The sequence below is a fragment of the Agromyces sp. NPDC058484 genome, from assembly GCF_042720415.1.
In the GTDB taxonomy this organism is placed as follows: Bacteria; Actinomycetota; Actinomycetes; order Actinomycetales; family Microbacteriaceae; genus Agromyces.
Map to the genome: position 1 here is coordinate 1 of NZ_JBHXMP010000002.1, position 57,671 is coordinate 57,671.

Annotated in this window: 51 protein-coding genes (1 of these 51 running past the window's edge); 39 read left to right on the forward strand and 12 right to left on the reverse strand. The window is 70.6% G+C overall.

The genetic code is table 11. The annotated features are described in order from the left end of the window. From rho to ACFWN7_RS02500, 3 genes are all read left to right on the forward strand, one after another. Positions 1-1,515 (forward strand): transcription termination factor Rho (gene rho / locus ACFWN7_RS02490; RefSeq protein ID WP_376937104.1); only part of this gene is annotated, 1,515 nt, incomplete at its 5' end. 7 nt (positions 1,516-1,522) lie between these two features. After that, positions 1,523-2,599, forward strand: a complete 1,077-nt coding sequence (gene prfA / locus ACFWN7_RS02495; RefSeq protein ID WP_376937105.1) for a peptide chain release factor 1 — start codon at positions 1,523-1,525, stop codon at positions 2,597-2,599. Further along, the gene (locus ACFWN7_RS02500; protein ID WP_376937106.1) at positions 2,596-3,093 is read left to right on the forward strand and encodes a GNAT family N-acetyltransferase; all 498 of its coding nucleotides are present in this window, start codon (positions 2,596-2,598) and stop codon (positions 3,091-3,093) included. The genes prfA and ACFWN7_RS02500 overlap by 4 nt, the downstream gene beginning before the upstream one ends. A 30-nt stretch (positions 3,094-3,123) precedes the next feature. Here the strand turns inward: ACFWN7_RS02500 and epsC are convergent, their stop codons facing one another. Next, positions 3,124-3,723 (reverse strand): serine O-acetyltransferase EpsC, encoded by a 600-nt coding sequence (epsC, locus tag ACFWN7_RS02505; RefSeq protein ID WP_376937107.1) that lies wholly within the window; start codon positions 3,721-3,723, stop codon positions 3,124-3,126. Then, complete coding sequence (gene cysK / locus ACFWN7_RS02510) at positions 3,716-4,651, reverse strand: cysteine synthase A (RefSeq protein WP_376937108.1); 936 nt, start codon at positions 4,649-4,651, stop codon at positions 3,716-3,718. The genes epsC and cysK overlap by 8 nt, the downstream gene beginning before the upstream one ends. A gap of 116 nt (positions 4,652-4,767) precedes the next feature. Between cysK and prmC the strand changes: the two genes are divergently transcribed. After that, positions 4,768-5,640, forward strand: a complete 873-nt coding sequence (gene prmC, locus ACFWN7_RS02515) for a peptide chain release factor N(5)-glutamine methyltransferase (RefSeq protein ID WP_376937329.1) — start codon at positions 4,768-4,770, stop codon at positions 5,638-5,640. A 6-nt stretch (positions 5,641-5,646) separates the two neighbouring features. Here prmC and ACFWN7_RS02520 read toward each other — a convergent pair whose 3' ends face one another. After that, on the reverse strand, positions 5,647-6,627 hold the full coding sequence (locus ACFWN7_RS02520; RefSeq protein ID WP_376937109.1) for a TetR/AcrR family transcriptional regulator C-terminal domain-containing protein: 981 nt from the start codon (positions 6,625-6,627) through the stop codon (positions 5,647-5,649). Between the two features lie 117 nt (positions 6,628-6,744). Between ACFWN7_RS02520 and ACFWN7_RS02525 the strand changes: the two genes are divergently transcribed. The 15 genes from ACFWN7_RS02525 (at position 6,745) to ACFWN7_RS02595 (ending at position 19,473) form a co-directional block, all read left to right on the forward strand. Then, the gene (locus tag ACFWN7_RS02525) at positions 6,745-7,653 is read left to right on the forward strand and encodes an ATP-binding cassette domain-containing protein (protein WP_376937110.1); all 909 of its coding nucleotides are present in this window, start codon (positions 6,745-6,747) and stop codon (positions 7,651-7,653) included. Positions 7,654-7,657: 4 nt separating this feature from the next. After that, positions 7,658-8,446 carry an ABC transporter permease gene (locus ACFWN7_RS02530; protein WP_376937111.1) on the forward strand — a complete coding sequence of 263 codons (789 nt, stop codon included), beginning with the start codon at positions 7,658-7,660 and terminating at the stop codon, positions 8,444-8,446. A 121-nt stretch (positions 8,447-8,567) separates the two neighbouring features. Further along, positions 8,568-9,329: an L-threonylcarbamoyladenylate synthase gene (locus ACFWN7_RS02535; protein ID WP_376937112.1), complete on the forward strand. Its 762-nt coding sequence runs from the start codon at positions 8,568-8,570 to the stop codon at positions 9,327-9,329. Beyond that, positions 9,326-10,618: an MraY family glycosyltransferase gene (locus ACFWN7_RS02540; RefSeq protein ID WP_376937113.1), complete on the forward strand. Its 1,293-nt coding sequence runs from the start codon at positions 9,326-9,328 to the stop codon at positions 10,616-10,618. Before ACFWN7_RS02535 ends, ACFWN7_RS02540 begins: the two co-directional genes overlap by 4 nt. Continuing rightward, on the forward strand, positions 10,599-11,078 hold the full coding sequence (locus ACFWN7_RS02545; RefSeq protein ID WP_376937115.1) for a hypothetical protein: 480 nt from the start codon (positions 10,599-10,601) through the stop codon (positions 11,076-11,078). The genes ACFWN7_RS02540 and ACFWN7_RS02545 overlap by 20 nt, the downstream gene beginning before the upstream one ends. 163 nt (positions 11,079-11,241) lie before the next feature. Further along, positions 11,242-12,039 (forward strand): F0F1 ATP synthase subunit A, encoded by a 798-nt coding sequence (gene atpB, locus ACFWN7_RS02550; protein WP_376937116.1) that lies wholly within the window; start codon positions 11,242-11,244, stop codon positions 12,037-12,039. Positions 12,040-12,086: 47 nt separating this feature from the next. After that, entirely contained in the window at positions 12,087-12,320 is a 234-nt protein-coding gene (gene atpE, locus ACFWN7_RS02555) for an ATP synthase F0 subunit C (protein ID WP_022888426.1), read from the forward strand. 31 nt (positions 12,321-12,351) lie between these two features. Further along, entirely contained in the window at positions 12,352-12,915 is a 564-nt protein-coding gene (locus ACFWN7_RS02560) for a F0F1 ATP synthase subunit B (protein ID WP_376937330.1), read from the forward strand. Positions 12,916-12,918: 3 nt separating this feature from the next. Then, positions 12,919-13,713 (forward strand): F0F1 ATP synthase subunit delta, encoded by a 795-nt coding sequence (locus tag ACFWN7_RS02565; RefSeq protein WP_376937117.1) that lies wholly within the window; start codon positions 12,919-12,921, stop codon positions 13,711-13,713. 96 nt (positions 13,714-13,809) lie between these two features. Next, positions 13,810-15,450 (forward strand): F0F1 ATP synthase subunit alpha, encoded by a 1,641-nt coding sequence (gene atpA, locus ACFWN7_RS02570; RefSeq protein ID WP_376937118.1) that lies wholly within the window; start codon positions 13,810-13,812, stop codon positions 15,448-15,450. A gap of 39 nt (positions 15,451-15,489) precedes the next feature. Next, complete coding sequence (locus ACFWN7_RS02575; RefSeq protein WP_376937119.1) at positions 15,490-16,386, forward strand: F0F1 ATP synthase subunit gamma; 897 nt, start codon at positions 15,490-15,492, stop codon at positions 16,384-16,386. Between the two features lie 21 nt (positions 16,387-16,407). Continuing rightward, positions 16,408-17,868: a F0F1 ATP synthase subunit beta gene (atpD, locus tag ACFWN7_RS02580; protein ID WP_376937120.1), complete on the forward strand. Its 1,461-nt coding sequence runs from the start codon at positions 16,408-16,410 to the stop codon at positions 17,866-17,868. Positions 17,869-17,870: 2 nt separating this feature from the next. Next, a complete protein-coding gene (locus ACFWN7_RS02585) occupies positions 17,871-18,131 on the forward strand; it encodes a F0F1 ATP synthase subunit epsilon (protein ID WP_376937121.1) in 261 nt (86 codons plus the stop codon). A 10-nt stretch (positions 18,132-18,141) separates the two neighbouring features. Then, positions 18,142-18,714 carry an AAA family ATPase gene (locus tag ACFWN7_RS02590; RefSeq protein ID WP_376937122.1) on the forward strand — a complete coding sequence of 191 codons (573 nt, stop codon included), beginning with the start codon at positions 18,142-18,144 and terminating at the stop codon, positions 18,712-18,714. Next, positions 18,715-19,473, forward strand: a complete 759-nt coding sequence (locus ACFWN7_RS02595; protein ID WP_376937123.1) for a YaaA family protein — start codon at positions 18,715-18,717, stop codon at positions 19,471-19,473. Between the two features lie 23 nt (positions 19,474-19,496). Here ACFWN7_RS02595 and ACFWN7_RS02600 read toward each other — a convergent pair whose 3' ends face one another. Next, entirely contained in the window at positions 19,497-20,123 is a 627-nt protein-coding gene (locus ACFWN7_RS02600) for a DNA-3-methyladenine glycosylase I (protein ID WP_376937331.1), read from the reverse strand. Positions 20,124-20,128: 5 nt separating this feature from the next. Next, positions 20,129-20,620: a methylated-DNA--[protein]-cysteine S-methyltransferase gene (locus ACFWN7_RS02605; RefSeq protein WP_376937124.1), complete on the reverse strand. Its 492-nt coding sequence runs from the start codon at positions 20,618-20,620 to the stop codon at positions 20,129-20,131. A 228-nt stretch (positions 20,621-20,848) separates the two neighbouring features. Between ACFWN7_RS02605 and ACFWN7_RS02610 the strand changes: the two genes are divergently transcribed. Then, complete coding sequence (locus ACFWN7_RS02610) at positions 20,849-22,015, forward strand: DUF4192 family protein (RefSeq protein ID WP_376937125.1); 1,167 nt, start codon at positions 20,849-20,851, stop codon at positions 22,013-22,015. Here the strand turns inward: ACFWN7_RS02610 and ACFWN7_RS02615 are convergent. From ACFWN7_RS02615 to ACFWN7_RS02625, 3 genes are read right to left on the reverse strand one after another with little or no spacing between them, the layout of a single operon-like run. Beyond that, on the reverse strand, positions 22,009-23,457 hold the full coding sequence (locus ACFWN7_RS02615) for an NAD(P)/FAD-dependent oxidoreductase (protein ID WP_376937126.1): 1,449 nt from the start codon (positions 23,455-23,457) through the stop codon (positions 22,009-22,011). The two genes, ACFWN7_RS02610 and ACFWN7_RS02615, sit on opposite strands and share 7 nt — an antisense overlap. Beyond that, entirely contained in the window at positions 23,457-24,869 is a 1,413-nt protein-coding gene (locus ACFWN7_RS02620; protein WP_376937127.1) for an aspartate aminotransferase family protein, read from the reverse strand. The genes ACFWN7_RS02615 and ACFWN7_RS02620 overlap by 1 nt, the downstream gene beginning before the upstream one ends. Positions 24,870-24,896: 27 nt before the next feature. Next, entirely contained in the window at positions 24,897-25,379 is a 483-nt protein-coding gene (locus ACFWN7_RS02625) for an Lrp/AsnC family transcriptional regulator (RefSeq protein ID WP_376937128.1), read from the reverse strand. A gap of 226 nt (positions 25,380-25,605) precedes the next feature. Between ACFWN7_RS02625 and ACFWN7_RS02630 the strand changes: the two genes are divergently transcribed. The 13 genes from ACFWN7_RS02630 to ACFWN7_RS02690 all read left to right on the forward strand — a co-directional run bounded on the left by ACFWN7_RS02630 (position 25,606) and on the right by ACFWN7_RS02690 (position 47,619). After that, on the forward strand, positions 25,606-26,655 hold the full coding sequence (locus tag ACFWN7_RS02630) for an FHA domain-containing protein (RefSeq protein ID WP_376937129.1): 1,050 nt from the start codon (positions 25,606-25,608) through the stop codon (positions 26,653-26,655). After that, positions 26,652-27,479 carry a PP2C family protein-serine/threonine phosphatase gene (locus tag ACFWN7_RS02635; protein ID WP_376937130.1) on the forward strand — a complete coding sequence of 276 codons (828 nt, stop codon included), beginning with the start codon at positions 26,652-26,654 and terminating at the stop codon, positions 27,477-27,479. The genes ACFWN7_RS02630 and ACFWN7_RS02635 overlap by 4 nt, the downstream gene beginning before the upstream one ends. A 130-nt stretch (positions 27,480-27,609) precedes the next feature. Continuing rightward, positions 27,610-29,040 carry a serine/threonine-protein kinase gene (locus ACFWN7_RS02640; RefSeq protein WP_376937131.1) on the forward strand — a complete coding sequence of 477 codons (1,431 nt, stop codon included), beginning with the start codon at positions 27,610-27,612 and terminating at the stop codon, positions 29,038-29,040. Further along, complete coding sequence (locus ACFWN7_RS02645; RefSeq protein ID WP_376937132.1) at positions 29,040-34,916, forward strand: Ig-like domain-containing protein; 5,877 nt, start codon at positions 29,040-29,042, stop codon at positions 34,914-34,916. Before ACFWN7_RS02640 ends, ACFWN7_RS02645 begins: the two co-directional genes overlap by 1 nt. 31 nt (positions 34,917-34,947) lie before the next feature. Next, entirely contained in the window at positions 34,948-35,919 is a 972-nt protein-coding gene (locus ACFWN7_RS02650; protein WP_376937133.1) for an AAA family ATPase, read from the forward strand. Next, entirely contained in the window at positions 35,916-37,238 is a 1,323-nt protein-coding gene (locus ACFWN7_RS02655; protein ID WP_376937134.1) for a DUF58 domain-containing protein, read from the forward strand. Before ACFWN7_RS02650 ends, ACFWN7_RS02655 begins: the two co-directional genes overlap by 4 nt. Before the next feature lie 5 nt (positions 37,239-37,243). Beyond that, positions 37,244-39,553, forward strand: coding sequence for a transglutaminase domain-containing protein (locus tag ACFWN7_RS02660; RefSeq protein ID WP_376937135.1), 2,310 nt, complete (start codon positions 37,244-37,246; stop codon positions 39,551-39,553). Next, positions 39,550-40,158 (forward strand): hypothetical protein, encoded by a 609-nt coding sequence (locus ACFWN7_RS02665; RefSeq protein ID WP_376937136.1) that lies wholly within the window; start codon positions 39,550-39,552, stop codon positions 40,156-40,158. Before ACFWN7_RS02660 ends, ACFWN7_RS02665 begins: the two co-directional genes overlap by 4 nt. 125 nt (positions 40,159-40,283) lie before the next feature. Then, entirely contained in the window at positions 40,284-43,313 is a 3,030-nt protein-coding gene (locus ACFWN7_RS02670) for an FtsK/SpoIIIE domain-containing protein (protein ID WP_376937137.1), read from the forward strand. A 68-nt stretch (positions 43,314-43,381) separates the two neighbouring features. Continuing rightward, positions 43,382-44,593 carry a PotD/PotF family extracellular solute-binding protein gene (locus ACFWN7_RS02675; protein ID WP_376937138.1) on the forward strand — a complete coding sequence of 404 codons (1,212 nt, stop codon included), beginning with the start codon at positions 43,382-43,384 and terminating at the stop codon, positions 44,591-44,593. Positions 44,594-44,609: 16 nt separating this feature from the next. Continuing rightward, positions 44,610-45,809, forward strand: a complete 1,200-nt coding sequence (locus ACFWN7_RS02680) for an ABC transporter ATP-binding protein (RefSeq protein WP_376937332.1) — start codon at positions 44,610-44,612, stop codon at positions 45,807-45,809. 2 nt (positions 45,810-45,811) lie between these two features. Further along, on the forward strand, positions 45,812-46,723 hold the full coding sequence (locus ACFWN7_RS02685) for an ABC transporter permease (protein WP_376937140.1): 912 nt from the start codon (positions 45,812-45,814) through the stop codon (positions 46,721-46,723). A gap of 71 nt (positions 46,724-46,794) precedes the next feature. Continuing rightward, on the forward strand, positions 46,795-47,619 hold the full coding sequence (locus tag ACFWN7_RS02690; RefSeq protein ID WP_376937333.1) for an ABC transporter permease: 825 nt from the start codon (positions 46,795-46,797) through the stop codon (positions 47,617-47,619). Positions 47,620-47,701: 82 nt separating this feature from the next. Here ACFWN7_RS02690 and ACFWN7_RS02695 read toward each other — a convergent pair whose 3' ends face one another. Both ACFWN7_RS02695 and gabT read right to left on the reverse strand, forming a co-directional pair. Beyond that, positions 47,702-48,691: an asparaginase gene (locus ACFWN7_RS02695; protein ID WP_376937141.1), complete on the reverse strand. Its 990-nt coding sequence runs from the start codon at positions 48,689-48,691 to the stop codon at positions 47,702-47,704. 4 nt (positions 48,692-48,695) lie between these two features. Further along, positions 48,696-50,072 carry a 4-aminobutyrate--2-oxoglutarate transaminase gene (gene gabT, locus ACFWN7_RS02700; protein ID WP_376937142.1) on the reverse strand — a complete coding sequence of 459 codons (1,377 nt, stop codon included), beginning with the start codon at positions 50,070-50,072 and terminating at the stop codon, positions 48,696-48,698. A gap of 90 nt (positions 50,073-50,162) precedes the next feature. On the opposite strand from gabT, the gene ACFWN7_RS02705 reads away from it, so the two are divergent. Then, the gene (locus ACFWN7_RS02705; protein ID WP_376937143.1) at positions 50,163-50,651 is read left to right on the forward strand and encodes an OsmC family protein; all 489 of its coding nucleotides are present in this window, start codon (positions 50,163-50,165) and stop codon (positions 50,649-50,651) included. A gap of 71 nt (positions 50,652-50,722) precedes the next feature. Here the strand turns inward: ACFWN7_RS02705 and ACFWN7_RS02710 are convergent, their stop codons facing one another. Beyond that, positions 50,723-51,640, reverse strand: coding sequence for a hypothetical protein (locus ACFWN7_RS02710; protein ID WP_376937144.1), 918 nt, complete (start codon positions 51,638-51,640; stop codon positions 50,723-50,725). A gap of 46 nt (positions 51,641-51,686) precedes the next feature. Continuing rightward, on the reverse strand, positions 51,687-52,448 hold the full coding sequence (locus ACFWN7_RS02715; protein WP_376937145.1) for a lysophospholipid acyltransferase family protein: 762 nt from the start codon (positions 52,446-52,448) through the stop codon (positions 51,687-51,689). 90 nt (positions 52,449-52,538) lie between these two features. On the opposite strand from ACFWN7_RS02715, the gene ACFWN7_RS02720 reads away from it, so the two are divergent. The 5 genes from ACFWN7_RS02720 to ACFWN7_RS02740 form a co-directional block, all read left to right on the forward strand. Further along, positions 52,539-53,180, forward strand: coding sequence for a hypothetical protein (locus ACFWN7_RS02720; protein ID WP_376937146.1), 642 nt, complete (start codon positions 52,539-52,541; stop codon positions 53,178-53,180). A 30-nt stretch (positions 53,181-53,210) separates the two neighbouring features. Beyond that, positions 53,211-54,299: a 1-deoxy-D-xylulose-5-phosphate reductoisomerase gene (dxr, locus tag ACFWN7_RS02725; RefSeq protein ID WP_376937147.1), complete on the forward strand. Its 1,089-nt coding sequence runs from the start codon at positions 53,211-53,213 to the stop codon at positions 54,297-54,299. 50 nt (positions 54,300-54,349) lie between these two features. Beyond that, positions 54,350-55,675, forward strand: coding sequence for a M50 family metallopeptidase (locus ACFWN7_RS02730; protein ID WP_376937148.1), 1,326 nt, complete (start codon positions 54,350-54,352; stop codon positions 55,673-55,675). A gap of 118 nt (positions 55,676-55,793) precedes the next feature. After that, the gene (locus ACFWN7_RS02735; protein ID WP_376937149.1) at positions 55,794-57,035 is read left to right on the forward strand and encodes a sensor histidine kinase; all 1,242 of its coding nucleotides are present in this window, start codon (positions 55,794-55,796) and stop codon (positions 57,033-57,035) included. Continuing rightward, positions 57,032-57,671, forward strand: partial view of a response regulator gene (locus ACFWN7_RS02740; RefSeq protein WP_376937150.1) — the 5' portion only. It continues 23 nt past the right edge of the window; 640 of the gene's 663 nt are visible here — the first part of the coding sequence; the start codon lies at positions 57,032-57,034; the stop codon falls past the right edge of the window. The genes ACFWN7_RS02735 and ACFWN7_RS02740 overlap by 4 nt, the downstream gene beginning before the upstream one ends.

Consider the following 57,671-nt stretch of genomic DNA (forward strand, 5'->3'; position numbering starts at 1 on the left):
CGCGGCCCGGCCCGCGGCCGCCGGGGCGTCGAACGCGAGCTCTCGGGCGACGACGCCCAGATGTCCGGCGATGAGAACCAGGGTCGCCAGAAGGGCCAGGGCGGCGATCGCCAGAACGGCGGCGACACGCAGCGCAAGGCCGCCGAGCAGGGCGGCAAGCCCGCTCGCGAACGCCAGGGTGAGAGCGACGGCAAGCAGGAGGAGGGCGGCCGCGGCCAGCAGGCCCGCGACGCGCAGCCGCAGCCCGAGGGCGAGGGCGGGCGACGCAACCGGTATCGCGACCGCAAGCGCCGCGGCCAGGGCGCCGGCGACGAGCTCGAGCCCGAGATCCTCGACGACGACGTGCTCATCCCCATCGCCGGCATCCTCGACGTGCTCGACAACTACGCGTTCGTGCGCACGACCGGCTACCTGCCCGGGCCGAGCGACGTCTACGTCTCGCTCGGCCAGGTGAAGAAGTACAACCTGCGCAAGGGCGACGCGGTCGTCGGCTCGATCAAGCAGCCGCGCGAGGGCGAGTCGAACAGCCGCCAGAAGTACAACGCCCTCGTCAAGGTCGACTCGGTGAACGGCCAGACGCCCGAGGAGTCCGCGGCCCGTGTCGACTTCCAGAAGCTCACGCCGCTCTACCCGCAGGAGCGCCTGCGTCTCGAGACCGAGCACACCAAGCTCACCCAGCGCATCATCGATCTCGTCGCCCCGATCGGCAAGGGCCAGCGCGGCCTCATCGTCGCCCCGCCGAAGGCGGGCAAGACGATCGTGCTGCAGCAGATCGCGAACGCCATCTCGATCAACAACCCCGAGGTGCACCTCATGGTCGTGCTCGTCGACGAGCGCCCCGAAGAGGTCACCGACATGCAGCGCACGGTGAAGGGCGAGGTCATCGCCTCGACCTTCGACCGTCCGGCCGAAGACCACACGACCGTCGCGGAGCTCGCCATCGAGCGTGCGAAGCGTCTCGTCGAGCTCGGCCACGACGTCGTCGTGCTGCTCGATTCGATCACCCGGCTCGGTCGTGCCTACAACCTCGCGGCACCGGCATCCGGTCGCATCCTCTCCGGCGGCGTCGACGCCTCGGCGCTGTACCCGCCGAAGCGTTTCTTCGGTGCCGCGCGCAACATCGAGAACGGTGGCTCGCTCACGATCCTCGCCACCGCGCTGGTCGAGACCGGCTCGAAGATGGACGAGGTCATCTTCGAGGAGTTCAAGGGCACCGGCAACTCCGAGCTGCGCCTCTCGCGCCAGCTCGCCGACAAGCGCATCTTCCCGGCGGTCGACGTGAACGCGTCCTCCACTCGCCGTGAGGAGATGCTGCTCTCGCCCGACGAGGTGAAGATCACGTGGAAGCTGCGCCGCGCCCTCGCAGGCCTCGAGCAGCAGCAGGCCCTCGAGGCGGTGCTCGGGCGCCTGAAGGAGACGCAGTCCAACGTCGAGTTCCTCATGCTCATGCAGAAGTCGATGCCGGTCGCCAACGGCCACGGCAACTCGCACGGGCACGAGACCGATCACCGCTGAGGCATCCGTGTTCGAATCGGTCCAGGCCCTGCTCGCCGAGCACGGCGAGCTCCAGGAGGAGCTCGCCGACCCGGCGCTGCACGCCGACGCCGCGCGCGCGAAGAAGGTGAACCGGCGCTACGCCGAGCTCAGCCGCATCGTGCACGCCCATGAGGTGTGGCAGCAGGCGGGTGACGACCTCGAGGCGGCACGCGAGCTGGCCAAGGAGGACGACGCGTTCGCCGAAGAGGTGCCGAGCCTCGAGGAGGGCCTCGCGAGCGCGCAGGAGCGGCTGCGCCGCCTGCTCATCCCGCGTGACCCCGACGACGGCCGCGACGTGATCATGGAGATCAAGGGCGGCGAGGGCGGCGCGGAGAGCGCCCTCTTCGCCGGTGACCTGCTTCGCATGTACATGCAGTTCTCGCAGTCGAAGGGGTGGAAGGTCGAGCTCCTCGACCAGAACGAGTCCGACCTCGGCGGCTACAAGGACGTGCAGGTCGCGATCAAGTCGAACGCGACCGATTCCTCGCAGGGCGTCTGGGCGCACCTGAAGTACGAGGGCGGCGTGCACCGCGTGCAGCGCGTGCCGGTCACCGAGACGCAGGGCCGCATCCACACGTCGACCACGGGCGTGCTCGTGTTCCCCGAGGTCGACGAGCCCGAAGAGGTCGACATCAACCAGAACGACCTGAAGATCGACGTGTACCGCTCATCGGGGCCCGGGGGCCAGTCGGTGAACACCACCGACTCCGCGGTACGCATCACGCACCTGCCCACGGGCATCGTCGTGTCCATGCAGAACGAGAAGTCGCAGCTGCAGAACCGCGAGGCGGCGATGCGCGTGCTGCGCGCCCGGCTCCTCGCGCGCCAGCAGGAGGAGCAGGCGGCCGCGGCATCCGACGCCCGCAAGTCGCAGATCCGCTCCATGGACCGTTCCGAGCGCATCCGCACGTACAACTTCCCCGAGAACCGCATCGCCGACCACCGCACCGGCTACAAGGCGTACAACCTCGACCAGGTCATGAACGGAGCGCTCGACCCGATCATCGAATCCGCCGTCCAGGCCGACGAAGAGGCGCGGCTCGCCGCCATCGGCGACGAATGACCGCCGACCTCGTGATCCGGCCCGCCGCGGCATCCGACTGGGCGGCCATTCTTCCGATCTTCCAGCACGTGGTGAGCGAGGGCGAGACCTACGCCTACCCGGCATCGCTGTCGTCAGCCGACGCTCGCGCACTCTGGATGGAGCAGCCCCCTGGGCTCACCGTGGTCGCCGAGATCGACGGCGTCGTCGTCGGCACGGCGAAGATGGGGCCGAATCGACCGGGTCATGGCGATCACATCGGCACTGCGTCCTTCATGATCGACCCCGCGGCACGCGGCGCGGGCGTCGGCCGGGCGCTCGGCGAGTACGTCATCGACTGGCATCGGCGCCGTGGCTTCGAAGGCATCCAATTCAACGCGGTCGTCGCGTCGAACGAGGCGGCAGTCCACCTCTGGACGTCGCTGGGCTTCGAGGTCGTCGGCACCGTGCCGAACGCCTTCCGTTCGCCACGCCACGGCCGCGTGGGCCTGCACGTCATGTTCCTCCCGCTCTGACAGATGAGTGGAGGCATCCGACCGGTGCGCTCAGATGTGCCAGTCGTGCCAGTCGTGCACGCCGCGCGCGGCGTCGGCGGTCTCATGCGAGAGCGGCTTGAAGGTGGCGGGGATCCCGACGATGAGCGAGTGCGCCGGGGCGTCCTTCGTCACGACCGCGTTGGCGCCGATCGCGCTCCAGGCGCCGATCGTCACGTCGCCGAGCACCTTCGCGCCGGCGCCGACGGTCACGCCGTCCTGGAGGGTCGGATGCCGCTTCGCGCCGCGGGGTGCGCCGCGGGGCGCCTTCCCGCCGAGCGTGACCCCGTGGTAGAGCATCACGTCGTCGCCGACGACGGCCGTCTCGCCGATCACGATGCCCATGCCGTGGTCGATGAAGAACCGCCGGCCGATGCGGGCGCCGGGATGGATCTCGACGCCAGTGAGGAAGCGCACGAGCTGCGAGCCGAGCCGTGCAGGCAGCCGGAACCCGGCGACCCAGAGCCCGTGCATGACGCGGTAGCCCCAGATGGCGTGCAGCCCCGAATATGCGAGCACCACCTCGATCGCGCTCCGCGATGCCGGGTCGTGTGCACGTGCGGTCGCGATGTCTTCCCTGAGCCGGGCGAGGATTCCCACCCGATCAGTCAAGCAGACCTTCGTAGAGCACCGACGACAGGTAGCGCTCGCCGAAGCTCGCGAGCACCACGACGATCGTCTTGCCGGCATTCTCGGGGCGCTTCGCGAGCTCGACGGCCGCGTACACGGTGGCGCCCGACGAGATGCCGCCGAGGATGCCCTCCTCGACGCCGAGCCGTCGTGCCGTGGCGACCGACTGGTCGATGTTCACGTCGATGATCTCGTCGTAGACGTCGCGGTCGAGGATCGCCGGTACGAAGTTCGCCCCGAGTCCCTGGATCTTGTGCGGGCCGGGCTGGCCGCCGTTGAGGATCGGCGACTCGGCGGGCTCCACGCCGACGACCCTCACGTCGGGCTTGCGCTCCTTCAGCACCTGGCCGACACCCGAGATCGTGCCGCCCGTGCCGATCCCGGAGACGAAGATGTCGACGCCGCCGTCGGTGTCGTTCCAGACCTCCTCGGCCGTGGTGCGTCGGTGGATCTCGACATTGGCCTGGTTCTCGAACTGCTTGGCGAGCACCGCGCCGGGCGTCTCGGCGACGATCTGCTCGGCGCGCGCGACGGCGCCCTTCATGCCCTCGCCGCCCGGCGTGAGCACGAGCTCGGCCCCGTAGGCGCGCAGCAGGCCGCGGCGCTCCCGGCTCATCGTCTCGGGCATCGCGATGATCACCCGATAGCCGCGCGCGGCGCCGACCATGGCGAGCGCGATGCCGGTGTTGCCGCTGGTGGCCTCGACGATCGTGCCGCCGGGCTCGAGCTCGCCCGACGCCTCGGCCGCGTCGACGATCGCGATGCCGAGGCGGTCCTTCACGCTGGCGGACGGGTTGTAGAACTCGAGCTTCGCGAGCACCGTGGCATCCGCGCCGTCGGTGACGCGGTTCAGGCGCACGAGGGGCGTGCGGCCGAAGACCTCGGTGATGTTGTCGTAGACCTGGGCCATGGTGCTTCCTCTCGGGTGCGCTGCGCCGGCTGACGCCGCGCTCAGCCTACGGCGGCGCTCTCTCACGGTCACGTGCGTTACATTCCGTTTCATGGATGGACGTCATGGATGAGCGGATGCCGCCGCACGGCGCCCGCGAGCTGCGCGCCGTGCGCGACGAGACGGTGGCGCGGCTCGCGGCTGCGGGGGTGCCCGATCCCGAGGTCGACGCCGAGCTCCTGATCGGCCACGTGCTCGGCCTCTCGCGGGGCGGCGTGCAGGCGCAGCTCGTGATGGGGGCGGAGCTCGGAGAGGCGGATGCCGCGGCGCTCGAGCCGCTGGTCGCGCGCCGTGCCGCGCGCGAACCGCTGCAGCACCTCACGGGGCGCGCGGCGTTCCGCTCCCTCGAGCTCGCGGTCGGGCCCGGTGTCTTCGTGCCGCGCCCCGAGACCGAGCAGGTCGTGCAGCTCGCGATCGATGCGCTCCGCGCGACGGCGGAGCCCGAGCCGATCGCGGTCGACCTCGGCAGCGGCAGCGGGGCGATCGCCCTCGCGATGGCAACGGAGGTTCCGCACGCGCGGGTGTGGGCGGTCGAGAACTCGCCCGAGGCGTTCCCGTGGACGCGCCGCAACGTCGAGGAGGTCGACGCACCCAACCTCGAGCTCGTGTTCGACGACCTCGCGAACGCGCTGCCCGCGCTCGACGGACGGGCGGCCGTGGTGATCTCCAATCCGCCGTACGTGCCGGCGGGCGAGGTTCCGGCGGACCCGGAGGTGCATCTCCACGATCCCGAGGCGGCGCTCTACGGCGGCGTCGACGGCCTCGACGTGATCCGGGTGATCTCGCACCGGGCCGCCGGGCTGCTGCATCCCGGCGGCATGCTCGTGCTCGAGCACGCCGAGACGCAGTCGGCACCGATCGCCGCGCTCCTCGCGGCCGACGGGTGGCGGGCGATCGCACATCACCGTGACTTCACCATGCGCGACCGGGCGACGACCGCCGTGCGCTGAACGCGATCAGGTGCCGCGGGCCGCCTTCTCCCGTGCGTGCTTCTCGCGCTCGAGCGCGTGCTTGATCGCCTCGCGCTCGCGTTTCTGAGCTTCGCGCAGCGCCTTCTCGGCCTCCCGGCGCGCCTTGGCTGCCTCGCGCACCTTCGCATCGCGGGGCAGGTCGAGCTGCGGGGGGAGCGGCGTGGCCGAGACCACGGGCACGCCGGACTCCACGCGCCCGATGTGGTGCTCGATGCCGTCGAGGATGCGCTGGAGGCCGAACTCGAAGTCGTCATCGGTGTCGATCGAGCCGGTTCCCGGTTCGGAGACGTACCCGCCCGCGGCGAGCAGCGGGCTGAGGTACGGGAATCGTTCGGGGGTGACGAGCTCGGTGAGCACCTCGAAGAAGTTCTCGCCAGAGACATCCGCCGGGTCGGATGCCTCGGCCGCGGCACCGAGGTCGCGTTCCTGTGCGCTCGTGGCTCGCACGTAGCTGGTGCACAGCAACAGGGCCGACATCTTCTCGCCGTCGGTCAAGGGGAGTGAGCGGACCTCGCGGAGGAACCAGTCGACGATCGTGAGGCTGTTCGGCGTGATCGGCGCGCCCGAGATCGGGACGTCGACGAGCCACGGGTGCTCACGGTATGCGGTGCGCAACGCGGACACCCAGGCCGTGATCCCGTCGCGCCAGATGCGCTCGACGGTTTCGTCGGGCACCGCGATGAGGGTCGCGTCCTCCGCCATGAGCAGGATCAGGTCGTCCTTGCTCGTCACGTATCGGTAGAGCGACATGGTCGTGAATCCGAGCGAAGCGGCGACCCGGCTCATCGACACCGCGCCGAGCCCTTCGGCGTCGGCGATCTCGATCGCGGCCTCGACGATGCGCTCGATGGAGAGTTCGCGTTTCGGCCCGCGTTGCGGGTTCGCGGCGATGCCCCATGCGAGCGCGACGCCCCGGGGCAGCTCGGGGTCGGGTCGACCGGTCTCGTGCGGCGTGGACTTCGACATCTGCTCCCGTTCCGACTGCTGTTGACGATCAGTCTAGAACTGTGTATTACTTAAACGACAGTGCAGTGCATAAACAGTTTGCCACCTACGCAGACGACGACCATGGAAGGATTTCCGATGACTCTCGCCATCGACGCTCGCGGGCTCCGCAAGCGCTTCGGTCGCACCGAAGTGCTCTCGGGGCTCGACCTCGCGGTGCCCGCCGGAACCGTACTCGCCCTGCTCGGGCCCAACGGCGCGGGCAAGACCACGACCATCAACGTGCTCACGACGCTCGTGCGTCCCGATGCCGGCAGCGCCCGTGTCGCGGGATTCGACGTCGCGGCACAGCCGGAGGAGGTCAAGCGCCGCATCAGCCTGACGGGGCAGGCCGCCGCCGTCGACGAGGTGCTCACGGGCATCGAGAACCTCGTGATGATGGGGAGGCTCTCGGGCCTGTCCCGTCGCGACGCCCGGGCACGGGCCGCCGAACTCCTCGAGCGGTTCGACCTGACGGATGCCGCGGCCCGACGTGTCGGCGCCTACTCGGGCGGGATGCGCAGGCGACTCGACCTCGCGCTCAGCCTCATCCTCGCCGTGCCCGTGCTGTTCCTCGACGAGCCGACCACGGGCCTGGACACCCGAAGCCGGCAGGAGTTGTGGAGCGTCATCCGCTCGCTCGCCGCAGACGGCACGACCGTCTTCCTCACCACGCAGTACCTCGAGGAGGCCGATCGCCTCGCCGACCGCATCGCCGTGCTCGATCGCGGCCGGGTCGCCGCCGAAGGCACGGCGGACGAGCTGAAGGCCCGCATCGGCGGCGACGTCGTCGAACTCCGCGACGCAGACGGGGCCCTCCTCGTCGAACTCCCGACCGATGGCAGCGTGCACGGACTCCGGGCCGCGATCGACGAGCTCGACCGAACGCCCGCAGCCGCAGCCGAGGGCGTCGCCGTCTCCATCCGCCGCCCCAGCCTCGACGACGTGTTCCTCGCGATCACGACCGGCGGCGCGGCATCCTTCCCCGTACTCCTCGAAACGAAGTGACGACATGACCACGATCGCAACCACCCGCCCACGCCTCGGCGCGCTCACCGCCGAGTCCACGTTCGTCTCCCGCAGCTTCATCCACTCCGTGCGCGACGTCGAGGCCCTGCTCATGGCCGTCGTGCTGCCGACGATGCTCATGCTGATGTTCACCTTCATCTTCGGCAACGCCATCGACCCGTCGGGCGGCTACGTCGACTACGTCGTGCCGGGCATCATCCTGCTCTGCGCCGGGTTCGGCGCCTCGTCGACGGCCATCGCCGTATCGCGGGACATGACGACGGGCATCATCGATCGTTTCCGCACCATGCCGATCCGAAGCGGCGCCGTGCTCACGGGCCACGTCGTCGCGAGCCTCGCGCGCAACCTGGTCGCCACCGCCGTGGTGATCGCGGTCGCGCTCCTCGTCGGCTTCCGGCCGGTCGCGTCGCCGCTCGAATGGGCCGGCGCGTTCGCGATGGTCGCCCTCTACATCCTCGCGATCACCTACCTGTTCGCGGCGATCGGGCTGGCCGCGTCGAGCTCCGAGGCGGCAAGCGGCTACGGATTCATCCTGCTGTTCCTGCCATACATCTCGAGCGCGTTCGTGCCGGTCGACACGATGCCCGGGTGGCTGCAGTGGATCGCCGAGAATCAGCCGATCACGCCCGTCATCGAGACCATCCGAGGGCTCCTCATGGGCACCCCCACCGGCGACTCGGCGTGGTGGGCGGTGGGCTGGTGCCTCGGCATCATCGCCGCCAGCGCGATTTGGGGCGCGTGTCTGTTCCGGCGGAAGTCGGGCCGCCGCTGACGACGACGGACGACGCGGCGGCGGATGCCGCGGGCGACAGTTGCCCGCGGCATCCGTCGCCTCCGTCGCACCATCGGGCGGCCAGGGTGCGACGGGCCCCCTGGTCTAGACTCGGCTGGTCATGACTGCCATCTACGACTGTTCGGTCGAATCCCAGCTGCTCGAGGGAATGCGGCTCGCCCGCGCCGCCATCGGACGCGGCGAGCTCGTGGTGCTCCCCACCGACACGGTCTACGGCGTCGCCGCCGATGCGTTCGTGCCCGCAGCCGTCGCCCGGCTGCTCGAGGCGAAGGGCCGCGACCGCACCTCGCCGCCTCCGGTGCTCATCCCGGGCATCCCGACGCTCGACGCGCTGGCGAGAGACGTGCCGGAGCCGGTGCGGCGGCTCGTGAGCGAGTTCTGGCCCGGCGGCCTCACCGTGGTGCTCCACGCGCAGCCGTCGCTCACGTGGGATCTCGGCGAGACCCGCGGCACGGTGGCCCTGCGCGTGCCGGCCAACCGCATCGCGCTCGAGCTGCTCTCCGAGACGGGCCCGCTCGCGGTGTCGTCGGCGAACCGATCGGGCGAGCCTTCGGCGCAGTCGGCGGGCGATGCCGAGGCCATGCTCGGCGACGCTGTCGCCGTGTACCTCGACGGCGGGGTCGCCGGCGGGCAGTACGAGGCGATCGGCGAGCGTCCCGGCGACACGTCGTCGACGATCGTCGACGCCACCGGCCTCGACGCCGACGGCGGAGTGCTGCGCATCGTGCGCGCGGGCGTCATATCGCGTGAGCGGATCGCGGCCGTCGTCGGCGAGGAACTGCTCGACGCGGCATCCGGCACCGGCGAGGCATCCGGTACCGGCGCGGCCGCCGGCGACGCAGCGGATGCCACGCAACCATGACCCTCTTCCTCGCGCTCGCCCTCGTGGCCGCGCTCGTCACGTTCGGCGGCTCGGTGCTCGTGTGGAAGCTCAGCCTGAAGTACCGGCTGTACCCGAAGATCCGCGAGCGCGACGTGCACACGCGCCCCACGCCGCGGCTCGGCGGCATCGCCATGTTCGTCGGCATCGTCGCGGCGATCGCAGCGGCCGCGTTCGTCTCGACGTTCGGTTCCACGCGCTTCTCGATCGTCTCGATCGTGTTCCAGAACCCGTCGCAGATCCTCGCGATCCTCGGGGCGGCGCTGCTCATCGTGCTCATCGGGGTCGCCGACGACATCTGGGATCTCGACTGGACGACCAAGCTCGCCGGGCAGTTCATCGCGGCCGGACTGATCGCCTGGCAGGGCGTGTCGATCGTGTCGCTGCCGATCGGCGGCATCACGGTCGGCTCATCGTGGATGAGCGCGACCATCACCGTCTTCACGATCGTGCTCGTGATGAACGCGATCAACTTCATCGACGGGCTCGACGGACTCGTCGCAGGCGTCGCGCTCATCGCGAACGGGGTGTTCTTCCTCTACACCTACCTGCTCGTTCAGCAGACGTCGCCGCTCAACTACTTCAACCTCGCGTCGCTCATCGCGATCATCCTCGTCGGCGCGTGCGCCGGATTCCTTCCGCTGAACTGGCATCCGGCCAAGCTCTTCATGGGCGACGCGGGGGCGCTGCTCATCGGCCTGCTGATGGCCACCTCGGCCATCTCGGTCACGGGCCAGCTGAATCCCACGGGCGTCGGATTCGACCAGCTCTTCGCGGCGTTCATCCCGATCCTGTTGCCGTTCGCCGTGCTGGTCATCCCGTTGCTCGACTTCGGCCTCGCGGTCGTGCGGCGCCTGCGGGCCGGCAAGTCCCCGTTCGCGGCGGACCGCAAGCACCTGCATCACCGGCTCCTCGACATGGGTCACTCGCACCTCAACGCGGTGCTCATCTTCTATGCGTGGACGGCCGTCGCCTCGGTCGGATGCCTCCTCACCTACGTCTTCCCCGTCTACTTCGACATCGACTCCGGGTGGGCCTTCCTCCTGCTCGGGATCGGCTTCCTCGGCTGCGCGGCGGTCACCCTCGCGCCGCTCGGTCGCCGCAAGCGACTGACGGTCGCCGCGGAGGCGAAGACGAACCGAGCGGATGCCACGGCGTACGACGAACTCGAGCCGTCTCCGGCCGGCGACCGCACACCGGGTCCCGATCAGGCTCCGCCGGTAGAATCGGGCGACCCCGAACTGGAGCACCATGACCGACCGACGTCCTGACCCCGAAGCCCGCACCCCGACCTCGAACCCGGTGCTCCTCAGGGCGCTCGCCTGGGGCGGCGTGCTCGCAGCGATCGTCCTGGTCGTCAGCGGCATCCTCGGATTCGTCTTCGCCGGCACCGAGGGCCTCGTGAGCGCCCTTCTCGGCACCGTCATGGCCGTCGTGTTCATGGGCATCACCGCCGCGAGCATCCTGCTGGCCAACCGCTTCGCGTCGAGCGACGTGTTCGTCGGCGTCTTCTTCGGCATCGTGCTCGGCGGCTGGCTGCTGAAGTTCATCGTCTTCATCGTGCTCGTCGTGCTGCTGCGCGACGCGCCCTGGCTGAACCCCACGGTGCTGTTCCTGAGCCTCGTGGCGGGCGTCATCGCATCGCTCGTCGTCGACCTGCTGGTCGTCGCGAAGTCGCGCATCCCGTACGTCAGCGACGTCGAGCTCCCCAAGGCGCCGACCGACGACTGAGCTCGTCCGCGATTCGTCCGCACACCGAAGTTCTTGCTAGAGTGATCGGGATCCCCCACGGCTTCCGCCCGGCTTCGGCCTGTGCGGAATCCGATCCATGTTCGTCGTCGCGAGAGCCGAGCTCCACGCCCCGAAACAGGAGATAGCGCTGCTAGCTACCGCTGTGAACCTGCTGGTTCCGACCGCAACCGATGACGGTGAGTTCCACGGTCCGTCGATTCTGGAGTTCTTCCCGGGCGCCCTGCTCTTCGAGGGCACCGTCTTCGAGATCAACCGCATCACTCTCGTCCGCTTCATCGCGGTCGTCGCGCTCATCCTCGTCTTCTGGCTCGGAACGCGCAACATGCGCGTCGTGCCCGGTCGGTTCCAGAGCCTCGTCGAGATGGGCCTCGACCTCGTTCGCGTGAACATCGCCGACGACCTGCTCGGCCGCAAGGACGGCAAGCGGTTCCTGCCGCTGCTCACCACGATCTTCTTCATGATCCTGTTCATGAACCTGACCGGTGTCATCCCCTTCCTGAACATCGCAGGCACGTCGGTCATCGGCGTGCCCCTCGTGCTCGCGATCGTCGCCTACGCCGTCTTCATCTACGCGGGCGTCAAGAAGAGCCCGAAGAACTTCTTCAAGAACTCCCTCTTCCCTGCGGGTGTGCCGTGGCCGGTGTACATCATCGTCACGCCGATCGAGTTCATCTCGACGTTCGTGATCCGTCCGATCACGCTCACGCTCCGACTCATGATGAACATGATCGTCGGACACCTCCTGCTCGTGCTCTTCTTCGCGGCGACGCAGTTCTTCGTCTTCCAGCTCAGCGGCTGGTGGACCCTGCTCGGCGTCGGGAGCCTCGCCTTCGGCCTCGTCTTCACCCTGTTCGAGGTGCTCGTCGCCGTCCTGCAGGCCTACGTCTTCGCACTCCTCACCGCGGTCTACATCCAGCTCGCGGTGGCAGAAGAGCACTGAGCTCGGGCACCCCGCCCGGAACATCCCTAGGAAAGGAAAAACCCAACGTGGACGCAACTACCGTTCTCGCTGAGATCAACGGCAACATCGCGACGGTCGGCTACGGCCTCGCCGCGATCGGCCCGGCCATCGGCGTCGGCATCGTCGTGGGCAAGACGATCGAGGGAGTCGCCCGCCAGCCCGAGCTCGCCGGCCGCCTCCAGGTCCTGATGTGGATCGGCATCGCCTTCACCGAGGCGCTCGCCTTCATCGGCATCGCCACGTACTTCATCTTCGTCTGATCCATCCGTCGCAACTGAGGAGGCCAATGTGCTGCACGCAGTACTGAGCGCTGCAACCGAGGGTGGCGAAGCGAGCCCCAGCCCGGTGATCCCGGAGTGGTACGACATCATCTGGTCGACCGTGTGCTTCGTCATCATCCTCGTCTTCTTCTGGAAGTACGTGCTGCCGCGCGTCCAGAAGCTGCTCGACGAGCGCGCCGAGGCGATCGAGGGCAACATCGCGAAGGCCGACGAGGCACAGCGCAAGGCGGAGGCCGCCCTCGAGGAGTACACGGCGCAGCTCGCCGACGCACGCACCGAGGCAGGCCGCATCCGCGAGACCGCCCGGGAAGACGGCAAGAAGATCGTCGCCGAGGCGAAGGACGCCGCCACGACCGAGGCGGCTCGCGTCACCGCGAGCGCACAGGCGCAGATCGAAGCCGAGCGCCAGTCCGCGCTCGTCTCGCTGCGCTCCGAGGTGGGCACGCTCGCGATCGACCTCGCGTCCGGCGTGATCGGCGAGAGCCTCTCCGACGACGCCAAGGCGACCGCGGTCGTCGACCGGTTCCTCGCCGACCTGGAGGCCTCCGAGGCCGCCGCCGGAGGGAAGAAGTAGTCCATGGGAAGCGCTACGAGAGGGGCCCTCGCCGGCACGCGAGCCACGCTCGCCGAGCTCGGCCGGGCGGAGCTTCAGGTCGCCGAGGACCTCCTCGCGGTCGGCCGGGTCGTGGGCTCGTCGTCGCAGCTGCGCTCCGCGCTCATCGACGCCGAGGCGGATGACGCGCAGAAGCGCACGCTCGTCGAGGCGGTCTTCGGCGCGAGGATCACGGCCGACGCGGTGACGCTCGTCACCGCGGCCGCCACGCGGCGCTGGTCGACCGGCGACGACTTCGTCGCCGGTCTCGAGGACCTCGGCTACCGCGTCGCCGCGGAGTCGGCGCGCGAGGGCGGGCAGATCGACGCGGAGCTCTTCGCGTTCGAGCAGGCCGTGGCATCCGACGCCGAGCTCGAGCTCGCCCTGGGCAGCAAGCTGAGCCCGCTCGAGTCGAAGCTCGCGCTCGTCGACCGGCTCCTCGCGGGCAAGGCGGCCCCGCAGACGGTGGCGATCGTGCGGCACCTCGTGCAGCAGCCGCGCGGCCGCCGCATCGGCGAACTGCTGAGGCACGCGGCATCCGTCGTCGCCGACCAGCGCGGGTTCGACATCGCGACGGTCACAACCGCGGTCCCCCTCACGGCCGCGCAGCTCGACCGCCTTGCGCAGGGACTCGCCGTTCAGGCGGGTCGCCGCGTTCGATTCGACACCATCGTCGACCCCTCCGTGCTCGGCGGGGTTCGCGTGCAGATCGGCGACGATGTCATCGACGGCAGCGTCGCCTCGCGCCTCAGCTCGCTGAGGCAGAAGCTTGCCGGCTGACGCCGGATGAAACGACCGGCGTCCCGCGCCGCGACACACCAGTAGCTGTACGACCGGTACAGGAAAAGGGCCTGGCCCTCAGAGAAGGAAATGGCAATGGCAGAACTCACCATCAGCCCCGACGAGATCCGTTCGGCTCTCTCGGAGTTCGTCTCGTCATACGAGCCGGGCCAGGCGCAGAAGACCGAGGTCGGATACGTCTCCGACGCAGCCGACGGCATCGCGCACGTCGTGGGCCTGCCCTCGGTCATGGCGAACGAGCTCGTCCGGTTCGCCGACGGCACCCTCGGCCTCGCGCTGAACCTCGATGAAGATGAGATCGGCGTCGTCGTGCTCGGCGAGTTCACCGGCATCGAGGAGGGCATGGAGGTGACCCGCACCGGCGAGGTCCTCTCCGTTCCCGTCGGCGAGGGCTACCTCGGCCGTGTCGTCGACCCGCTCGGCAACCCGATCGACGGCCTCGGCGAGATCACCGGCATCGAGGGCCGTCGCGCACTCGAGCTCCAGGCGCCCGGCGTCATGCAGCGCAAGTCGGTGCACGAGCCGCTGCAGACCGGCATCAAGGCGATCGACGCGATGATCCCGGTGGGCCGCGGCCAGCGCCAGCTCATCATCGGCGACCGTCAGACCGGCAAGACCGCGCTCGCGATCGACACGATCATCAACCAGAAGGCGAACTGGGAGTCGGGCGACCCGTCGAAGCAGGTGCGCTGCATCTATGTCGCGATCGGCCAGAAGGGCTCGACCATCGCCGGCGTCAAGGGCGCGCTGGAAGACGCGGGTGCGATGCAGTACACGACCATCGTGGCGGCACCCGCCTCGGACCCGGCCGGCTTCAAGTACCTCGCGCCGTACACCGGTTCGGCCATCGGCCAGCACTGGATGTACGACTCCAAGCACGTGCTCATCATCTTCGACGACCTGTCGAAGCAGGCCGAGGCCTACCGAGCCGTGTCCCTCCTCCTCCGCCGCCCGCCGGGTCGCGAGGCATACCCCGGCGACGTGTTCTACCTGCACTCGCGTCTGCTCGAGCGCTGCGCGAAGCTCTCCGACGAGCTCGGCGCGGGTTCGATGACGGGCCTGCCCATCATCGAGACGAAGGCGAACGACGTGTCGGCGTACATCCCGACCAACGTCATCTCGATCACCGACGGCCAGATCTTCCTCCAGTCCGACCTCTTCAACTCCAACCAGCGTCCCGCGGTCGACGTGGGCATCTCCGTCTCCCGAGTCGGCGGTGACGCGCAGGTGAAGTCGATCAAGAAGGTCTCGGGCACCCTGAAGCTCGAGCTGGCCCAGTACCGTTCGCTCGAGGCGTTCGCGATGTTCGCGAGCGACCTCGACGCGGCCAGCCGTCGTCAGCTCGCCCGCGGCGCGCGCCTGACCGAGCTGCTCAAGCAGCCGCAGTACTCGCCGTACCCGGTCGAGGAGCAGGTCGTCTCGATCTGGGCCGGAACGAAGGGCCACCTCGACGAGGTTCCCGTCGAGGACATCCTGCGCTTCGAGCGCGAGTTCCTCGATTACCTCGGCCGCAACACCTCGGTGCTCACCGACCTGCGCGACACGAACGTGCTCTCGGACGAGACCGTCGCGACGCTCGAGACCGAGGTCGACAAGTTCAAGCTCGAGTTCCAGACCGGCGAGGGCAAGCCGCTCGCGTCGGTCGGTCGCGAGGAGTTCGAGGCCATCGCCGAAGAGGACGTCAACCAGGAGAAGATCGTCAAGTCCCGCCGCTAGGCGACGACCGACGATCGGCCCTAGGGATACAGGAGAGAAATGGGAGCGCAACTTCGGGTCTACCGGCAGAAGATCAGGTCTGCCCAGACGACGAAGAAGATCACGAAGGCGATGGAGCTCATCGCCGCCTCGCGCATCCAGAAGGCGCAGGCGCGCGTGACGGCTTCGACGCCGTACTCGCGCGCCATCACGCGTGCCGTGTCGGCGGTTGCGACGTACTCGAACGTCGAGCACGTGCTCACGACCGAGCCCGAGCGCATCGACCGGGCGGCCGTCGTGATCCTCACCTCCGATCGCGGCCTCGCGGGCGCCTTCAACTCGCAGGTCCTGCGCGAGGCGGAGGAGCTCAGCGAGCTCCTCCGTTCGCAGGGCAAGGAGGTCGTGTACTTCCTGGTGGGCCGGAAGGCCGTCGGATACTTCCAGTTCCGGCGCCGCGCCTCGGAACGCCAATGGACCGGCAGCTCCGAGAGCCCCGAGTTCGAGCTCGCGAAGGACGTCTCCGACGCCGTGCTCGAGGTGTTCCTTCGTGACGCGAGTGACGGCGGCGTCGATGAGATCCACATCGTCTACAACCGCTTCGTGAGCATGATGACGCAGACCCCCGAGGTCGTGCGCCTGCTTCCGCTCGAGGTCGTCGAAGGCGTCGAGGAGCCCGACTCGACCGTGCAGCCGCTCTACGAGTTCGAACCCGACGTCGAGACGGTGCTCGATGCGCTGCTCCCCGTCTACATCGAGAGCCGCATCTTCAACGCGCTGCTCCAGTCGGCGGCGGCGAAGCACGCGGCAACGCAGAAGGCGATGAAGTCGGCCAGCGACAATGCCGACAAGCTCATCACCGACTACACGCGCCTCGCGAACGAGGCGCGCCAGGCCGAGATCACGCAGCAGATCGCCGAGATCGTGGGCGGCGCCGACGCGCTCGCCGCCAAGAAGTAATCCAGAAAAGAGAGAGCCAGAATGACTGACACCGCAACCGCGCCGGTCGCCGAAGAGGCCATCGGAGCCGTCGGCCGCATCGCCCGCGTCACCGGCCCCGTCGTCGACATCGAGTTCCCGCACGACGCGATCCCCGACATCTACAACGCGCTGAAGACCGAGATCTCGATCGACGGCGAGACCACCACCCTCACCCTCGAGGTCGCCCAGCACCTCGGCGACGACCTCGTGCGCGCCATCGCCCTGAAGCCCACCGACGGACTCGTGCGCGGCCAGGAGGTCACCGACACGGGCGAGGCGATCTCGGTACCCGTCGGCGACGTCACCAAGGGCAAGGTGTTCAACGTCATCGGCGAGGTGCTGAACGCCGAGCCGGGCGAGCAGATCGAGATCACCGAGCGGTGGCCGATCCACCGCAAGCCCCCGGCCTTCGACCAGCTCGAGTCGAAGACGCAGCTCTTCGAGACGGGCATCAAGGTCATCGACCTCCTCACGCCGTACGTGCAGGGTGGCAAGATCGGCCTCTTCGGAGGTGCCGGCGTCGGCAAGACCGTCCTCATCCAGGAGATGATCCAGCGCGTCGCGCAGGACCACGGCGGTGTGTCGGTGTTCGCCGGAGTCGGCGAGCGCACCCGTGAGGGCAACGACCTCATCCACGAGATGGAGGAGGCGGGCGTCTTCGACAAGACCGCCCTCGTCTTCGGCCAGATGGACGAGCCGCCTGGCACGCGTCTCCGCGTCGCCCTCTCCGCGCTCACCATGGCGGAGTACTTCCGCGACGTGCAGAAGCAGGACGTGCTGCTCTTCATCGACAACATCTTCCGCTTCACCCAGGCGGGTTCCGAGGTGTCGACCCTGCTCGGCCGCATGCCCTCGGCCGTCGGCTACCAGCCGAACCTCGCCGACGAGATGGGCATCCTGCAGGAGCGCATCACCTCGACGCGCGGCCACTCGATCACCTCGCTGCAGGCGATCTACGTGCCCGCCGACGACTACACCGACCCCGCGCCGGCGACCACGTTCGCGCACCTCGACGCCACCACCGAGCTCTCGCGTGAGATCGCGTCGAAGGGCCTCTACCCCGCCGTCGACCCGCTCACCTCGACCTCGCGCATCCTCGACCCCCGCTACCTGGGCGAGGACCACTACCGCGTCGCCACGACGGTGAAGCAGATCCTCCAGAAGAACAAGGAACTGCAGGAGATCATCGCGATCCTCGGCGTCGACGAGCTGTCCGAGGAAGACAAGATCACCGTCGCCCGCGCGCGTCGCATCCAGCAGTTCCTCTCGCAGAACACCTACATGGCGAAGAAGTTCACGGGTGTCGAGGGCTCGACCGTGCCGCTGAAGGACACGATCGAGTCGTTCGACGCGATCGCCCGCGGCGACTTCGACCACGTCGCCGAGCAGGCGTTCTTCAACGTCGGTCCCATCTCCGACGTCGAGGAGAACTGGGCCCGCATCCAGAAGGAGAACGGCTGAGCATGGCCACCCTCAATGTGAGCGTCGTCTCGGCCGACCAGGAGGTCTGGTCGGGCGAGGCGGCCATGGTGGTCGCGCGCACCGTCGAAGGCGAGATCGGCATCCTGCCGGGTCACGAGCCGATGCTCGCGATCCTCGCCGGCGGCGAGGTTCGCGTCAGCCTGCCCGGCGGCGAGAAGATCACTGCGAGCGCTGAAGACGGATTCCTGTCGGTGCAGTCGAACGCCGTGCAGGTGGTCGCGTCGCGGGCCGAGCTCGCCTGAGGAGACACGGATGCAGGGGGAGCAGCCGATCGAGCGCCAGTTCGGGGACCTGAGCGTCACCCAGCTCATCGTCATGGCCGGACTGCCCGCCGCGGGCAAGTCGACCATCGCGGCGATCGTCGGTGCGCGCCTCGGCGCCACCGTCGTGTCCGTCGACCCGATCGAGTCCGCGATCCTCAGGGCGGGAATCGACGCCGACCAGCCGACGGGGCTCGCCGCCTACCTCGTGGCCGAAGAGATCGCCGAGAAGGAGCTGGACTCCGGGCGCACGGTCGTCGTCGACGCCGTCAACGCGGGCGAAGCCGCGCGCCTGCAATGGCGGGACCTGGCCGAACGCACCGAGGTGCGACTGCGGGTGATCGAGGTCGTCTGCTCCGACGAGGCGCTGCACCGCGCGCGTCTCGAGAAGCGCGAGCATCGTCTCCCGCATCTCGAGGCGCCGACGTGGCGTGCCGTCGAACAGAGCCTGGAGGGGTACGCCCCCTGGACGGGCCCGTCGTCGGCGCTTCCCCGGATGACGATCGACAGCGTGCAGCCGCTCGGCACGAACGTCGACGCGGCGCTCGCGTTCATCGCGGCGTAGATGCGGCTCCTGCTACCGCCGTCCGAGACCAAGCGCGACGGCGGGAACGGCGCGCCGCTCGACCTCACGAGGCTCGCTCACCCCGAGCTCACCGGCCTGCGACGGCAACTCGTGGATCGTGTCGTCGCGCTCGCCGATGACCCCGACGCGATGATGCGCGCGCTGAGGCTCGGGCCGCGACTCGCCTCGGAGGTCGACCGCAATCGGCGCCTCCGGGAAACGCCGACGATGCCGGCGATCGACCGCTACACCGGCGTGCTCTTCGATGCGCTCGATGCGGGCAGCCTCGACGACGCATCACGTTCGTTCGCCGCTGAGACGGTCGTCGTGCACTCCGCACTGTTCGGTTTCGTCGGCGCGCTCGACCCGGTTCCGGCGTATCGGCTCTCGCACGATTCGCGCGTGCCCGGGATCGCACTGCGGCGGCACTGGCGATCGGCCCTCGCCGGCCGGCTCACCGACGACCGCGGGGTGACGGTCGACCTGCGATCGGAGGGCTACGCCGAGCTCGGCCCTCTACCGAGGCGCGTCGACAGCGTGTTCGTGCGTATCGTCTCCATCGGAGCCGACGGCCGGCGACGTGCCCTGAACCACTTCAACAAACAGGCCAAGGGACGCTTCACGCGTGCCCTCCTCGAATCACGGCCCGAGCTCGCCTCGGTGGACGGTCTCATCGACTGGGCGGCTCGGAAGGGCTTCACGCTCGAGGTTCGAGACGGCTCCGCGGTGGGGCCTCACGAACTCGAACTCGTCGCCTGATCGGCGGTGACGTCGGTGACTCGTCAGGCGGCGGGTGTCGGACCGCTCAGTGTCGGCGTCGCGATCGCCGTGGACGTCGCTCCTGCCCGGAAGCAGCCGGCGAGATGATCGTCGACCATGCCGGCCGCCTGCATGAGCGCGTACATCGTGGTCGGGCCCACGAACCGGAAGCCGAGCTTGCGGAGCATCGTGCTCATCGCCTCGGACTCGGCCGTCACGGCGGGCAACTCGGCGAACGTGAGCGGGGCGGCCCGCTGCGGGGGAGCGAAGCCCCAGAGCAGCTCGTCGAGCGGCACTTCGAGCGCGAGCGTGGCCCTGGCGTTCTGGATCGTCGCCTCGATCTTGCCGCGGTGCCGGATGATGCGCGCATCGCCGAGCAGTCGCTCGACGTCGGCCTCGGTCATCGAGGCGACACGTTCGGCGTCGAACCCGTAGAACACCTCGCGGAACGCCGGCCGGCGGCGGAGGACAGTGATCCACGACAGGCCGGCCTGGAAGCCCTCGAGGCAGACCTTCTCGAAGAGCCGGCCGGGGTCGTGCTGGGGAGTGCCCCACTCCTCATCGTGGTAGCGACGGTACTCGGGATCGTTCGCACCCCAGGCGCATCGGGACCTGCCGTCGTCGCCCTCGACCAGATCGGTGCGCGGGATGACGCTCACGCGGCGAAGCCGATGCGTTCGTGGCCGAGCAGCCAGAGCTTCGTGGGGATGCCGTCGCCGCCGGAGTAACCAGTGATGCGGCCGTCGGAGGCGAGCACCCGGTGGCATCCGACGATGATCGGCACCGGGTTCGCACCCACCGCCCCGCCGATCGCCCTCGCCGAGCCGGGCCTGCCGACCGCTGCCGCGAGTGCTCCGTACGACGTCGCCTCACCCCAGCCGAGACGCTCCAGCTCGGCCCACACGGCCTCCTGGAATGGGGTGCCGACGAGTCGCACCGGTATGTCGAACCCGGTGCGACTGCCGGCGAAGTACTCGAGCAGTTGCACTCGAGCGGCCTCGAGCAACGGGTTCGAGTGCTCGGGCTCATCGTCGTGGGGGAGCGCTCCGTCGCGCTCGATGGAAAGGCCGGTGACGGCGATGTCGTCGCCGAGGAGCTCGATGCGGCCGATCGGGCTCTCGAGCCGGATGAGGAACACGTTGGTCATGATTCGAGCGTAGTCGCGGCATCCGGCATCGACTCGCGGGAATCGGACATGGCTGAGCACGCGATCAGAAGACGCCCCTGTCGAGGACGGGTCGGCCGTGTGCAGCGCGAAGTCTCCGCCATGTTCGCCGGTCGCTGACTCGTCCTCGACATCGCAGGCCGGCGTCCGGCACTGCACGGAAGGCGAGCGGAGCGACGGTGACGGATGCCGCGGCGGCACGCTTCCCGTATGACCACCATCATCCGCGCCGGCGCGGCGCACGACCTGCTGGCGCTCGTCCCGGCCCTCGCCGGCTTCCGTCCCGAACGATCGATCGTGTGCGTCGCGTTCCGCGGCAACCGCTCCGCCGGCGTGCTCCGGTACGACCTGCCGCGAAGGGCACGAGATCGCCCGTTCGTCGCCGACACCCTCATCGGCACCCTGTGCCGGATGCCCGGCGTGGACGCGGTCGTGCCGATCGCCTACACCGAGGCGACGTTCGCGGCCCGCCGAGGCCTGCCCGAACGAGCCCTGCTGTCCCTCGTCGTGCGACGCGCGGAGCAGGCGGGGTTCGTCGTCCGTGACGCGCTGTGCCGGGCGGCGGACGCCTGGGGCTCGCTGCTCGACCCCGAGACGCCGGCATCGGGGCACCCGCTCGCGATGATCGAGGGCAGTGCGGCTGCGGATCGGGCACCCGTCGCGGCGTCCGGCCTGGGCTCGCCCGCGTCGGGCGGAGCATTGCCGCAACCCGACGAGCGCCGCGCCGCCGCCATCGCAGCCGAACTCGACGCACTCGCCGACGACGCGCAGGTCGAGGCGCGACTCGAGCGATTGGGGGCGGAGGCCGACCCGGTCGAGCTCGTCGAGGCGCTGCTGCGCGACGACCCCGGGTCGCATCCGGTGGAACGGCTCGCCTGGTTCCTGCACCTGGCCGGCTCACCGCCGATGCGCGACGCGATGATGCTCCAGCTCGCGTTCGGGCCGGTCGTCGGCATGATCGCCCACGACGATGCCGATGCGACGGCTGCCCGCGCGGCTCGGTGCGGCGAGACAGTGGATCGACTCGTGCGACGCGAGTTCGACAGCGGCGAGGAGGATGACGTCTCCGAGATGCTCGGACGGCTCCTTCTCGGGCAGTCCACGACCCGACCCGATCCTCGCCGCGTCGACCGCGCGCTCGATGTGCTCCGACCGCTGGCGGCCGATGCACCGGCGGGGTGGCGTGCCGCGCCGCTGTGCATGGCGGCGTGGCTCGCGTGGTCGCTCGGCCGGGGTTCCGCGGCGGGGGCGCTCATCGACCGTGCACTCGACGTCGAGCCCGATCACGCGATGGCGAGCCTGCTCGCCGCGTTCATCGGCAGCGGCGCACTGCCCGCGTGGGCGTTCGCGGACCCCGGCCGCCCAGGGGCTCAGTGACCGGTCAGCGGCGCGATCAGCCGGGCGGCGAGCGACGGGCGCTTCGTGACCCGTTCCTCGACGTCGGCGAACTGCATGCCGAGGATGCCGAGGTTGGCGCCCGCGAATCGCAGCGGTTCGGGCTCCCACAGCGGCGAGCGGTGATTCGCCCAGGGCAGGCTGGTGAGGTCGGTGTCGCGTTCGAGCACGAGGTCGGCGAGCGTGCGGCCGGCGAGGTTCGTCGTCGACAGCCCGTCGCCGACGTACCCGCCCGCGAAGCCGACGCCGGTCCTGGGGTTGTAGCTCGCCGTGGCGTGCCAGTCGCGTGGCACGCCCAGCGGTCCGCCCCAGCGATGCGTGATCGAGGTGTCGCCCGCCGCCGGGAACAGGTCGCGAAGTGCGTGATGCAGGTGCTCGAACACCTGGTCGACCCGTTCGAAGGCGGGATCCAGTGCGCTGCCCCAGTGGTACCTGGCGCCGCGGCCACCGAAGGCGAAGCGATTGTCGGCCGTGCGCTGTCCGTAGACGAGCAGGTGACGGTAGTCGCTGAACGTCTGGCCGTGCTCGACGCCGATCTCGTCCCACACGTCGTCGGAGAGCGGTTCCGTCGCGATCATGAGCGAGTACAGCGGCAGGATGCGTCGCCGCATACGCGGCCGTTGCGGGCCGTAGCCCTCGAGGGCGACGATCACGTGCCGCGCCGACACCGTGCCCTCCTTCCCGCCGTCGACGGCGCGGAACCGCACCCGCCCGGCCGCCCAGTCGACGACCTCGGTGCGCTCGAAGACCGACACGCCGAGCGACTCGACGACGCGAGCGAGACCCCGCACGAGCTTCGCGGGGTGCACCCGCGCGCACGCCGGGTCGAACATCGCTCCCGGTGTCTCGTCGCCCTGACCGGTCACGCCGAACCGGCCGCGGATCGTCGGGGCATCCCAGTATGCGGGCCGGTCGACGCCGAATCGGCGCATCTCGGCCACATCCGCGCGGGCCGCGTCGCGCTGCACCTCGGTGCGGGCGAACACGACCGTGCCGCCGCGCGCGAAATCGCAGTCGATGCCCTCGAGCCGGGCGACCCGGCCGACCTCGTCGACGGTGTCGACCATTGCGCGCCGCATGGCGACCGCCGCGTCGAAACCGTGCTCGCGCTCGAGCGAGCCGGGCGAGCGCGGGAAGAGCGCCGAGCACCAGCCGCCGTTCCGGCCCGACGCGCCGAAGCCCGAGATCTCCCGCTCGAGCACGGCGATCCGAAGCGTCGGATCTGCCTTCGCGAGCGAGTAGGCGGTCCAGAGCGCGGTCAGGCCGCCGCCGACGAGGCAGACGTCGAACCGCGCGTCGGCCGTGAGAGCATCCCGGGGCGCGAGGTCGTCGCGCCCCGAGACGACGAGGTCGTCGAGCCAGAAGCTCGACCGCCGATAGGCGGCGGATGCGCCATCCGTCGTCTGATGCAGCGGTCGCCGCATCAGAGGCGGTTCGAGGCTTCGGTGAGCACGCTCCGGAGGATCTGTTCGATCTCGCGGAACTCGGGCACGCCTATCGTCAGCGGCGGCGAGAGCTGGATCACGGGGTCGCCGCGGTCGTCGGCCCGGCAGTAGAGCCCGGCGTCGAACAACGCGGTCGACAGGAACCCGCGCAGCAGGCGCTCCGACTCGTCCTCGTCGAAGGTCTCGCGGGTCGCCTTGTCCTTCACGAGCTCGACCGCGAAGAAGTACCCGGCGCCGCGCACGTCGCCGACGATCGGCAGGTCGCCCAGCTTCTCGAGCTCGGCGCGGAACAGCGGCGAGTTCTCGCGCACGTGCTCGTTGAGCTTCTCCTCTTCGAAGATGTCGAGGTTCTCCAGCGCCACGGCGGCCGACACCGGGTGACCGGCCCAGGTGTAGCCGTGGTAGAAGGTGGTGTCGCCATGCTTGAAGGGCTCGTAGATCTTGTCGCTGATGATCGTGGCTCCCATCGGGGCATAGCCCGAGGTCATCGCCTTCGCACAGGTGATCATGTCGGGCACGTAGCCGAGCTCGTTGCACGCGAACATGCCGCCGATGCGGCCGAACGCGCAGATCACCTCGTCGGAGACGAGCAGCACGTCGTACTTGTCGCAGATCTCGCGGACGCGCTGGAAATACCCGGGGGGCGGCGGGAAGCAGCCGCCCGAGTTCTGCACGGGCTCGAGGAAGACGGCCGCGACGGTCTCGGGGTCCTCCATCAGGATCTGCTCCTCGATGCGGTTCGCGGCCCAGCGGCCGAACGCCTCGATGTCGTCGGCCGGCGCACCCATCTCGGCAGCGCGGTAGAAGTTCGTGTTCGGCACGCGCAGGCCGCCGGGGGTGATCGGCTCGAACGGCGCCTTGATCGGCAGCCCCGTCACGGCGAGCGCACCCTGCGGGGTGCCGTGGTAGGCGAGGGCGCGCGAGATGACCTTGTACTTGGTCGGGCGACCCATGAGCTTCCAGTAGTTCTTCGCGAGCTTGTAGGCGGTCTCGACCGCCTCGCCGCCGCCCGTCGAGAAGAAGACGCGGTTGAGATCGCCGGGCGCGTAATCGGCCAGTCGATCGGCGAGTTCGATCGCCTTCGGATGCGCGTACGACCAGATCGGGAAGAACGCGAGCTCCTCGGCCTGCTTCGCACCTGCCTCGGCGATGCGCCTACGGCCGTGACCGGCGTTCACCACGAAGAGTCCGGCGAGCCCGTCGATGTAGCTCTTGCCGTTGATGTCGTAGATGCGATGCCCTTCACCGCGGGTGATGATCGGCACGCCGGAGGCCTCCATCGTGGACTGCCGGGCGAAGTGCATCCAGAGGTGGTCCTTCGCCTTCTGCTGCAGCGCGGCGTTGTCGGAGCCGACGGCTCCGAGGCTCGTCGGCGATTCGAGGGTGGTCATCTCTGTCCTCCTTCAGGGGGCGCCCGCTCAGCGGGTACCCCAGTTGTAGAACTGCTTGTGCAGCTTCAGGTAGACGAACGTCTCGGTGCTGAGCACGCCGTCGAGATTGCGGATGCGCGAGTTGAGCAGCGTGATGAGCTCATCGTCGCTCTCGCAGACCACCTCGGCGAGCAGGTCGAAACTGCCCGCGGTGAGCACGACGTAGTCGACCTCGGGAATCTCGGCCAGCTGTTCGGCGAGGCGCCGGGTGTCGCCGCCGGCACGGATGCCGATCATCGCCTGCCGGGTGAAGCCCAGCTGCATCGGGTCGGTGACCGCGACGATCTGCATCACGCCCGACTCCGTCAGCCGCTGCACGCGCTGCCGCACGGCCGCCTCCGAGAGCCCGACCGCCTTGCCGATGTCGGCGTACGACCTGCGGCCGTCGGCCTGCAGCTGCTCGATGATCGCCTTCGACACATCGTCGAGGTGCACGGGCCGCGACGTGCCCGAGCGAGCTGCGTTCGTCATCTGACGATTGTGACAGTGACGGATGTCGCAGGCAAGCGATTCCGTCGATTCACGGACGATTGACAACTGATTCCTACGGTCTCCGAGATCCCGCACGGCGGGTTCACGCACTTCGGGCCACGGCGAGCACGTCTCGAGCTGCGGCTTCGAGGAATCCACGCGCACCGAGTCACGTCGTGAGCAACATCGGCTGACGCGCGAACCAGACGGTGCCAGACTGGTCGCCATGGTCGCCGGATCCGTCATGAGCGCAGCCCTGCCCGGCGCGGCCGAGTGGGACCTCGTCGTCGGCCACCGGTTCATCGCGGCACTGGCGGCACCGGCGCCCGACGCGTGCACCAACGCGCTCGCCGAGGCGTCGGCCGACGAACGCGCGACGATCGAATCGCTCGTCGCGTGCATCCCGGTTCCGCCGGCCGGCCCGACCGAGTCGTTCGCCGTCGTGTGGTGGCCCGGCGGCGATCCCACGGACGTCACCGCGGTCGTCCGCGGCGACGCCGTCGTCGACCTCACCTCGCCCGGCGGCACCCGCCGGTTCGACGCCCGCGGCATCCGGCCCTGGCATCTCGCCGAGTTCACCGACGTGGTCGCGCTCCGGATCACCGCGTCGGACGCGCCGCTCGACCGGCTCGGCGAGGCGGCGGATCCCGTGCCGCATGCACGCGCGAGCCTGCGTGCGTCCTCGATCGAATGGTCGTGCGAGAAGATCCCGACGGGCGGCGCGGTCCGCTCCATCGTCGACGCGGACACGATCCTCCTGTCCCGTGGTCGTGACCTGACACGCCCCATCGCGCTGCCGTCGCGATCGCCCGGAGCGGAGGCCGCGCCGATCGCCGATGATGCAGAGACCGCGGATGCCTCGCCGGCCATCGCACCCGCCGCATCCGGCGTGCCGGCCTTCCGCATCGGCGGCGGCGCCCCGCATCCGGTCGCCGCCCCCGTGCTCATCGGGCGTCGTCCGCTCGCACCGCGGATCCCCGGAGCCACGGGCGTGGCCCCCGAGCTCGTCACCGTGGACTCGCCGGGAGCCGTCGTCTCGGGCACGCACCTCGAGCTCCGCATCGAAGGTTCGCGGCTCGTCGCGACGGATCTCCGCTCGACCAACGGCACGATCGTCCGCACCCCGTCGGGCGTACGCCGGATGCGGGCGGGCGAATCGATCGTGGTGCCACCGGGCACGAGCCTCGATCTCGGAGACGATACGATCGTCGAGATCCTCCTCGCCCCCGCAGCTCCCGCCGAGCGGGCCCAGACAGACAGCAGGCCGCATCCGTGACCCAGATTGGCAACGGCAACGCACGGCATCGCGTCACGCTGGCCGACGGCTCCGAGGTCACGATCTCCTGGGCTGCGGTCACCGACGCCGGTCTTCGTCGCGAGGCCAACGAAGACAGCTTCGTGGCGCAGGCGCCGATCTTCGCCGTGGCCGACGGCATGGGCGGGCACGCCGCGGGTGATTTCGCGAGCGCGGCGGTGGTCACGCGGCTCGCCGAGCACGGCGGCAAGACGACCATCGGCACTCCCGAGATCGACGCGTCGCTGCGCCTCGCCGTGCAGGACATGGGTCGCGGCGCGGGCGTCACCGACGAGGGAAGCGGCACGACGGTCACCGGCGCAGCCCTCGGCACCATCTCCGACGACCCCGCATGGATCGTCTTCAACATCGGCGATTCGCGTGTCTACCGGTTGGTCGGCGGCGTGCTCGAACAGCTCACCGTCGACCACTCGATCGTGCAGGAGCTCGTCGACGCCGGCCAGATCACTCGGGAGGAAGCCGACACCCACCCGCACTCGAACGTCATCACGAGGGCGGTCGGCTTCCACGAGGCTCCCATCCCCGACTATCGCGCGATCGCGATCGAGGAGGGCATGCGACTCCTCGTCTGCTCCGATGGGCTCACGAAGGAGCTCACCGCCTACGGCATCCGGCACTTCCTGATGGCGAACCGCAAGGCGGATGCCGCGGCACGACAGCTCGTCGACGCCGCGCTCGGCAACGGCGGCCGCGACAACGTGACGGTCGTCGTGGTCGACGTGCTGAAGGTCGTCCGGACGGCGGGGGAGCATCGCGCACGCGGCCGCGACAGCCGACTCGACTGACGGATGCCGCGGGCGACCCGGTCCGCTCCGCACAGCCTTCGCTGCGACATCCGCAGCCAACCTACAATGGTGGACACCGGGTACCGCCGGGCTTCCCCGGGGTGCCGAGTGCCCGAGCGCTGGGAGGATCGTGTCGAGGCGTCTGCCGTCCACACCGCCGAACCTGCCCGGGTTCGCGTTCATCCGCGTGCTCGGTGCGGGCGGGTTCGCCGACGTGTTCCTCTACGAGCAGAACATGCCCCGCCGTCTCGTCGCGGTGAAGGTGCTGCTCGCCGAAGTGGTGAACGACCAGTTGCGGCAGATGTTCCAGGCCGAGGCGAACCTCATGGCGCAACTGTCGTCGCACCCGTCGATCCTCACGGTCTACCAGGCGAGCGTGGCCGCAGACGGACGCCCGTATCTCGTGATGGAGTACTGCTCCTCGACACTCGGGCAGCGGTATCGTGCCGCGCAGCTGCCCCTCGCCGAAGTGCTCTCCACTGGGGTGCGCATCGCGAGCGCGGTCGAGACGGCCCACCGCCAGGGAGTGCTGCACCGCGACATCAAGCCGTCGAACATCCTCACCACCGCGTACGGGCATCCCGTCCTCTCCGACTTCGGCATCGCCGCGACGCTCGGCGAGGCCGAGACGACCGATGCCGTCGGCCTCTCCATCCCCTGGTCGGCGCCCGAGGTGCTGCACGACGACGTGTCGGGCACGGTCGCGAGCGAGGTGTGGTCGCTCGGTGCGACCGTGTACTCCCTCATCGCGGGGCGCAGCCCGTTCGAGGTGCCCGGTGGCGACAACGCGTCGATCGCGCTGATGACGCGGATCGAGAAGGCGAAGGTGCCGCCGACCGGCCGCATCGACGTGCCGCCCGGCCTCGAACGGGTGCTCGCCCGGGCGATGTCGCGCAGGCCCGATGATCGTCAGGCGAGCGCGCTCGAGTTCATCCGCGACCTCCAGTCGGTCGAGGAGGAGCTCGGACTCCCGCAGACGCCGCTCGAGGTCGCGATGGACGACTGGGCTCTCGCCACGGCGATCGACCTCGATGAGCGAACGCGCGTCACCGGCCAGCACGCCGTGGGCGATGGGCGGGGCGGGCGCCGGCGCGCCCGTCGCCCGTCGCTGCGGAGCACGGGCACGGGCGCGGTCACGGTGCTCGGCGCCGACTCCCGGCAGCACGGCGCGAGCACCGGTCGTTCGCGCACCCCGCCACCCACGGCGAAGCGCCTCGTGTGGGGCATCTCGGCCGCCGCCGCGCTCCTCGTGGTGGTCGTCGGGGCGGGTGTGGTCGCGTTCGTGCAGGGCACGCGATCGATCCCGGCCGTCACCGATGTGCAGGCGACGGTCGACGGCACGACGGTGACGTTCACGTGGGACGATCCTGGAATCGCGGGCGGCGACGCGTACATCGTCACGATCGACGGCGAGCCCCGGCCCATGCAGCACGATGCGTTCCTCGAGATCGGCGCCGAGGACGGCGACCGAGTCTGCGCGACCGTCACCGTCACGCGCGAGGGCAAATCCGGCCTGCCGAGTGCCGTGCGCTGCGTCGACGTCGAGGTCGGAGTCGGCTGATGCGGCTTCCCAGGCTCGACGGCCGCCGATCGGCGCTCGCCACGGCGGGTGCCGTGACGGCCGTCGTCGCGCTCGTCGTGGGCGTCGCAGTGGCATCCGGGGGGTATGCGGCACAGCGCGTCGACCTCGGAGACGCGGCGGCGTGGGTCGTGAACGAGCGATTCGAATCCGTCGGCCGTGCGAACACCGCAGTGCTCGAATTGAACTCCGTCGTCGAGACCGGTGCGTCCGCGCCCGAGGTCGTGCAGCAGGGCTCCACCGTGCTCGTCTTCGACCGGGACCGGGCGAGCGTCGGCATCATCGACCCGACGACGTCGACCGTCACCGAGACGGTGGCCGTGCCACCTGAGGCGACCTCCGTCGCGCTGGCGGGTTCCCGGGTGATCGTGGCGGCCGGCGGAGACGTGTGGTCGGTGCCCGCCGCGGACTTCGCGGACTTCGACAGCGACGCCGATCCGATCCTCACGTTCGGGGCCGGTGCCGTGACGAGCGTCGACCCCGACGGGGTGATGTTCGCCTACACTCCGTCGACGGGCGTGGTCGCCCGAGTGGACGCAGCCGACCAGGAGACGGTCGCATCGAGGTGGCAGCTGCCGCCGGTCGACGGCGACCCCGAGGTGCAGATCACGTCGGTGGCCGGACACTGGGCGGTGCTCGATGCCGGCGAACTCGTGCTCCGGCTCGAAGGCCGCGATCCGGTGGACCTGACGGGCGCGCTCGAACCGTCCGACCGCCCGGTGCTGCAGGCACCCGCCTCGTCGGGCGACTCGGTCGCCATCGCGCACCGCCGCGGGCTCATCAGCGTCGGCCTCGGCGGCGGCGATCCCGAGGTGCTCGTCGGCGGCGTCGCGGCCACACCCGCGGCTCCGGTCCGCCACGACGGATGCCTCCACGCGGCCTGGGTGAGCGGCGACGCGTGGCGCTCGTGCTCCGACACCGCCTCGGGCGCCGACGCGCCGCTCATCCAACTCGCCGGTGCGACGGGAGGCGGTGACTTCGAGTTCCTCGCCAACGGCGACACGCTCGTGCTGAACGAGCGCAAGCGCGGCACGACCTGGGCGGCATCCGACGACTACGGGCTCATCGACAACTGGAACCTGCTGCTGGCCGATGAGCGCGACGACGAGACGGTCGAGCAGAACGACCCCGAAACGCCGCCGACGATCGACAAGACCCAGGTGCCCCCGGTCGCGGTGGACGACGACTTCGGAGCACGACCCGGCCGATCCACGCTCCTGCCGGTGCTGCTCAACGACTACGACGCGAACGGCGATGTCCTCGTCGTCGACGGCATCGACGGAGTGCTGCCGGTCGGAGCACGGCTCGACCGGGTCTCGAACAACCAGCAGCTCCAGCTCACGCTCGACGACGCGGCATCCGGAACCGTCTCGTTCGGCTACGCCGTCGGCGACGGCCACGGGGGCACCGCCCATGCGATCGTGAACGTGACCGTTCGCGAAGACGACGAGAATGCGCCGCCGGTGCAGCAGCGCCAGACCCGGACGGCGGTCGAGAGCGGCGGCCGGGTGACCACGGCCGTGCTCGGCGATTGGGTCGATCCCGAGGGCGATCCGTTCTTCCTGCTCTCGGCGTACGCCTCCGCACCCGACAAGACGTCGTCGACGGCCGAGGGGGTGGTGGTCTTCGACGAGAGCGGCGGAGCAGGATCGACGCGCGAGGTCTCGCTGGTCGTCTCCGACGGACGCCTGGAGTCCGCGGGGTCGCTCACGGTCTCGGTGCGTGCGCCGGGGGCTGTCCCGCTCGTCGCCGAGCCGTTCGTCGCGCTTGCCACCGCCGGGGAGGAGATCCGCATCGACCCGCTCCGGCACGTGCGCGGCGGCTCAGGGCACGTCCGCCTGAGCGCGGTGCCCGCGAAGCCCGAGGTGACGTTGACGCCCGACTTCGACGGCGGGAGCTTCCGCTTCACGAGCGGGGCGGTGCGCACGCACTACCTCGAGTACTCCGTGACCGATGGGGCCATGACCGCGACGGGCGTCGTGCGCGTGGACGTCTCGGCGCCGCCCGACCGCGACACGACGCCGATCACGGTGCCGCACACGGCGTTCCTGAGGGTTCAGCAGCCGGTGGACGTCGATGTGCTCGCCACCGACATCGACCCGACCGGGGGCGTGCTCATCGTCACCGGGCTCACCGACACGGCGGAGGACGACGGGGTTCGCGTCGAGGTCGTCGACCACCGCATCCTCCGCGTGACGCTCGCCGGCCCGCTCGTCACCGGGTCGACGACGTTCGGCTACCGCGTGACCAACGGCCTCGCCGAGGCCGAGGGCGAGGTGACGGTCGTTGAAGTTCCCCCACCCGCAAGCCCGCAGCCGCCCGTCGCCGCCCCCGACACGATCTCGGCTCGCACGGGCGACGTCGTCGACATCGCCGTGCTCGACAACGACGAGCACCCCGACGCCCTGCCGTTCACGCTCGCCCCCGACCTCGTCGAGGAGCCCGGCGGCGGGTTCCTCTTCGTCGCCGGCGACCGGTTGCGCTATTTCGCCCCCGACCAGCCGGGCGAGTTCGAGGCGGTCTACCGCATCGACGCCGACGGGCAGTTCGCGACGGCGACCGTGGCCATCTCGGTGCGGGCCGCGGACGTCGAGACCAACTCGACGCCCGTCCCTGAGACGGTGACCGCGCGCGTGCTCGCCGGCGAGTCCGTGCGCATCCCGATCCCGCTCGGGGGCACGGATCCCAACGGGGACTCGGTGCAGCTGCTCGGTCAGGTGTCGAATCCCGATCGCGGCGCGGTCGTCGAGCGGGGCGGCGACTGGCTGGAGTACGAGGCGGGCGAGTACTCCGCCGGCACCGACTCGTTCCAGTATTCGGTCGTCGATGCGCTCGGCGCACAGGCGACCGGCCTGATCCGCGTCGGCATCGCCCCGCGCCTCGATGGTGCGCGTGCGCCCATCGCCGTCGAGGACACCGTGACGGTGCGCCCGGGTCGCACGATCTCGGTGCGCGTGCTCTCGAACGACTCCGACCCCGACGGCGGCGCGCTCGTCCTCCGATCGGTCGAGCCGACCGAGGCGAGTGCGATCGCCACCATCGCCGGCGACACCATCGAGGTGCAGGTGCCCGACGGCGAGGGCGACCACGGCTTCATCTACACGGTCGAGAACGAGCGCCTCGGCACGGCCTCGACCTTCCTCACCGTCGAGGCGCGGAACGACGCACCGCTCGCCCGTCCCGAGGCCGCCGACACGGTGCTGAGCCTCAGCGACATCGTCGACGACGAGTTCGTCGACGTCGAGGTGCTTCGGAACGTGTTCCTCGCCGACGGCCCTGTCGCCGACCTCACCGTCGGCCTCGTCGACGGCTACGACCGCGGGGCGCACGTGCGGCCCGACGGCAGGATCCGCGTCGAGATCGAAGACAAGCGCCGCATCATCCCCTTCTCGGTGAGCCACCCCGAAGACCCCGACGTCACGGCGTACGCATTCATCTGGGTCCCCGGGCGCGACGACGCGCTCCCGCAGCTGCGGCGCGACGCTCCGACGGTGACGGTGCAGAGCGGCGAGGAGGTCGTGCTCGAGCTCGAGGACTACGTCATCGCGGCGTCGGGTCGCCCCGTGCGGATCACGGATGCCGCGACGGTGCACGCCTCGCACAGCGACGGCACCGAGCTCGCCGTCGACGAGGACACCCTCCGCTATCGCAGCGAACCCGGCTACGCCGGGCTCGCCTCGCTCTCGTTCACCGTGACCGACGGTGAGTCGGCAGCCGACCCGACCGCCCGGACGGGCACGATCGTCATCCCGATCCAGGTGGAGGCGATCGACGACCAGCCGCCGGCCTTCACGGGCGGCGTCATCGATTTCGAACCCGGGCAGTCGAAGACCATCGACCTCGTCAAGCTCACCAATTACCCCTATCCCGACGCCATCGACGAGCTCGAGTTCCGTGTGCTGCAACCCGAACCCGACGGCTTCGAGCTGTCGCTCGACGGCAGCGACCTGACGATCACCACCGCCGAGGCCACCCCCAGCGGCACCCGCCAGGCGGCCTCGATCGCAGTGGCGGATGCCTCGGGCGTCGGGTCGCCCGGCCGGGTCGAGCTGCGCGTGGTGCCGTCGACGAGGCCGCTCGCGCAGCCCAACGCCGACATCGCGGCCGCCGCACGGGGCCGCACAACGACGATCGACGTGCTCGAGAACGATCGGGCGACCAATCCGTTCCCGGCGACACCCCTCCGCGTCGTCGGCGTGCGCGGGCTCGACGACAGCCTGCCCGCCGGAGTCTCGATCGAACCGAGCGAGGATCGATCGACCCTCACGGTCTTCGTCGACCAGACCGCCGCGCCCATCAACACGACCCTGCAGTACCAGGTCGCCGATGCGACCGACGACCCGAGCCGCTACGCATGGGGCACGGTGACGATCTCGGTGCAGGATCGTCCCGACCCGGTCACCGGCGCGCAGGTGACCGGCTTCGGCGACGGCACGCTCGACGTCGTGTTCGGTGCGGGAGGATTCAACAACTCCCCGATCACCGGGTACGAGATCTCGCTCGTCGCGCCGGGCGGGGACGTCGTCGGCACCTCGACCTGCGCCGCGACGACGTGCACCGTGCCGACGCCGGGCAACGGGCAGGCCAACGCCGTGCACGTCCGGGTGCAGGCGCGCAACTCGATCGGCCTCTCCGACCCGGTGGAGGCGCCCGGACCGATCTGGTCGGATGTCATCCCGCCGCCGCCGCAGGGCCTCGGTGCGCTTCCGCTCGACGGCGGCCTGCGCATCCAGTGGGCGCCTGTCGGCACGGGCGCGGGCAGCGAAGTCGAATCGTACGTCGTCACCGTGGCGGGCGTCTCGCGCGAAGTCGATGCCGCGACCGCATGCACCGCCACCGCGTGCGCCACCGAATTCCGGGGACTCGCGAACGGCAGCCAGGTCCCGTTCACCGTCAGCGCCCGCAATCAGGCCTACCCGGCGCTCGCCGCGTGGACCGAGGCGGGCGGCAGCGGCATGCCGTTCGGCGCACCAGTCGCGGGCGGCATCGCCGTCACCGGCGATGCCTCCGCCGGCACGGTCACGGTCTCGTGGTCGCCCTTCGACGGCAACGGCGATGCGATCGGCGGCTACTTCGTGCAGCGGCTCGCCGACGGACAGACCACGGTGCCCGCCGGCCCCCAGGCCTGCTCGGTCACGAGCCCGGCGCCCGGCGAGGTGGTCGCCCCGGCGAGCGGCGGCACGGTCGCCGACGTCGTGCGGGTGGGGCCGGATGCCTCCAGCGTGCAGTTCTCCGGCACGGCCACCGAGGCGACGCGCTACTCCTTCGTCGTCTGGGGCTTCAACCGTGCGGCGTGCGCGAACACCGAGGTCGCGGGCGTCGTCGTGCGACCCGCACCGGGCCAGGTCACCGATGTGCGCAGCCGCATGGACTGGATGAACGCCGAGACGTGGGACCGCTACATCACCGACGTCGGCGGCGGGCCGACCCTCCAGATCATCGCCGTCGACGCGAACGGCGCTCAGATCGGCCAGCCCTCCCAGTTCCGCGGCTCCGGCTGGCTGCGCGCCCTCCTGGGCCGGCCGTTCGGCGAGTCGGCACGATTCCAGGTGCGCCAGTGCTCGATCTGGGGCAGCTGCGGCCCGTGGTCGCAGGTGCTGCCGTCCGACCCGCAGCCGACGCTCACCTTCGCGCTGCCGAGCCGCGTGTGGGTCGAGGCGACGGCGACCTGGTCGTGGACGGCGGCGCCCGACAACTCGGGCCTGCCCGCGACCTTCCGGTGCGGGGTCGACGGCGACGCGAACGGGCACGCGGCCCAGTCGGAGACGACGTGCCAGATCCCCTCGGCCCAGCCGGGTGACCGGGTCTGGTTGGATGTTGAGGTCGCGGGCGTGAAAGCCCGGTACACGAACCGATGAACGCAGTCGAACCGATGAACCAGGAGCAGAGATGACGATGACCCCCGAGGAGGCGACCCGCTTCGCCGCGAACCTCGACCGACTCGTGGGGGCGGTCGAGGAGGTGCTGCTCGGCAAGAACCGCGTCGTGCGGCTGGCGTTCACGGCGTTCCTCAGCGAGGGTCACCTGCTGCTCGACGATGTCCCCGGCACCGGAAAGACCTCGCTCGCACGGGCGATGGCGCAATCCGTGGCCGGCACGAGCAACCGCGTGCAGTTCACTCCCGACCTGCTCCCCGGCGATATCACGGGGGTCACCGTCTACGACCAGCGCAGCGGTGCCTTCGAGTTCCATGCCGGACCGGTGTTCGCCAACATCGTGCTCGCCGACGAGATCAACCGAGCGAGCCCGAAGACCCAGTCGGCGCTCCTCGAGGTCATGGAGGAGGGCCAGGTCACCGTCGACGGCCAGACGCATCCGGTGGGGCATCCGTTCATGGTCATCGCCACGCAGAATCCCGTGGAGCAGGCCGGAACGTATCGCCTGCCCGAGGCGCAGCTCGACCGGTTCCTGATGAGGTCGTCGATCGGGTACCCCGACCACGCCTCGACGATCCGCATCCTCGAGGGCGCCGACCAGCGCGCGCACGACCAGCACGTCGAGGCGCAGCTCGACGCCGACCAGATCGTCGAGATGGCCGCGCTCGCGCGCACCGTGTACGTCGACCCGACGATCCACGACTACGTGTCCCGACTCGTCGACGCCACGCGAACCGCACGTGAGGTGCGGCTCGGGGTGAGCGTCCGGGGCGCGCTCGCCCTGATCCGGGCGGCCAAGACCCATGCGGCGGCACGCGGCAGGCACTACGTGGTTCCCGACGACGTCAAGGCGCTCGCAGAACCGGTGCTCGCGCACCGCCTCATCCTCGACGCCGAGGCGGAGTTCGACGGGGTGACCGCGTCGAACATGATCGCCCAGGTGCTCATCGAGACCCCGCCCCCATCCTCCAGGCAGGCCGTGTGACCCTCACCCAGACGCGCACGACGATCCCCGAGGAGGCCAGGACGGAGGGGCTGCTCGCGGTCGTCATCGGGCGCGTGGTCGGCTGGACGCGCCAAGGGGCGAACGTCGTCGCCGGGTGGGCGCGGGCGGTGCAGGGCGTCGTGACACCGCTCGGCTGGGCGGTCATCGGCGGGGCGATCGTGTCGGTCGCGGTGGGCTACACGTGGGGCTGGATCGAGTTCATCGCGATCGGATGGGGCCTCGCGCTGCTCGCGGCCGCGGCATCCGTCTGGCTCATCGGTCGCGGCGCATCGACGATCGAACTCGTGCTGCCGACGCCGAGGGTCGTCGTGGGGGAACTCGCCGAGGCCCGGCTCGTCGCGGCGAATCCGGGACGTCGGCGCTTCGGAGGCGTGCAGCTCGAGGTTCCCGTCGGCTCCCGCGTCATCGAACGGGTGCTGCCCGGTCTCCCGCGCGGCGGGGCGTACGACGACCAGTTCCGCATTCCCACCGAACGACGAGGCATCGTCGCGGTGGGGCCCGCGCGCACCGTTCGCGCCGACCCGATCGGCCTCATGCGCCGCGAGATCGTCTGGTCGCAGACCGTCCAGCTGCACGTGCACCCGCGCACGGTGGCGATCTCCGCCCTCAGCACCGGATTCATCCGCGACCTGGAGGGTTCGCCCACGCGCGACCTCACGGCGAGCGACATCGCCTTCCACGCCCTCCGCGAGTACGTGCCCGGCGACGACCGCCGATTCATCCACTGGAAGAGCACCGCGAAGACCGGCACGTTCATGGTGCGCCAGTTCGAGCAGACGCGCCGCAGCCGGCTCATGGTCCTGCTCGACCTCGAACCGGGTGGATATGCCGACGAGGCGGAGTTCGAGCTCGCGGTGAGCGCTGCGGCATCGGTGGGGGCGAGGGCCATCCGCGATGCGCGCACCCTGTCGTTCGTGGTGTCGGGTCGGGGCAGATCGGGCTCCGCGCCCGGCAGCGTCATGCGCGAGCTCCCCACCGTCTCGCGCGACCGGCTGCTCGATGCGCTCTGCCTCGTCGAGCCCGAGGAGCAGTCGGTCATGCTTCCGGATGTCGCCCGCTCCGCGGCGGAGGGGCTGCCCGGTGTGTCGCTCGCCTTCCTCGTCACCGGCAGCGCGCGAGGAGTGCCGACCTTGCGTGCCGCGGCAGCCCGGCTTCCGGCGGGGATCGACACCGTCGCCGTGCGGTGCGCGCCCGAGGGGGAGGCGAGCGCCCGCTCGGTCGCCGGCCTCACCGTGTTCGACATCGGCTATCTCGAGGACCTCCGCGCGATGCTCGCGAGATCGGCATCGGTGGCATGAGCCGCATGAGACGTGCTGCGGGCGCCGATCGGTTCTGGCCGACGGCGATCAGCGTCCTGCTCCTCGTCGCGCTGCTCGCGGCGGCGATGATCCCCTGGTGGCCCGTCTACGAGAGCCCCGCGTTCGTCGTCGCCGCGGCGCTCTCGATCCTCGCGGGCTCCGCGATCGCCGTCGCCGGTGCGAAGCTCCGCTGGCCGGCCTGGATCGTCCTCACCTCGGTCTTCGGCGCCTACCTCGTGCTCGGAGTGCCCGCCGCCGTCCCCGGCCGGGCGCTCGGCGGGGTGCTGCCGACTCCGCAGGGTCTCGGGGAGCTCGTCGCGGGAGCCGCCCTCTCGTGGAAGCAGCTCGTCACCATCTCCGTGCCGGTCGGCTCCTACCAGGCCCTGCTGGTGCCGCCGTTCCTCCTGGGGCTGATCGCCTCGACGTGCGCCGTCACGATCGCGCTCCGCAGCCGTCGCCCCGAGGCTGCCGTCATCCCCCCCGCCATCCTGCTCATCGCAGGGATCGCGCTCGGCGTCGTGCACTCCGCCCTCGCCGTGGAGACCGGACTCGTCTTCCTCGTCACGGCCGTGGCGTGGCTCGTCCGGGTCGGCATCGCGAGGCGTCGGGCCATCACCGGCGGTCGTCCGGTCGAGGCGGCCCTCGCCGACGCGCGTCGCGTGCTCGGCGCGTCGGCACTGGTCGCGGTCGCGCTCGTGGGCGCCACCGCGGCATCCGTGTCACTGCCGGCACCGGCGCGAAGCGTCGTGCGCGCCGAACTCCAGCCGCCGTTCGAGCCGCAGTCCCAGGAGAGCCCGCTGGCCGGCTTCCGCGCCGCGTTCGGCCCCGACGTCGAGGATGTCGAGATGCTCGAGGTGCAGGGGCTCCCCACCGGCGCCGGCATCCGGATCGCGACGCTCGACACGTACGACGGCATCGTCTACTCGGTCGGGGGAGCCGACGGCGCCGCTGCGTCGGGGCGGTTCACGCGCGTGGCGTACCGACTCGACCAGTCCGGCACGGAAGGGGAGCGCCTCGGCCTCGAGGTCGGCGTGCTCGGCTACTCCGATGTGTGGGTGCCGGGTGCCGGACGGCTCGAACGCATCACGTTCGACGGACCCCGTGCCGAGGTGCTCGCCGACAGCTTCTACTACAACGACACGACCGGCACGGGGGCCGTGCAGGCGGGGCTGGAGCCCGGTGACCGCTACTTCGCGGCCTCGGTCGTGCCGCGCGATCCCGGGAGCCTCGCCGCGTTGCAGCCCGGCACGAGTGTCATGCCCGCCTCACCCGAGCTGCCCGACACGCTCGCCCGCCTTCTCGACGAGTGGGCGCCCGCCTCGGCGGAGGAGGGAGAACGTCTCGAGCTGCTGATCGCCGGCTTCCATCGTGAGGGCTACGTGAGCCACGGCCGGGCCGACGAGGGCGACGGGACCGACAGGGGGCGGAGCCGGTCGGGCCATGCCCTCGATCGACTCGAGGAACTCGCGACGGAGCGGCCGATGATCGGCGACGGGGAGCAGTACGCGGTCGCTGCGGCGCTCATGGCGCGGCACATCGGCTTCCCCGCCCGGGTCGTGGTCGGCTACCTCCCGCCGTCCGCCGGCCCCCCCGGGGAGCCCGACGACGAAACGACGATCTTCGTGGGAAGCGACCTCCAGGCGTGGATCGAGGTGCAGACCGCCGAGGGCGAATGGGTCTCGATCGACCCCAACCCCGAGCCCCGCGAGATCCCCGAGCGCGATCCCGACGAGCCGACCGTCGTCTCGCGACCCCAATCCGCCCTCCCGCCTCCGGCTGAGCGCACGCCGGTCGACGACCTCGACTCCGATCCAGAGCTGGCGCTCGACGACCGCGACGACGGCACCGAGCCGTGGGTGGCCGTCGTCCTCGGCGCGCTCGCGGTCACGGGCGTCGTGCTGTTGGCGCTCGGCGTGATCGCGAGCCCGTTCCTCGCGATCATCGTCGCGAAGCTCAGGCGCCGACGCATCCGGCGGCGCGCGCCGACCGCGGTCGAACGGATCGAGGGCGGCTGGCAGGAGTTCGCCGACACGGCCGCCGACTACGGCTACCCGATCCGCCGGCACGCGACGCGAGCCGAACAGGCCGCGACCGTCGGCGGACTCGCCCCGCTCGTGCTCGCCTCGGTCGTCGACCGCGCCGTGTTCGCACCCGGTGAACCCGCCGACGGCGACGACGAGCGAGTCTGGGCCAGCGTGGACGAGCTGGCCGAACGACTCGGGGCGCCGCGAAGCCGCCGTGAGCGGCTCGTCGCCTCGATCTCGCTCACCTCCCTCTCGGGGTACGCTGTGAGCCGGAGAGGAGCCACGCCGTGACGTGCCGGATCTGCGGGGCCGTGCTTCCCGAGGGGGCGATGTTCTGCGGCGACTGCGGCAGCTCGACGAGCGCCACCCCCGAGTCCCGGCGCCGGCTCGACACGCGCCCCGGCGACACGACGGTCATCGAGCGCGGCGCGCGCCGGAACAGTGGCGTGATCAGCGTCCCCGTCGGCGGCTCCCGTGCGGCGGCGGCCATCTTCGCCGGCGTGGCCGCGACGGTGGCGGCGCCGGCGACGAGCGAGCCGTCGACGGATGCCCCGGCCCCGCCTCGCACGACACCCCGATTCGTGCTCACGTTCAGCACGGGGGAGTCCCGCACGGTCTTCGGCACGGGCCTCATCGGTCGCAGGCCGCTCCCGCAGCCAGGCGAGTCGTTCGACCAGCTCGTGCAGATCGCGGATCGATCGCTGTCCGTCTCGAAGACCCACCTCGAGTTCGGCGAGCACGAGGGGACGCTCTGGATCGCCGATCGCTTCTCGGGGAACGGCACCGTCGTCCGTCGCCCCGACGACGGCGCGCTGCGCTGCGAGCCCGGGCGCCGCTACCTGGTGCCCCGCGGCAGCCGGGTCGAACTCGCAGAACAGTACTTCACGGTGGAGTGAGCCCGGCCGGGTGATCGGACACTGCGGGGCGGGTCTCGTCCTCCACAGTCGAGCGGATGCCCCGGATTCCGCCCCCACTCGCAGACGGCTCCGCCGGCGTGAGCGGAACGGTGTCGGATGGGGGGATGGATCGATCCGAACCCGTGCACGGCGACGCCGCCGAGCTGCCGATCAGCCTTCCGCCGCATCCACCCGAGCCGGCTGCGGCCGGATTCCCGGTGCTCGCCACGATCGCCCCGATCGCCGGCGCCCTCGTGCTCTGGATGATCACGGGCTCGGCGATCTCGCTCGCGTTCGCGGCACTCGGCCCCCTCGTCGCCGTCGCATCCGTGCTCGACGCCCGACGCCTGGCGCGTCGCGCTCGTCGCCGTGGCGACGAGGAGCGTGCCGCGAAGCTCGAGTCGGTGCGCGCTCAGATCGACGACCGGCATGCCGTGCTCCGCGCTGCCGCATGGCGGCGGACACCGTCGGCGCGACACCTTGCCGGCGCTCGGAGCGCATCCGCCTGGCGCGATGGAACAGCGGGATCCATCGTGCTCGGCCGCGGACCTGTGACGAGCGGGCTGCGGGTCGACGGCACTCCCGTCGATGCCCACGATCGCGAGTTGCTGGAGCACGCCGCGCGGCTTGAGGGCGCCCCGGTGCTCGCCGCCGCGCAGCTCGGGATCGGCGTCGTCGGTCCACTCCCGCTCGCCCGGGCGGCCGCACGCGCGCTCGTCCTGCAGCTCGCGCATCGGTGCCGTCCCGGCGTCGTCGAGTTCTCGCTCCCCGATGAACCGTCGTGGTCGTGGGCGGAGGCGCTCCCGCACCATCGTGGTGGCGGCACCTGCCTCGTCCGCGTCCTCGAGGCCCGAGAAGCGGGCGATGACGACGGTCACGGCACGGGTCATCGCGGTCGGGGCGCATCGCAGCCACCCGACGCCGGTGCGACGATCGCCGTCGCCGAAGCGCACGGGCGGCTCCCTCACGGGCTCGGCGCCATCCTCGTCGTCGAGAACCATGGGCGGGCCGTGGTCGAGTTCGGCGGCGGCGACCCCGCGCGTGCGACGGTGGTGCCCGAGCTCCTCGGCGCATCCGAGGCGTCGTTGTGGGCCGCGCAGATGCGCTCCGCCGCCGCGCGAGCGGGCTTCGGCGGCGCGGCGACCCTGCCGACGCAGATCGACCTCGACGCGCTCCGACAACCCGAATCCGATTCTGCGTCGCGGGGCAGTCTTCGCGTCGCCGTCGGCATGCGCCACGGCGGTGAGCTCGAGATCGACCTCGTCGCGGGCGGGCCGCATGCGATCGTCGCCGGCACCACCGGCAGCGGCAAGAGCGAGTTCCTGCTCGCCTGGCTCGCCGCCCTCGCCCACTGCCATCCGCCCAGCCGGGTCGCGTTCCTCCTCGTCGACTTCAAGGGCGGCGCCGCCTTCGAGCCGATCAGGAGCCTGCCCCACGTCGCCGGCATCGTGACCGACCTCGACGAGGCGGAGGCCGAGCGCGCCGTGCTGAGCCTGCGTGCCGAGCTCCGTTACCGGGAATCTGTGCTCCACGCCGAGCGTGCTCGCGACATCATCGAGCTCGAACCCGACGTGGAGCTCGCCCGCCTCGTCATCGTCGTCGACGAGTTCCAGGCGATGATCGAGCGATTCCCCGATCTCGGCGCCGTCATCGCAGACATCGCGGCGCGAGGTCGTTCCCTCGGGGTGCACCTGGTCCTGGCCTCGCAGCGGCCGAACGGCGTCGTCCGCGAGCAGGTGACGGCCAACTGCGCCATCCGGGTGTCGCTGCGAGTCATGCAGCGCGCCGACAGCATCGCCGTCGTCGGCACCGAGGCGGCCGCGTCGATCCGGCCGGACTCGCCCGGACGCGGCATCATCGACGTCGGCGACGGGATGCCGGTGGCCTTCCAGTCGGCCCGGGTCGACGCCCGCTCGCTCGCGCAGCTGCGCCGCGCGGGCGCCGACGCGGCGCCGGCCAGGCGGCCGTGGGTCGACCCGTTGCCGGACACGTTGCCACCCGAGGTGCTCGACAGTGTCGCGACATCCGACCGGTCCATGCCCGGTGCGCTCGAGTTCGGGCTGGTCGACGAACCCGAACGGCAGCGGCACGGCCTCCTCGCCTGGTCGCCGCTCGACGGGCACCTCCTCGTGGCGGGAGCGCCGGGCAGCGGGCGTACCACGGCACTGGCGGCCATCGCCCGCGCCGCGGCCCGGCACCAACCACGACTGCCGGTCGTTCGGCTCGACGGCCCGCCGAGTCGGCAATGGGACACGGTGCAGGCGATGCAGCGGCGCGTCGCGCAGCCCGGCCCGCCGGCGCTCCTGCTCGTCGACGACCTCGACCTGCGGTTCCGCGACTGGCCCGACGAACACCGGCACTCCGCATTGATCGCGATCGAGGCGATCCTCCGAGACGGGCGTCGGAACGGCGTCGGAGTCGTGGCGACGGCCGCGCAGGCGCATCGGCTCGGCCACGGGATCCGTGAGGCGTTCGGGGGCCTCCTTTTGCTGAGGCACCCGTCACGAGCGGACCTCGTGCACGCCGGCGGTTCCGGCGGGCTCTGGAGGGACCAGGATCCGCCGGGTTGCGGGCAGTGGCGCGGGCATCGCGTGCAACTCATCGCGGCGCCGCCGCTTCCCGACGAGTCGTTCCCGGCGCCCCTGCCGCTCGACCCGGGTGGCACCGAGCTCTGCGCGGTGGTGAGCGCCTCGCCGAGGGCCGACGTGTCGGTGCTGCGGGAGTCCGGGCTCGCGCCGCTCCTCCTCGAGCCGGTCGACACGGTCGTGCGGGCCGCGCTGGCCCGGCGGTCGACGGATGCCGCGAGCACGACGGATGCCGCAATCCCCACCGATGGTGTTGAGCCGTGCGTCATCGTCGGAGACGCCGACGCGTGGGCCGCGAACTGGACGATCGCGGCGCTCGTGCGCGAGGAGGCGACGATCGTCGTGCACGGCGGCGCACGCGAGTGCCGTGTCCTCGCGGCCGATTCGTCGCTTCCGCCGCTCCTCGACGACGCGGCCGCGCAGTGCTGGGTGCGCAGGCCGGGCGCCCCGACGGAGCGAGCCGCCTGGCCGCCGGTGCCGACGACGGAAACGGTTGCCGTGGCCCCCGAACGGGAACGGAAACCGCACGCTTCGTCCACAGAAAGTAACGATTCGGACATGATCGCGTGAATCCCGTGTCGCATGTGTGGCAGTATCGACCCACCCCCGCAGGCGCCTAGAACCCGAATGGAGTTCCCATGACCGCTCGGCCCCTTCCCCAGGACCCGGTGATCCGTTCACTGATCGCGCAGGCCCGCCGCGCCCAGCTGAATCGTCGTACCCTGCTCGCCGGCGCGGGTGCCGGCGTGTCCGCGCTCGCGCTCGCCGCCTGCGCCGGCGGGGCGCAGGCGAAGCCCACGGCGGCCCCCGACAACTCGGCGAACGACAAGACCCTCAACTGGGCCAACTGGGCCGCGTACATCGATGAAGACGACGCCGGCGACTACCCGACCCTCGTGCGCTTCACCGAGGAGACCGGCATCGAGGTCGACTACGAGGTCGCGGTCGATGACAACAACACCTACTACGGCAAGGTGAAGGACCAGCTGGCCCTCGGCCAGGACATCGGCGCCGACACCGTCTGCCTCACCGACTGGATGGTCGCCCGCTGGATCCGGCTCGGGTACACGCAGGCGCTCGACCACGCGAACATCCCGAACCTCGCCAACCTCACGCCGTCGCTGAAGGACGTCGACTTCGACCCGGGGCGTGAGATGTCGATCCCGTGGCAGGGCGGCTTCGCCGGCGTCTGCTGGAACAAGGAGGCCGTGCCGGGCGGGATCTCCTCGGTGTCCGACCTCTGGAGCGCAGACCTCAAGGGTCGCGTCGGCGTGCTTTCCGAGATGCGAGACACGATGGGCCTGCTCATGCTCGAGAACGGCGTGGACATCTCGGGCGAGTGGGGCGACGACGAGTACAACGAGGCCATCGAGGAGCTGCGCAAGCAGGTCGACGACGGGCAGGTGCGAAACATCAAAGGCAACTCCTACCTCGAAGACCTGAAGAGCGAAGACACCCTGGCCGCCATCTGCTGGTCGGGCGACATCACGGTGATCAACGCCGAGGCCGGCGACAAGTGGGAGTTCGCGATCCCGTCCGCGGGCGGCACCCTGTGGAACGACAACTTCCTCGTGCCGATCGGGTCCACCCGCAAGGCCAACGTCGAAAAGCTCATCGACTACTACTACGAGCCCGAGATCGCCGCCGAGGTCGCGGCGTGGGTGAACTTCATCACGCCCGTGGTCGGGGCGAAGGAGGCCGCGACGGCGATCGATCCCGAGCTCGCCGAGAACCAGCTCATCTTCCCGAACGACGAGACGCTCTCCAACGCCTTCGTCTTCCGCTCGCTCGACGGCGCCGAGGAGCAGAAGTACCAGGCGGAATTCCAGAGCATCCTCCTGGGGGCGTGACACAGTGTCGATGAGCATGGCGGTCCGCGAGTTCGCCGAGCGTGGCGCCGATCTCGAGCTCGTCGGGATCCAGAAGCGATTCCCGGGATTCACGGCGATCGAGGAACTCGACCTCACGATCCCCGCAGGGGCGTTCTTCGCCCTCCTCGGTCCTTCGGGGTGCGGCAAGACGACGACCCTCAGGCTGGTCGCCGGTCTCGAGGAGCCGACGCAGGGCCGGATCCTGATCGGCGGCAAAGACGTGACCGCCACGAAGTCGCATCAACGGCCGGTCAACACAGTGTTCCAGAGCTATGCCCTCTTCCCGCACATGACGATCATCGAGAACGTCGCGTTCGGGCTGAAGCGCCGTCGCATCGGCGATGCGCTCGGCAGGGCCCACGAGGCGCTCCGGCTCGTCGAGCTCGATCACCTCGCACAGCGCCGGCCGCAGCAGTTGTCGGGCGGCCAGCAACAGCGCGTCGCCCTCGCCCGGGCGATCGTGAACCGCCCGGCGCTCCTCCTCCTCGACGAGCCGCTCGGCGCACTCGACCTCAAGCTCCGTCGTCAGATGCAGCTCGAGCTGAAGACCATCCAGGAGGAGGTCGGCCTCACCTTCCTGCACGTCACGCACGACCAGGAGGAGGCCATGACCATGGCCGACACCGTCGCGGTCATGAACAAGGGCGCGATCGAGCAGATGGGCGCGCCCGAGTTACTGTACGAGCTGCCGCGCACGTCGTTCGTCGCGAACTTCCTTGGGCAGTCGAACCTCTTCACCGGCCGGGTCGCCGACACCACGAGCTCCGCGATCACCGTCGCCGCCGGCGGACACCGGATCGTCGTGCCGGTGTCGCGCGCGCAGCGTCATCAGGGCGAGATCACCGTGGGCGTCCGTCCCGAGAAGGTCGCCCTGCACGTGGAAGAACCCGACGACGATGCCGACCGCAACCTGCTCGGCCCCGGCCGGATCATCGACGTGTCGTTCTCGGGTGTCAGCACCCAGTACATCGTCGAGGTGCCCGGCGTGGGCACCGTGGTGGTGTTCGCCCAGAACGTCGGGTCCGGGCCGATGGCGAGCGTGGGCGCCGAGGTGTGGCTGAGCTGGGCGATCGCGCACGGATTCGGGCTCGACGACGGGCCGAGCGAGACCGGCAGGTTCCCTGCCGACGACTCGACCCGTTCCATCGCCGCGCAGCACCGCGAGGCTCTCGTCTCGGAGCTCGAGGAGAACTGACGATGGCCTTCGCAGCGTTCGCGACGGCGGAGGCCCAGCCGCAGGCACCCAAGAAGAGGAGCCGCATCGCGCTCTTCCTCCTGCTGCCGGGCATCCTCTACCTCGTCCTCTTCTTCCTCACGCCGCTCATCTCCCTCGTGCTCACCTCCTTGCAGGCGCCGCGCGAGTTCGGCGACATCGGCCAGTACGACTACGCGTTCAACTGGCAGAACTACGCGGCGGTCGTCGAGCAGTACCTCCCGCACATCCTGCGCTCGTTCGGGTACGCGCTCGCCGCAACCGTGTTCGCACTGGTCTTCAGCTATCCGCTGGCCTACTTCATCGGCGTGAAGGCGCGTCGCCGGCCGCTGCTGCAGAGCCTGATGCTGGTGCTCGTGATCGCGCCGTTCTTCATCAGCTTCCTGTTGCGCACGCTCGCGTGGAAGCAGATCCTCTCCGACGAGTCGTTCATCATCACCTCGCTGAAGGCGCTCTCGCTGATGGCGCCCGACGCCCACTTCACGGGCACCCCGTTCGCGGTGATCTTCGGACTCACCTACAACTTCATCCCGTTCATGACCTTGCCGCTCTACTCCTCACTCGAACGGCTCGACACCCGCTACCTCGAGGCCGGGAGCGACCTCTACGCGAAACCGTTCACGGTGTTCCGCAAGATCACCGTCCCGCTCTCGATGCCCGGCATCGTCGCCGGTACGCTGCTCACCTTCATTCCGGCGGCCGGCGACTACATCAACGCCAGTCGCGACTTCCTCGGCGGCCCCGACACCCAGATGATGGGCAACGTGATCGAGGCGAACTTCCTCGTGCTGCAGAACTACCCGGCCGCGGCGGCGCTCTCGATCATCCTCATGACCGTGATCCTCGTCATCGTCGGCGTCTACGTGAAGCGTTCCGGAACGGAGGACCTGCTGTGAGCGGCGAAGTCCAGGCGGCCGCCGTGCTCGGCGGGCTCGCCGAGAGCGAGCAGGAGGAGGAACGGCGGCCCGTGCGGCGCCCGGGTGCGGGTCGCGTCGGCCTCGGCGACTGGCTCCTGCCGGCGTACGCGATCATCGCGCTCGTGTTCCTCCTCATCCCCATCGTCTACACGTTCGTGTTCTCGTTCAACGACTCGATCAAGTCGAACATCTCGTGGCGCGGGTTCACGCTCGACAAGTGGCTGAACGTCTGCAACGTCGAGGGCGGAGCCGTCTGCGAGGCGTTCGGCAACAGCATCGTCATCGGCGTCGTGGCCACCGTCGTCGCGACCACGCTCGGCACGATGATCGCCATCGCACTCGTGCGCTACCGGTTCCGGGCCAGGTCCGCCACGAGCCTCCTGCTGTTCCTCCCGATGGCGACGCCCGAGGTCGTGCTGGGTGCCGGCCTCGCCGCCCAGTTCCTCGCCGTCGGCGTGCCGAAGGACATGACGACGATCATCCTCGCGCACACGATGTTCTGCATCAGCTTCGTTGTGGTCACGGTCAAGGCGCGCGTCGCGAGCCTCGACCCCGCGCTCGAAGAGGCCGGACGCGACCTCTACGGGTCTCCGGCGCAGGTCTTCTGGCGCATCACCTTCCCGCTCCTGATGCCGGGCATCCTCGCCGCGGCGCTGCTGTCGTTCGCCCTCAGCTTCGACGACTTCATCATCACGAACTTCAACTCGGGCTCCGTCTCGACGTTCCCGAAGTACATCTACATCTCGGCATCGCGCGGCATCCCCGCGGAGGCGAACGTCATCGCCTCCGCCGTGTTCCTCTTCGCGATCGTGCTCGTCATCGCCGCCCAGGTCTCGCGCGCGGCGAGGGCGAAGCGGCTCGCGAAGCTCCGTTGACCCGAACCGAGCGAATCGGATGCTGCGACGGGATCGTTCCCCTCGCGGCATCCGTCGATCGGACCGTGCGCTCGACGCGGCCTCAGACCGTGGCGCGCACGTCGCCGATGCGGCGCTCGCCGCCCATGACCCAGAGGTCGAGCTCGGTCTGCACCTGATCGACGGCGGCGTCGTCGACCGCGCCGGCGCCGGCGAGGAGCCGCAACGCGATGATCGTGGAGGCCCGCGACGAGCCGTCGAGCACCTTGAGCGCGGTGGTCGTGCCGTTCGGCGCGGTCATGACCATGACGCCCTCGGCCCCGACCTTGGCGAAGACGCCGAGCCGTTCCATCGCGACCGTGTCGGGCTGGCCCGGCCCGCCGACCGCCCACGGGTGCTCGCGCGCGGCCTCGGTGAGCGCCGCCGCCTCGCGGTAGAGCGCGAACGGCGAGGAGGCGGCCGCGGTGGTGATCTTCTGGATGCCGCGCGCGAGAGCGGTGAGGCTGATTGCGTGCACCGGCGAGCCGCAGCCGTCGACCGCGGTCGCGGCGGGTCGCTCGCCGGTGAGCCGCTCGACGACGTCGAGGATGCGCTTCTGCAGCGGATGCCCCGGATCGAGGTACCCCTCGAGCGGCCACTCGTTCGCCGCGCACGCGAGCAGCATGGCCGCGTGCTTGCCTGAGCAGTTCATGTGAACGCGCTCGCGCGGAGCGCCGCTGCGGATCAGCTCGTCGCGGGCGATCTTGTCGGTCGGTGCGGCCGTCGGGCAGCCGAGCGCCGAGACCGGGAGCGACGCGCGATCGAGGAGCCCGCGCACGAGCGCGACGTGCGCCGCCGTGCCGGAGTGGCTCGCCATGGCGACGGCCGCGTCCTCGCCGCGGAGCGTCACGCCCGACATCATCACGGCGAGCGCCTGGAACGGCTTCAGGCAGGACCGGGGGAAGATCGGGGTGCGCACGTCGCCGAGCGCGCGCGCGACCTCACCCTCGGGGGAGAGCACGACGGCGGAGCCTGCGTGCCGTGACTCGATGAAACCACTGCGCTCGACCACGGCGAGTTCGACGGCGTCGGTGACGGTGAATGTGCCGGGCACCGCGCTACCCGAGCGACGCGAAGCCGTCGTCGAGCACGCGGAGGCCGTCTTCGATGAGGGCGTCGCTCACCGCGAGGCTCGGCAGGAACCGGAGCACATTGCCCCAGGTGCCCGCGCTGAGGAACAGGACCCCGTGCTGCGCCGCATACGCGACCAGCGCGGAGACCGCTTCGGGGTTCGGCACCTTCGTGGTGTCGCCGGTGCCCGGCTGCACGAGCTCGATGGCGATCATCGCACCCCTGCCGCGGATCTCGCCGATGATGTCGTAGCGCCGCTCGAGCCGCTCGAGGCCCGCCGTCAAGGTCGCCTCGATGCGCTCCGCCTCGGCGAGGAGATGGTTCTGCTCGATCGTCTCGAAGACCGCGACTGCCGCGGCGCACGCCACCGGGTTGCCGCCGAACGTGCCGCCGAGCCCGCCGGGCTGCGAGGCGTCCATGATCTCGGCGCGGCCGGTGACGGCCGCGAGGGGGAGGCCGCCGGCGATGCCCTTCGCGGAGAGCACGAGGTCGGGCTCCCAGCCGAAGTGCTCGCTCGCGTAGTAGCGGCCGGTGCGGGCCATGCCGCTCTGGATCTCGTCGGCGATCATGACCACGCCGTGCTCGGTGCACCAGCCCTGCAGCGTGGGGAGGAACCCCTCGGCGGGCACCATGAACCCGCCCTCGCCCTGGATCGGCTCGACCACGAGGCAGGCGAGATCGCTGGCGCCGACCGCCTTCTCGAGGTACGCGATCGTGCGCGCCGCGGCATCCTCGCCCGAAAGGCCGTCGCGGTAGGGGTAGGAGCTCGGCGCGTGGTAGACGTCGCCGGCGAACGGGCCGTACCCGGTCGCGTACGGGTGCGCCTTGTAGTTCATCGCCATCGTGAGGTTCGTGCGGCCGTGGTACGCGTGGTCGAGCACCGCGACGGCGCGCCGGCCGGTGAACTTGCGTGCGATCTTCACGCCGTTCTCGACGGCCTCGGCGCCCGAGTTCACGAGCACGGTCTTCTTCGCCCACCCGCCGGGGGTGTGCTCGGCGAGCAGCTCGGCGACGCGCACGTACTCCTCGTAGGGGGTGATCGTGAAGAGCGTGTGGATGACATCCTGCAGCTGGTTCGCCGCAGCCTGCACGACGCCCTGCTCGGTGTGGCCGACGGTGGTGACGCCGATGCCGGCGCCGAAGTCGATGAACCGGTTGCCGTCGACGTCGACGAGGATCGCCCCGTTCGCGCGCTCGATGTACACGGGCAGGGCCGAGGAGACGCCGGCCGAGACGACCCTGGTGCGCCTCGCGTGCAGTTCCTCCGACTTCGGGCCGGGAATGGCGGTCACGACCCGGCGCTCCTGGGGCACGGCGTACACCGGCGCGGTCGCGGTCTCAGCAGGAATCTGGGTGTCAGTCATGGTGCCCCAAGCCTATCGCCGAGGTGCAGGCCCACTGTGCCGCGAGGGTGCAGAATCGAAGGCACGACTCGCATCGACGGAAGGCACGGAATGCTCGGCGAACACCGCTACGAGATCGAGGTCGAGTGGCTCGGCGACCGCGGCGAAGGCACGTCGAACTACCGCGCGTACGGTCGTCAGCACGTCGTGCGCGCGGCCGGCAAGACCCACGACATCGACGGCTCGAGCGATCGCGTCTTCCACGGCGACCGGGAACGGTGGAACCCCGAGGAGCTCCTGCTCGCCGCGCTCAGCGAATGCCACATGCTCTCGTACCTGCACGTCGCCACCCGCCACGGGGTCGTCGTGAAGGGGTACACGGATGCCGCGACGGGCACGATGATCGAAGACGGCCGCGGCGGGGGCGCCTTCAGCGAGGCGACGTTGCGTCCTCGGGTCGAGGTGGCGGATGCCTCGATGCTCGCGCTCGCCGACGAGATCCACGCCGAGGCCGCCGAGAAGTGCTTCATCGCGGCATCGGTCGCCTTCCCGGTGCGGCATGAGGCGACCGCCGTCGTCGCCGCCCCGCTGGTCGAGTAGCGCCGGGCGTCGTCGCCGCCCCGCCGGCCGAGTAGCGCCGGGCGTGGCCCGCCGAGCATCGAGACCCCTCGTCAGCCCGGAAGACTCGGGAGCGTCGGTTGCGCCGGCGGGCACGCGTGACCACCGACGAGCCTCGAGCACGGCGGGAAGAATGGGGGCAGTCGCTCGGCTTCGGGATCGCCGAACCAGCGGTGCCAGATTCGCCAGAAATTGAGGTTGCCGTACGCTCCGCAGGCGTCGCCGGCGTCGGGGTCCGCGAGCGTGGCGGCATTCGGCTGGTACGGGGTGTAGTTGTAGAGGTTGGCGGTGGCCTGGTTGCGGATCTGGACGGGGGCGGCCCCGCACGCGGCATCCGGATTGAAGCCGACGTTCACGGTGCCCACACGGTACGGGCGGTCGGGTTCCTCTGTGTACTGCCGGAACTGCCAGGCCGCGTTGTAGACCTGGTTGAAGAAGCCGAAGTACTTCGTGTCGCAGTCGGCGGTGTCGGGACATCCGTAGCCCGTTGCCCGCTCGAAGCCCGACGCGCTCGGGCGCGTGAGCAGCGACTGCTCCTTCTGCAGCAGCACGAGGAGCGCCTGCGGGCTCACGTCGCATGCGACCGCGGCCTTCGCGATGATGCGGCTCGCGCGCTCGCGGATGCCGCCGCGGTACTCGGCGCAATGGGCGCCGCCCACCGCCGGCTGGGTCGTCGTCGACTGCCTGAAGTCGGCGAGGCAGCGCACGCCCTCATCGGGGCGGCACGACACGGATTCGAGGAAGGCCTGGATCTCCTCCTCGCCCATCGCGGAACTGTCGTAGAACGCGTCGTCGCTGACGATGTGGCCCGGGTCGAACTCGCTCGTCGGCGGCTCGGGGAGCCGTGGCGGGCTCGTCGCCGCCGCCGCCGTCGGTGCCGGTGGCGCGGCTGACGGTGAGGCGCAGGCCGCGAACGCGACGACCACGAGGGCGGCGGTGGCGCAGCGGGCGGCCACCTCGGCGATGCTCATCGAGCCGACGATACCCGGCGAACGCGTGGCTCGGCTGGGAATCGGGTCAGACGCGCTCGCGGGGTGCGACGCGGTCGGCGAGCTTCGCGAGGGTGCCCGCGGGCGGCGTCTCGTTGTACCGTCCGGCGAGCTCCTGGCCCGTGAGCCCGTGGATGGCGGTCATGATCTCATCGGTCGCGGCGCGTCGCGCGCGCCCCGACGAGGCGACGCCGTGCCGGCTGAGGTCGAGCGGAGCCCCGAAGCGCACCGTGACCGGGCGCACCCGCGGCAGCTTCGCGCCGACCGGCTGGATCTCCTCGGTGCCGAGGAGTCCGACCGGGACGACGGTCGCGCCGGTCTCGAGCGCGAGCCACGCGACGCCCGTGCGCCCCCGGTACAGCCGCCCGTCGAGCGAACGCGTGCCCTCGGGATAGAGGGCGAAGGCGGCGCCCGTCTCGAGGATGCGACGCCCCTGGTCGAGCGCCTCCTGCGCCTGTGCCCCGGCGCCCCGGTCGACGCTCACCGCGCCGATCGCGCCGAAGAACGTGCGCGAGACCCAGCCCGAGAACCCCGTGCCGGTGAAGTAGTGCGACTTCGCGAGGAACTGCACCGGCCGTGGTGCGGCGAGCGGGATCACGATGCTGTCGACGAACGAGAGGTGGTTGCTCGCGAGGATGACGGGTCCGTGCTTCGGCACCAGTTCGGCACCCGTGATCGTCGGGCGGTAGACCAGTCGCACGAGCGGGCGGAGGATGCCGCGCACGATCCGGTAGAGCGGGCCCTGCCGCACCGGCGGCGAAGACACGGCGTCGGCTTCGATCTCGCTCACCGTTCGACCCTAGGCCGTGCCGCATGCCGGGAACGGAATACCCGGTCGGATCCGTCGCGGGCCTCGGGTCGATACGCGAGGATGGGTCATGTGGACGTGACGTCGGAGGGGGAGCTCATCGAGCTGGAGGACGCGAGCGTCCGCGTGCTCGTGTTCGCCGGCTCCCGCCGCCCGCTCGCTGCCGATGGCGTGCTCCGCGGCCTGATCGGGAGTGCGTCCGGCGTGCCCGCCGACGACGTCGAGCTCGTGCACGCATGCGCCGTCTGCGGGGCACGGCACGGGCGGGTGTCGGTCGCCTATCCGCTCACGCTCTCGGGAGCCCCGTGGTACGCCGACGTGGCGGTGCACGGCGACGCGATCGTCGCGGCGGCGACGACGCGGCATCCGCTCGGTGTCGGCATCGAATCGGCAGCCATCGACGCGGCCGGTGTCATCGACGAGGCGGCATTCCACGTGGGGGAGCTCGCCGCTCTCGACGATCTCGACCCTGCGCGCCGTGCGCTCGTGCGCGCGACCCTGTGGGCCCGCAAGACCGCGCTGCTTCGCGCGATCGGGCACACCGACTTCATCGAACCCTCGAGACTGGCGCTGTCGATCCCGGGCGACGACGGCGGGGTGGGGCGCATCGTCCGCAGCGTCCCCGAGTTCGGGTCGGTGTGGCGCCAGGTGCGGTTCCACGACGTGCCGGTCCCCGGCAACCGCGCCGCCTCCGTCGCGATCATCGGCAGATGAGCAAGGCGCCGACCGCCGTAGGGTGGGAAGGTGCGCAGCGTCATCATCCTCGGCTCGTCGGGCTCCATCGGCACACAGGCGCTCGACGTCATCCGGGCGAATCCGGGGCGGTTCGACGTCGTCGGGCTCGCGGTCGGATCGAATCGCGCGCTGCTCGAGCAGCAGGCGTCCGAGTTCGGTGTCGAGCACACCGCCGTCGGCGTCGACGAGGCCGTGCAGCTCGTGCAGGACGTCGAGGCCGACGTCGTGCTGAACGGCATCACCGGGTCGGTCGGTCTCGCGCCGACGCTCGCGGCGCTCCGCCGCGGCACGATCCTCGCCCTCGCGAACAAGGAGTCGCTCATCGTCGGCGGCGACCTCGTGACGGGGCTCGCTCGGCCCGGGCAGATCGTGCCGGTCGACTCAGAGCACTCCGCGATCGCGCAGGCGCTGCGGTCGGGCACCGACGACGAGGTGCGCCGCCTCGTGCTCACCGCCTCGGGCGGTCCGTTCCGCGGGCGCACCCGGGAGAGCCTCGCGGATGTCACGCCGGCCGAGGCCCTCGCACACCCCACCTGGGACATGGGCCTCGTCGTCACGACGAACTCCGCGACGCTCGTGAACAAGGGGCTCGAGGTCATCGAGGCGCACCTGCTCTTCGACGTGGACTACGACCGCATCGACGTCGTCGTGCACCCGCAGTCGATCGTGCACTCGATGGTCGAGTTCGTCGACGGTTCGACGATCGCGCAGGCATCGCCGCCCGACATGCGGCTGCCCATCTCGCTCGGCCTCGACTGGCCGCACCGCGTCGCCGCCGCGGGCAAGCCGCTCGACTGGTCGAGCGCCACGACCTGGACCTTCGAACCGCTCGACGGCGACGCGTTCCCGGCCGTCGCCCTCGCGAAGCAGGTCGGTCGAGCGGGCGGCGAGTACCCCGCCGTGTTCAACGCGGCCAACGAGGAGGCGGTGGCGGCGTTCCACGCCGGGCGCATCGGGTTCCCCGGCATCGTCGACACCGTGCGCGACGTCGTCGAGCACTACGAGGCATCCGGGGGCGAACTCACCGTCGCCTCGCTCACCGAGGCGGAGCGCGCCGCGCGCCGCGCCGCGCACGAGCGCATCGACCGCCAGGGCTGACAGAGCAGCCGACACAGCGCACTCGAAGCCTGCGGCAGTACGCTGACGACGTGGATTCCGTGCTCGCCTTCATCCTCGGCGTCGTCATCATCGCGATCGGCCTCGCCGTGTCGATCGGCCTGCACGAGATCGGCCACCTCGTGCCCGCCAAGCTCTTCGGCGTCAAGGTGACCCAGTACATGATCGGCTTCGGGCCCACGATCTGGTCGAAGCGCCGGGGCGAGACCGAGTACGGCGTGAAGGCCATTCCGCTGGGCGGCTACATCTCGATGATCGGCATGTTCCCACCCGCCAAGGGCGAGCAGGCGAAGGCCGACTCGACTGGCTTCCTCCGCGGGCTCGTGCAGGATGCGCGCGACTCCAGCACCGAGTCGATCACCGCCGGCGACGAGCATCGCGCGTTCTACCGGCTTCCGGTGTGGAAGCGCATCATCATCATGTTCGGCGGGCCGCTCATGAACCTCGTGCTCGCGGTGGTGCTCTTCGGGGTGCTGCTGGTGGGCTTCGGCGTCGCGCAACCCTCCACGACGATCGGCGCGGTGTCCGAGTGTGCGCTGCCGGCGACCAGCGAGCGCCAGACCTGCGAGCCCGGCGACCCGGCGGCACCCGGCGCGGCGGCGGGCTTCGAGCCGGGCGACCGCATCGTCTCGGTGGCGGGCGAGCCGATCGACAGCTGGAACGAGTCGACGGCGATCATCCGCGACCACCCCGACGAGCAGGTCGAGCTCGTCGTGGTCCGCGACGGCGAGGAGGTCGCCCTCACCGTGACGCCGATGCTGAGCGAACGGTACGCGACCGACGACGACGGCCGGCCCGTGACGGATGCCGCGGGCGACCCGGTCACCGTGCAGGTCGGCTTCGTGGGCATCAGTCCGGCCACCGAAACGGTGCAGCAGCCCCCCACCGCGGTGCTCCCCGTCGTCGGTGACAGTGTTGCCGGCGTCGCCGGAATCATCCTGAACCTGCCCCAACGCATGGTCGATGTCGCGAATGCGGCGTTCGGACCCGAGGAGCGCGACCCGAACGGGCCCATCTCGGTGGTCGGCGTCGGCCGAGTGGCAGGCGAGATCGCGAGCCTCGACGAGATCCCGCTCGCCTCCAAGGCCGCGGGGCTCGTCGGCATCCTCGCATCGCTGAACATCGCGCTGTTCGTCTTCAACCTCGTCCCGCTCCTCCCGCTCGACGGCGGCCACATCGCGGGGGCCCTCTGGGAAGCGATCCGTCGCGGCTTCGCGAAGCTGTTCCGGCGCCCCGACCCGGGCCCCGTCGACCTCGCGAAGCTCATGCCGCTCACGCTCGCCGTCGTGGTGGTGCTCGGCGGCATGAGCGCGCTGCTGATCTACGCCGACATCGTGAAGCCGGTGCAATTGTTCTGACGCCGGTGCTCCCGGGGGAGGCCGGTACTCCCGGGGGAGGCCGGTACTCCCGGGGGAGTAGGTGCTGAGCCTCCGTCGGGCCGATCCAGCACGGATGCCGCGGCGATACGATCGGGGAATGCCTGTCACCCCACGGCACGAGCCGCCCTCGTGGGAAGGGCCGCGCGACGGGCACTCGTACGCGCCGTGGAGCACCCCGCCCGGACGGTGGGGCGGCCCGCCCGGACCGCCCTGGAACTCGAGTCGTGCAGGGCCGCCCGCCATCGTCGTGCTGCTCGTCCCCGTCGTCATCAGCTTCCTCGTGCAGGTGCCGGCCGCGATCGGCATCGCCGTGTGGCAGCACGCCGGATGGGCCGCCGGCCTCGGCCAGGTCGCGCTCGCCGCGGCAGGGCCGCTCGCCCTCCTCGGCGCGCGCCGGTTCCCGGGCCCGACGGTCGCGTTCGTCGCGGCCGCCGCGCTCGCCGACCTGCTGTTCACGCCCGAGGCCGGCCCGCCGTACGTCGCCCTGGCGTTCGCGATCGTGCTGGCCGTCGTCCGCGGAGCAGTCGTCTGGGCGGTCGTGTCGGTCCTCGTCGCGTGGGTGGCCGCGATCGCGCTCGGCGCGGTGATCGGGCTGTCGTGGCATCCGTTCCGCATCGCCCTCACGACCGTGCTGTTGGCCGTGTGCTTCGCCATCGGCGCGTTCATCCGCGTGCGGCGGGTGCATGCCGCCGAGTACCGGGCCGAGGCGGCCAGGCGGCGGCAGACCGCCGAGGAGCGCGAACGGGTGCGCATCGCCCGTGAGCTCCACGACGTCATCGGGCACGCGCTGTCGCAGATCAACGTGCAGGCGAGCGTCGGCCTGCACCTCATGGATCGCGATCCCGAACAGGCCCGCACGGCGCTCGGCAGCATCAAGGACACGTCGAAGGCCGCCCTCGAGGAGGTGCGCAGCGTGCTCGGGGTGATCAGGAACGAGGCGGATGCGCCGCTCGCACCGCAGGCCGAACTCGCCGAACTGCCGCGCCTCATGGCGGGCGTGCGCTCGCCGGGCTTCGACGTCGAACTCATCGATCGGCTCGAGGAGACGCCGGGTCGCGCGGTGCAGTTCGCGGCATTCCGCATCGCGCAGGAGGCGCTCACGAACGTCGTGCGGCACGCTGACGCCACCCGTGCCGTCGTCGCCGTCGAGCGGCTCGGCGACGAGCTGCTGCTCACCGTCGACGACGACGGACGCGGCAGCCGCGGCGCGGCCGAGGGCAGCGGCATCCTCGGCATGCGGGAGCGCGCCGCCCTGCTCGGCGGCTCCGTCGAGGTCGGCCCGTCGCCGCGCGGCGGCACGCGCGTCACGGCGCGCCTTCCGTGGGGAGCGACGGCATGATCCGGGTCGCGCTCGCCGACGACCAGGTGCTCGTGCGGGCCGGGTTCCGTGCGCTCCTCGAGGCGGAGGACGACCTCGAGGTCGTGGGGGAGGCGTCGACCGGCGAGGAGCTCCTCGCGCTGGTGCGGCGCGAACCGGTCGACGTGGTGCTCATGGACATCCGGATGCCGGGCGGTGACGGCCTCTGGGCCACCGAGCAGATCGCCGCCGACCCGGCGCTGGCCGGCGTGCACGTCGTCATCGTCACGACGTTCGAGCTCGACGAGTACGTGGCCCGGGCGGTGCGCGCGGGCGCCGGCGGGTTCCTCGTGAAGGACACCGAGCCCGTCGACCTCCTCCGCGCCGTGCGGGTCGTCGCGAGCGGCGAGGCGCTGCTCTCGCCGGGGGTCACGAAGCGGCTGCTCGAACGCATGGCCGTCGGCCTCCGCGATGCGCCCGACGAGGAGCGCCTCGCGGCCCTCACCGACCGGGAGCGCGAGGTGCTCCGGCTCGTCGGGCACGGGCTGACGAACGACGAGATCGCGGCACGTCTCGTGCTGAGCCCGCTCACCGCGAAGACGCACGTCTCGCGCATCATGGCGAAGTTGCATGCCCGCGACCGGGTCCACCTCGTGGTGGTGGCGTACGAGTCGGGCC

What these genes read in the sequence shown, in the direction of transcription:
- atpD (WP_376937120.1), top strand. Translation starts at nt 16,408, where the DNA reads ATGACTGACACCGCAACCGCGCCGGTCGCCGAAGAGGCCATCGGAGCC.
- cysK (WP_376937108.1), bottom strand. Translation starts at nt 4,651, where the DNA reads ATGGCCCAGGTCTACGACAACATCACCGAGGTCTTCGGCCGCACGCCC.
- ACFWN7_RS02620 (WP_376937127.1), bottom strand. Translation starts at nt 24,869, where the DNA reads ATGACCACCCTCGAATCGCCGACGAGCCTCGGAGCCGTCGGCTCCGAC.
- ACFWN7_RS02500 (WP_376937106.1), top strand. Translation starts at nt 2,596, where the DNA reads ATGACCGCCGACCTCGTGATCCGGCCCGCCGCGGCATCCGACTGGGCG.
- ACFWN7_RS02545 (WP_376937115.1), top strand. Translation starts at nt 10,599, where the DNA reads ATGACCGACCGACGTCCTGACCCCGAAGCCCGCACCCCGACCTCGAAC.
- ACFWN7_RS02530 (WP_376937111.1), top strand. Translation starts at nt 7,658, where the DNA reads ATGACCACGATCGCAACCACCCGCCCACGCCTCGGCGCGCTCACCGCC.
- ACFWN7_RS02590 (WP_376937122.1), top strand. Translation starts at nt 18,142, where the DNA reads ATGCAGGGGGAGCAGCCGATCGAGCGCCAGTTCGGGGACCTGAGCGTC.
- ACFWN7_RS02565 (WP_376937117.1), top strand. Translation starts at nt 12,919, where the DNA reads ATGGGAAGCGCTACGAGAGGGGCCCTCGCCGGCACGCGAGCCACGCTC.
- gabT (WP_376937142.1), bottom strand. Translation starts at nt 50,072, where the DNA reads ATGACTGACACCCAGATTCCTGCTGAGACCGCGACCGCGCCGGTGTAC.
- ACFWN7_RS02595 (WP_376937123.1), top strand. Translation starts at nt 18,715, where the DNA reads ATGCGGCTCCTGCTACCGCCGTCCGAGACCAAGCGCGACGGCGGGAAC.
- ACFWN7_RS02575 (WP_376937119.1), top strand. Translation starts at nt 15,490, where the DNA reads ATGGGAGCGCAACTTCGGGTCTACCGGCAGAAGATCAGGTCTGCCCAG.
- prmC (WP_376937329.1), top strand. Translation starts at nt 4,768, where the DNA reads ATGCCGCCGCACGGCGCCCGCGAGCTGCGCGCCGTGCGCGACGAGACG.
- ACFWN7_RS02645 (WP_376937132.1), top strand. Translation starts at nt 29,040, where the DNA reads ATGCGGCTTCCCAGGCTCGACGGCCGCCGATCGGCGCTCGCCACGGCG.
- ACFWN7_RS02610 (WP_376937125.1), top strand. Translation starts at nt 20,849, where the DNA reads ATGACCACCATCATCCGCGCCGGCGCGGCGCACGACCTGCTGGCGCTC.
- ACFWN7_RS02680 (WP_376937332.1), top strand. Translation starts at nt 44,610, where the DNA reads ATGGCGGTCCGCGAGTTCGCCGAGCGTGGCGCCGATCTCGAGCTCGTC.
- ACFWN7_RS02670 (WP_376937137.1), top strand. Translation starts at nt 40,284, where the DNA reads ATGGATCGATCCGAACCCGTGCACGGCGACGCCGCCGAGCTGCCGATC.
- ACFWN7_RS02585 (WP_376937121.1), top strand. Translation starts at nt 17,871, where the DNA reads ATGGCCACCCTCAATGTGAGCGTCGTCTCGGCCGACCAGGAGGTCTGG.
- ACFWN7_RS02650 (WP_376937133.1), top strand. Translation starts at nt 34,948, where the DNA reads ATGACGATGACCCCCGAGGAGGCGACCCGCTTCGCCGCGAACCTCGAC.
- ACFWN7_RS02625 (WP_376937128.1), bottom strand. Translation starts at nt 25,379, where the DNA reads ATGACGAACGCAGCTCGCTCGGGCACGTCGCGGCCCGTGCACCTCGAC.
- ACFWN7_RS02630 (WP_376937129.1), top strand. Translation starts at nt 25,606, where the DNA reads ATGGTCGCCGGATCCGTCATGAGCGCAGCCCTGCCCGGCGCGGCCGAG.
- ACFWN7_RS02660 (WP_376937135.1), top strand. Translation starts at nt 37,244, where the DNA reads ATGAGACGTGCTGCGGGCGCCGATCGGTTCTGGCCGACGGCGATCAGC.
- ACFWN7_RS02735 (WP_376937149.1), top strand. Translation starts at nt 55,794, where the DNA reads ATGCCTGTCACCCCACGGCACGAGCCGCCCTCGTGGGAAGGGCCGCGC.
- ACFWN7_RS02535 (WP_376937112.1), top strand. Translation starts at nt 8,568, where the DNA reads ATGACTGCCATCTACGACTGTTCGGTCGAATCCCAGCTGCTCGAGGGA.
- ACFWN7_RS02710 (WP_376937144.1), bottom strand. Translation starts at nt 51,640, where the DNA reads ATGAGCATCGCCGAGGTGGCCGCCCGCTGCGCCACCGCCGCCCTCGTG.
- ACFWN7_RS02705 (WP_376937143.1), top strand. Translation starts at nt 50,163, where the DNA reads ATGCTCGGCGAACACCGCTACGAGATCGAGGTCGAGTGGCTCGGCGAC.
- ACFWN7_RS02540 (WP_376937113.1), top strand. Translation starts at nt 9,326, where the DNA reads ATGACCCTCTTCCTCGCGCTCGCCCTCGTGGCCGCGCTCGTCACGTTC.
- ACFWN7_RS02675 (WP_376937138.1), top strand. Translation starts at nt 43,382, where the DNA reads ATGACCGCTCGGCCCCTTCCCCAGGACCCGGTGATCCGTTCACTGATC.
- ACFWN7_RS02605 (WP_376937124.1), bottom strand. Translation starts at nt 20,620, where the DNA reads ATGACCAACGTGTTCCTCATCCGGCTCGAGAGCCCGATCGGCCGCATC.
- ACFWN7_RS02520 (WP_376937109.1), bottom strand. Translation starts at nt 6,627, where the DNA reads ATGTCGAAGTCCACGCCGCACGAGACCGGTCGACCCGACCCCGAGCTG.
- ACFWN7_RS02525 (WP_376937110.1), top strand. Translation starts at nt 6,745, where the DNA reads ATGACTCTCGCCATCGACGCTCGCGGGCTCCGCAAGCGCTTCGGTCGC.
- atpA (WP_376937118.1), top strand. Translation starts at nt 13,810, where the DNA reads ATGGCAGAACTCACCATCAGCCCCGACGAGATCCGTTCGGCTCTCTCG.
- ACFWN7_RS02615 (WP_376937126.1), bottom strand. Translation starts at nt 23,457, where the DNA reads ATGCGGCGACCGCTGCATCAGACGACGGATGGCGCATCCGCCGCCTAT.
- ACFWN7_RS02685 (WP_376937140.1), top strand. Translation starts at nt 45,812, where the DNA reads ATGGCCTTCGCAGCGTTCGCGACGGCGGAGGCCCAGCCGCAGGCACCC.